The organism is Paraburkholderia sp. RL17-383-BIF-A (genome assembly GCF_046028015.1).
Classification (GTDB): domain Bacteria; phylum Pseudomonadota; class Gammaproteobacteria; order Burkholderiales; family Burkholderiaceae; genus Paraburkholderia.
Genome location: NZ_JARESR010000018.1, coordinates 115,344 through 159,334, shown reverse-complemented (window position 1 = coordinate 159,334; position 43,991 = coordinate 115,344). Strand labels below are relative to the sequence as shown.

General features: G+C 63.7%; 40 protein-coding genes and 1 riboswitch (1 of these 41 only partly in view). Of the genes, 14 read left to right on the top strand and 26 right to left on the bottom strand.

Annotation, left to right across the window (positions count from 1 at the left end):
• The 7 genes from P0D71_RS21270 to P0D71_RS21240 all read right to left on the bottom strand — a co-directional run.
• The coding region (locus tag P0D71_RS21270) for a M1 family metallopeptidase (protein ID WP_408481958.1) at nucleotides 1-2,177 on the bottom strand (2,177 nt) is incomplete at its 3' end.
• A 583-nt stretch (nucleotides 2,178-2,760) separates the two neighbouring features.
• Nucleotides 2,761-3,750, bottom strand: a complete 990-nt coding sequence (locus P0D71_RS21265) for an aldo/keto reductase (protein WP_408481956.1) — start codon at nucleotides 3,748-3,750, stop codon at nucleotides 2,761-2,763.
• Nucleotides 3,751-3,880: 130 nt separating this feature from the next.
• Nucleotides 3,881-4,090, bottom strand: a complete 210-nt coding sequence (locus P0D71_RS21260) for a hypothetical protein (RefSeq protein ID WP_408481954.1) — start codon at nucleotides 4,088-4,090, stop codon at nucleotides 3,881-3,883.
• A 36-nt stretch (nucleotides 4,091-4,126) separates the two neighbouring features.
• A complete protein-coding gene (locus tag P0D71_RS21255) occupies nucleotides 4,127-4,765 on the bottom strand; it encodes a glutathione S-transferase family protein (protein ID WP_408481952.1) in 639 nt (212 codons plus the stop codon).
• Between the two features lie 39 nt (nucleotides 4,766-4,804).
• Nucleotides 4,805-5,257, bottom strand: coding sequence for an SRPBCC family protein (locus P0D71_RS21250; protein ID WP_408297665.1), 453 nt, complete (start codon nucleotides 5,255-5,257; stop codon nucleotides 4,805-4,807).
• The gene (locus P0D71_RS21245; protein ID WP_408187937.1) at nucleotides 5,254-5,589 is read right to left on the bottom strand and encodes an ArsR/SmtB family transcription factor; all 336 of its coding nucleotides are present in this window, start codon (nucleotides 5,587-5,589) and stop codon (nucleotides 5,254-5,256) included. The genes P0D71_RS21250 and P0D71_RS21245 overlap by 4 nt, the downstream gene beginning before the upstream one ends.
• Before the next feature lie 46 nt (nucleotides 5,590-5,635).
• Entirely contained in the window at nucleotides 5,636-6,250 is a 615-nt protein-coding gene (locus P0D71_RS21240; protein WP_408481950.1) for an HAD family hydrolase, read from the bottom strand.
• A gap of 223 nt (nucleotides 6,251-6,473) precedes the next feature.
• Between P0D71_RS21240 and P0D71_RS21235 the strand changes: the two genes are divergently transcribed.
• Nucleotides 6,474-7,559: a TIGR03118 family protein gene (locus tag P0D71_RS21235; protein ID WP_408297661.1), complete on the top strand. Its 1,086-nt coding sequence runs from the start codon at nucleotides 6,474-6,476 to the stop codon at nucleotides 7,557-7,559.
• Between the two features lie 49 nt (nucleotides 7,560-7,608).
• Here P0D71_RS21235 and P0D71_RS21230 read toward each other — a convergent pair whose 3' ends face one another.
• Both P0D71_RS21230 and P0D71_RS21225 read right to left on the bottom strand, forming a co-directional pair.
• The gene (locus P0D71_RS21230; RefSeq protein WP_408481948.1) at nucleotides 7,609-8,583 is read right to left on the bottom strand and encodes a hypothetical protein; all 975 of its coding nucleotides are present in this window, start codon (nucleotides 8,581-8,583) and stop codon (nucleotides 7,609-7,611) included.
• 553 nt (nucleotides 8,584-9,136) lie between these two features.
• On the bottom strand, nucleotides 9,137-10,309 hold the full coding sequence (locus P0D71_RS21225; RefSeq protein WP_408481946.1) for an epoxide hydrolase family protein: 1,173 nt from the start codon (nucleotides 10,307-10,309) through the stop codon (nucleotides 9,137-9,139).
• 187 nt (nucleotides 10,310-10,496) lie between these two features.
• Between P0D71_RS21225 and P0D71_RS21220 the strand changes: the two genes are divergently transcribed.
• The 3 genes from P0D71_RS21220 (at nucleotide 10,497) to surE (ending at nucleotide 12,533) form a co-directional block, all read left to right on the top strand.
• Nucleotides 10,497-10,865 (top strand): CidA/LrgA family protein, encoded by a 369-nt coding sequence (locus P0D71_RS21220; RefSeq protein WP_408187414.1) that lies wholly within the window; start codon nucleotides 10,497-10,499, stop codon nucleotides 10,863-10,865.
• Nucleotides 10,865-11,605, top strand: coding sequence for an LrgB family protein (locus P0D71_RS21215; RefSeq protein ID WP_091808206.1), 741 nt, complete (start codon nucleotides 10,865-10,867; stop codon nucleotides 11,603-11,605). The genes P0D71_RS21220 and P0D71_RS21215 overlap by 1 nt, the downstream gene beginning before the upstream one ends.
• Nucleotides 11,606-11,753: 148 nt before the next feature.
• Nucleotides 11,754-12,533, top strand: a complete 780-nt coding sequence (surE, locus tag P0D71_RS21210) for a 5'/3'-nucleotidase SurE (RefSeq protein WP_408297657.1) — start codon at nucleotides 11,754-11,756, stop codon at nucleotides 12,531-12,533.
• Between the two features lie 63 nt (nucleotides 12,534-12,596).
• On the opposite strand, the gene P0D71_RS21205 is transcribed toward surE, so the two are convergent.
• A complete protein-coding gene (locus P0D71_RS21205) occupies nucleotides 12,597-13,589 on the bottom strand; it encodes a DUF4148 domain-containing protein (protein WP_408297655.1) in 993 nt (330 codons plus the stop codon).
• 804 nt (nucleotides 13,590-14,393) lie between these two features.
• Here P0D71_RS21205 and P0D71_RS21200 point away from each other — a divergent pair.
• Entirely contained in the window at nucleotides 14,394-16,727 is a 2,334-nt protein-coding gene (locus tag P0D71_RS21200; RefSeq protein WP_408481944.1) for a PA14 domain-containing protein, read from the top strand.
• Nucleotides 16,728-16,960: 233 nt separating this feature from the next.
• On the top strand, nucleotides 16,961-17,542 hold the full coding sequence (locus tag P0D71_RS21195; RefSeq protein ID WP_408297651.1) for an alpha-ketoglutarate-dependent dioxygenase AlkB family protein: 582 nt from the start codon (nucleotides 16,961-16,963) through the stop codon (nucleotides 17,540-17,542).
• Nucleotides 17,543-17,582: 40 nt separating this feature from the next.
• Here the strand turns inward: P0D71_RS21195 and P0D71_RS21190 are convergent, their stop codons facing one another.
• The 3 genes from P0D71_RS21190 to P0D71_RS21180 form a co-directional block, all read right to left on the bottom strand.
• The gene (locus P0D71_RS21190) at nucleotides 17,583-18,698 is read right to left on the bottom strand and encodes an alkene reductase (RefSeq protein WP_408481943.1); all 1,116 of its coding nucleotides are present in this window, start codon (nucleotides 18,696-18,698) and stop codon (nucleotides 17,583-17,585) included.
• A 163-nt stretch (nucleotides 18,699-18,861) separates the two neighbouring features.
• A complete protein-coding gene (locus P0D71_RS21185; RefSeq protein WP_408481942.1) occupies nucleotides 18,862-19,581 on the bottom strand; it encodes a carbonic anhydrase in 720 nt (239 codons plus the stop codon).
• Between the two features lie 118 nt (nucleotides 19,582-19,699).
• Nucleotides 19,700-20,335, bottom strand: coding sequence for a carbonic anhydrase (locus tag P0D71_RS21180; RefSeq protein ID WP_091808191.1), 636 nt, complete (start codon nucleotides 20,333-20,335; stop codon nucleotides 19,700-19,702).
• A gap of 231 nt (nucleotides 20,336-20,566) precedes the next feature.
• On the opposite strand from P0D71_RS21180, the gene P0D71_RS21175 reads away from it, so the two are divergent.
• On the top strand, nucleotides 20,567-20,737 hold the full coding sequence (locus P0D71_RS21175) for a hypothetical protein (protein WP_408297645.1): 171 nt from the start codon (nucleotides 20,567-20,569) through the stop codon (nucleotides 20,735-20,737).
• Nucleotides 20,738-20,786: 49 nt separating this feature from the next.
• Here the strand turns inward: P0D71_RS21175 and P0D71_RS21170 are convergent, their stop codons facing one another.
• From P0D71_RS21170 to P0D71_RS21160, 3 genes are all read right to left on the bottom strand, one after another.
• Nucleotides 20,787-21,095 carry a DUF4148 domain-containing protein gene (locus tag P0D71_RS21170; RefSeq protein WP_408481940.1) on the bottom strand — a complete coding sequence of 103 codons (309 nt, stop codon included), beginning with the start codon at nucleotides 21,093-21,095 and terminating at the stop codon, nucleotides 20,787-20,789.
• Between the two features lie 204 nt (nucleotides 21,096-21,299).
• Complete coding sequence (locus P0D71_RS21165; RefSeq protein WP_091808187.1) at nucleotides 21,300-22,451, bottom strand: porin; 1,152 nt, start codon at nucleotides 22,449-22,451, stop codon at nucleotides 21,300-21,302.
• A gap of 354 nt (nucleotides 22,452-22,805) precedes the next feature.
• Nucleotides 22,806-23,066 (bottom strand): DUF1488 family protein, encoded by a 261-nt coding sequence (locus P0D71_RS21160; protein ID WP_091808185.1) that lies wholly within the window; start codon nucleotides 23,064-23,066, stop codon nucleotides 22,806-22,808.
• Between the two features lie 231 nt (nucleotides 23,067-23,297).
• On the opposite strand from P0D71_RS21160, the gene P0D71_RS21155 reads away from it, so the two are divergent.
• On the top strand, nucleotides 23,298-24,791 hold the full coding sequence (locus P0D71_RS21155) for an MDR family MFS transporter (RefSeq protein WP_408346082.1): 1,494 nt from the start codon (nucleotides 23,298-23,300) through the stop codon (nucleotides 24,789-24,791).
• A gap of 56 nt (nucleotides 24,792-24,847) precedes the next feature.
• Here the strand turns inward: P0D71_RS21155 and P0D71_RS21150 are convergent, their stop codons facing one another.
• Complete coding sequence (locus P0D71_RS21150) at nucleotides 24,848-25,780, bottom strand: LysR family transcriptional regulator (protein ID WP_408481938.1); 933 nt, start codon at nucleotides 25,778-25,780, stop codon at nucleotides 24,848-24,850.
• Nucleotides 25,781-25,915: 135 nt separating this feature from the next.
• On the opposite strand from P0D71_RS21150, the gene metE reads away from it, so the two are divergent.
• Nucleotides 25,916-28,213: a 5-methyltetrahydropteroyltriglutamate--homocysteine S-methyltransferase gene (metE, locus tag P0D71_RS21145; RefSeq protein WP_408481936.1), complete on the top strand. Its 2,298-nt coding sequence runs from the start codon at nucleotides 25,916-25,918 to the stop codon at nucleotides 28,211-28,213.
• 84 nt (nucleotides 28,214-28,297) lie between these two features.
• Here metE and cobM read toward each other — a convergent pair whose 3' ends face one another.
• The 4 genes from cobM to cbiE are packed head-to-tail and all read right to left on the bottom strand — an operon-like array spanning nucleotide 28,298 to nucleotide 32,145.
• The gene (gene cobM, locus P0D71_RS21140; RefSeq protein ID WP_408481934.1) at nucleotides 28,298-29,023 is read right to left on the bottom strand and encodes a precorrin-4 C(11)-methyltransferase; all 726 of its coding nucleotides are present in this window, start codon (nucleotides 29,021-29,023) and stop codon (nucleotides 28,298-28,300) included.
• A 58-nt stretch (nucleotides 29,024-29,081) separates the two neighbouring features.
• Entirely contained in the window at nucleotides 29,082-29,807 is a 726-nt protein-coding gene (locus tag P0D71_RS21135) for a cobalt-precorrin-6A reductase (protein WP_408481932.1), read from the bottom strand.
• On the bottom strand, nucleotides 29,804-30,901 hold the full coding sequence (locus tag P0D71_RS21130; RefSeq protein ID WP_408481931.1) for a cobalt-precorrin-5B (C(1))-methyltransferase: 1,098 nt from the start codon (nucleotides 30,899-30,901) through the stop codon (nucleotides 29,804-29,806). The genes P0D71_RS21135 and P0D71_RS21130 overlap by 4 nt, the downstream gene beginning before the upstream one ends.
• On the bottom strand, nucleotides 30,901-32,145 hold the full coding sequence (gene cbiE, locus P0D71_RS21125; RefSeq protein ID WP_408481930.1) for a precorrin-6y C5,15-methyltransferase (decarboxylating) subunit CbiE: 1,245 nt from the start codon (nucleotides 32,143-32,145) through the stop codon (nucleotides 30,901-30,903). The genes P0D71_RS21130 and cbiE overlap by 1 nt, the downstream gene beginning before the upstream one ends.
• 84 nt (nucleotides 32,146-32,229) lie before the next feature.
• Nucleotides 32,230-32,408, top strand: a riboswitch (cobalamin riboswitch).
• A gap of 52 nt (nucleotides 32,409-32,460) precedes the next feature.
• On the opposite strand from cbiE, the gene cobG reads away from it, so the two are divergent.
• The 4 genes from cobG to cobJ are packed head-to-tail and all read left to right on the top strand — an operon-like array spanning nucleotide 32,461 to nucleotide 37,071.
• Nucleotides 32,461-33,972 (top strand): precorrin-3B synthase, encoded by a 1,512-nt coding sequence (gene cobG / locus P0D71_RS21120; protein ID WP_408481966.1) that lies wholly within the window; start codon nucleotides 32,461-32,463, stop codon nucleotides 33,970-33,972.
• Nucleotides 33,965-34,591, top strand: a complete 627-nt coding sequence (locus P0D71_RS21115) for a precorrin-8X methylmutase (protein WP_091808165.1) — start codon at nucleotides 33,965-33,967, stop codon at nucleotides 34,589-34,591. Before cobG ends, P0D71_RS21115 begins: the two co-directional genes overlap by 8 nt.
• Nucleotides 34,592-35,323: a precorrin-2 C(20)-methyltransferase gene (locus P0D71_RS21110; protein ID WP_091808162.1), complete on the top strand. Its 732-nt coding sequence runs from the start codon at nucleotides 34,592-34,594 to the stop codon at nucleotides 35,321-35,323.
• Entirely contained in the window at nucleotides 35,320-37,071 is a 1,752-nt protein-coding gene (gene cobJ, locus P0D71_RS21105) for a precorrin-3B C(17)-methyltransferase (RefSeq protein ID WP_408481964.1), read from the top strand. The genes P0D71_RS21110 and cobJ overlap by 4 nt, the downstream gene beginning before the upstream one ends.
• A 9-nt stretch (nucleotides 37,072-37,080) precedes the next feature.
• On the opposite strand, the gene P0D71_RS21100 is transcribed toward cobJ, so the two are convergent.
• The 5 genes from P0D71_RS21100 to P0D71_RS21080 all read right to left on the bottom strand — a co-directional run bounded on the left by P0D71_RS21100 (nucleotide 37,081) and on the right by P0D71_RS21080 (nucleotide 42,690).
• Nucleotides 37,081-37,692 carry a hypothetical protein gene (locus tag P0D71_RS21100; RefSeq protein ID WP_408481927.1) on the bottom strand — a complete coding sequence of 204 codons (612 nt, stop codon included), beginning with the start codon at nucleotides 37,690-37,692 and terminating at the stop codon, nucleotides 37,081-37,083.
• On the bottom strand, nucleotides 37,689-38,171 hold the full coding sequence (locus P0D71_RS21095; RefSeq protein WP_408186266.1) for a DUF2778 domain-containing protein: 483 nt from the start codon (nucleotides 38,169-38,171) through the stop codon (nucleotides 37,689-37,691). Before P0D71_RS21095 ends, P0D71_RS21100 begins: the two co-directional genes overlap by 4 nt.
• 19 nt (nucleotides 38,172-38,190) lie before the next feature.
• Nucleotides 38,191-38,667 (bottom strand): Hcp family type VI secretion system effector, encoded by a 477-nt coding sequence (locus P0D71_RS21090; RefSeq protein ID WP_408346109.1) that lies wholly within the window; start codon nucleotides 38,665-38,667, stop codon nucleotides 38,191-38,193.
• Between the two features lie 259 nt (nucleotides 38,668-38,926).
• Nucleotides 38,927-41,551, bottom strand: coding sequence for an AAA family ATPase (locus P0D71_RS21085; RefSeq protein WP_408481925.1), 2,625 nt, complete (start codon nucleotides 41,549-41,551; stop codon nucleotides 38,927-38,929).
• A complete protein-coding gene (locus tag P0D71_RS21080; protein ID WP_408481923.1) occupies nucleotides 41,548-42,690 on the bottom strand; it encodes a metallophosphoesterase family protein in 1,143 nt (380 codons plus the stop codon). Before P0D71_RS21080 ends, P0D71_RS21085 begins: the two co-directional genes overlap by 4 nt.
• A 204-nt stretch (nucleotides 42,691-42,894) precedes the next feature.
• Between P0D71_RS21080 and P0D71_RS21075 the strand changes: the two genes are divergently transcribed.
• Nucleotides 42,895-43,991, top strand: the 5' portion of a protein-coding gene (locus tag P0D71_RS21075) for a DUF445 domain-containing protein (RefSeq protein WP_408481921.1). 184 nt of this gene lie beyond the right edge of the window; the window shows 1,097 of its 1,281 coding nt (coding positions 1-1,097); it begins with the start codon at nucleotides 42,895-42,897; its stop codon lies off the right edge, out of view.

The following is a 43,991-nucleotide window of genomic DNA, read 5'->3' as shown; positions in this document are numbered from 1 at the left end:
GCTTGCTGCGCCTGTGGCTTCTGCCGCAACTTGCCTTGATAGCGGATCGTCGGACGCAGCGACTGCGTCGTCGGCGTTGCCATCATCAACTGATGCGCAAGCGGCGCGGCCGCCGGACTCAGCGAGCCGATACTCGTGGCGCGCGACGGATCCGCCAGACCGTTTTTCACGAGCAGCTTCGCCTCGAGTTGCAGACTGGTCAGCAGCACCGGATCCTTCAGCGCATTGCCCTGCGCGAGCAGCTGGCTCCATGCATTGTTGCTGTAGTTGGTCACGTAGTAGTCGAGACCGCTCGGATCGGCGAGCACCGCGGAACAGCCGTTCAGACGCACCTGGGTTTGCGTGTCCTTCATCGCCAGCGTCTTGCGTGAAGTCAGCCCGTCACCGTACGCGAGCGTCAGCGGAATGGTCCACTGCGTACCCGGATACTGATTCTGGTTCGGGAACGGCGCCTGTTTCAGCGTGACCACGGTCTGATTGGTCGTCAGATCGCATTGCGTATCGAGCGAAATCAGAGGTACGCCGGTCTGCCGCACGAAGCTGTCGCCGATCGCCACCATCGGCTGACCGCTAACCTTCGCCAGTTCGTCCCACAGACGTTTCGGCGTGACGTTGCCGAGCGAATAGTCGGCAAGGTACGACTGCAGGCCCTTGCGCATGACTTCTTCGCCGAGATAGTTCTCCAGCATCTTCAGCACGTGACCACCCTTGTCGTACGTGAAGGCGCTCGCGCTCAGCACGAAGTCGTTCGAGGCCCAGCCGTTGAAGTTCGGCTGCACCGGGAACGCGGTGGACCTCAGATCCGCATTGATCACAGCGTACTTGTTCTTCACGTCGTCGACCCAGCTGAAGCGGTCCGGGAAGAAGCGCACCTTGGTCTTGTTCTCGAAGAAGGTCGCGAACGATTCGTTGAGCCAGACGTCGTCCCACCAGTCGAGCGTGACGAGGTCGCCGAACCATTGGTGCGCGGCTTCGTGCGTGAGCACCGTCACGCCGTAATCGGACATGGTGGTGCCGGGCGCCGGCAGAATATCGTCGGCGAATTCGAGAATCGCGCCCCAGTTCTCCATGCCGCCGAAGTTCAGGTCCTTCTGCTCCTTGAACGCGTCGTTGGCCGCGATCGTGTCGAACTTGGTGAGCGGCAACGGAATGCCGGTGTAGCGATAGTAGTAATCGAGCGCCTGCTTGGTTTGCTGCATGGCCGGTTTGGCCCAATCGCGCATGCCGGGCGGTGTGAAGATGCGCAGATGCAGACCTTTGCCGTCGGGCAGCGGGCTTGTGAAGTCGTCTTCGAGAATGTCGAACTGGCCGCCGCCGAAAAACAGCAGATACGACGGCATGGGCGGCGTCTTTTCGAACGACACCAGCTTGTAGCCTGCATCCACGTTGACCGCGGGCTTCTCCGCCGCATTCGAGACCACGTTCCAGTTTTGCGGCACTTCCGCGCTCACCTCGTAGGTCGGCCGGAAGGCCGGCTCGTCCCAGCCGGGGAACCATTGGCGCGCCAGGTTCGATTCGCCTTGTGTGAGAATCGCGCCGCTCGTGGTGCCATCCGTTGACTTCAGATCGACGCGGAACACGCCTTCCGCCGCGGAGCAACCCGGATAGGAATCATCGCCGCAACTGCCGCCGGTCTTCGCGACCGGATCGTCATAAGTCTTGAAGTTGATGATGCCGCTCCACTCCATATGCAGCGAGTAGTTGCCGGCGGCGATCTGCCCGCTCACGGGGCGAAGCTGGTAGAAATCGCCGTCGTCCTGCGGCGTGGCGATCAACGCAATGTTGCCCGGCTGAAGCGTGATCGAGCCATTCGTGAACTTGACCCGGTGCCCGGCGATGGTGATCGCGTTGACCGCCTTCTGCACCTTGATCTGCACGTCGGCCCGGCCATCGAACGAAGACAGCGCGGGATTCGGCCGGAACCAGAGCTTGTAGTTGATCGGCGTAACCGTGTCGGGCAATTCGACCGGTGGCACCGTCTTGTTGATCGATGTGTCCGCAACGACCGGCGCGGCGGGCGGGGTCAGCGCCACCTCGGAGGCAGCCGGCGCGGTCGCGGGTGTCTGCCCGGATTTGCTCGCCAACGACGACGAGCCGTCGCTGCCGCCGCATCCCGCCAGAACCGCAATTCCGGCGAGTGCGAGGCACTGCATCTGCAATCGGAAATTTATACGCATTATTAATCCTCGACTGACAATATCGGTATAAAGAAAGTGCGTTGAGTGGTTCAGCTTGTTTTCTCTGTTTTTCAGAGAAAAAGGTCTCCCGCACTAGCACCGAATTGCTAGCGAGAATATATGGACGTGTTGGCGCCTCAGCACTTGTGGCTGATTTTCAAATCGCGCTACGCGTTTATTACAATTCTTTCACAAAGACAGCTTCGGCCGTTTTTGTCGGCTTTCATTCAATCGTTTAACTGACCGGCAAAGCGGCGGCTTACCTGCGTCTCCGGGCAGATAGCGAAATCCGAGATCAGTTTTTGACGACAGTGCGTAGCCTAGTTTGGCAAACGTTCCCGTGTCAACTTCCTTTCACAAACTTTCTTTCAGCCGGGCAATGCGTATGCGAACCGAATGGCTTCGGTAATGAGGTCGAGTTAATCCTCTAAGACTCGCAATATCGCCGTCAACTACGGGAAAGCTTATTTTTCTTTTCTTCGGATTATGTTATGGCGCGACCATGCAGCTGAATAACCTACGGCGAGGTTTTTAATTTGAACTAGCTGGAGAGTTCAGAAAAGGATTCAGCGCGAATAATGCGCTATCCGTTCACCGCCGCTACGATTCGCGCGCACATGGCCTTGTCGGGTAATGGGCCCGAACCGGCCCGCACATTGTCTGCCATGTATTGCGGACGCCCGGTGCCCGGAATCACCACCGTCACCGCCGGATGCGCGAGCACGAACTTCAGCAGAATCTGCGCCCAACTCGTGCAGCCGATTTCCGCAGCCCACCCAGGCAGCGGCGTTTTGCTGACGCGTGCAAGCAGGCCGCCACCGCCGAAGGGCTGATTGATCACCACGCCAATGCCGAACTCCGCCGCAAGCGGCAAGATGCGCGTCTCCGCGGCGCGGTCGTCCGCCGCGTAGTTGACCTGTACGAAGTCGGGCTTTTCGTTGCGCATGACGGCCGCCACTTCATCGAATGCGCTAGACGTGTAGTGCGTAATGCCGATATAGCGAATCCGGCCGCGCGCTTTCCAGTCGCGCAATGTGGCGAGTTGCGTGCGCCAGTCCAGCAGGTTATGCACCTGCATCAGGTCGATGCGCGGTTGCTGAAAGCGACGCAATGATTCTTCCATTTGCGCGATGCCCGCTTCGCGTCCTTCGGTCCAGACTTTGGTGGCGACGAAGGCTTTATTGTGCGCGTCGAGTTGCGTGAGCAACGCACCGGCGACCGCTTCCGAAGAACCGTACATCGGCGAAGAATCGATCGTCGAACCGCCGGCCTCGAACAGAATGCGCAGAACGCCGGCAAGTTGCGCGCGAGCGGCGGGATCGTTGCCGACATCGAAGGTACGCCACGTGCCGCAGCCGACCACGGGCAGCCGTTCGCCAGTCGCGGGAATCACGCGTTGCGCCATGCGCGGCAACGGCGTCGTGGATTCGGTTTGAGATTGATCTGGCGTTTGCGCCGGGGCCAGCCTCGGCAAAGCAAGCGAAGCCGACAGGCCGATTGCCGTGCTACTCGCTGTGTGCAGAAAACGGCGTCTGCCGGAAAGCCTTGCAGCGTCTTTCGACGAAAGTGCCATGACGTGCCCTCCATTCGCGCGCAATACAGTGACTCTGTACGATACGGCAAATCGGCATGGCACGTTGAGCGCCGGCTAATGCGGCACAGCCGCAAAGTGTTCTACTTGCGCGATCATGCGCAACACCCCGCTAGCGGATGAAGCGACCGCAGATCGGCATGCTGCCAAGCCACGCCATAAAAGACGACTCGCCACGACCTGCCGCCGCGAACTGATCTGCCGCCATGGCGGACCCCGCTGCGGCGCCGATCGCGACGACCACGATCGCGATCCGGCGCAGCCGCCCGCCTCGACCGGCGAGCGAACCCGACACGCTTTGCCAGCTGGACAGCAAGGTCATTGTGAGGGCAACTATCGCGCAGCACATGACGCCTCCTTAAGCATTCGCTGTGGCGCGCTCTGGCCGCGCCGGAAACGGATTGCGCCATGCATCGATCGCGTTCAACTGATCGTGCCAGCGCTGCACTTCCGGAAACTCGTCAAGCGGCATCGCAGCGCTTTTTGCGTACGGCAGCGTGACGCCAACGGAGAAATCCGCGACCGACATGTCATCACCCAGCAGCCACTCGCGCCCCTTCAGATGCTGGTTTAGCACGGCGGCATGTTTGCGAAAAAACCCCTGAGCTTCAGCGACCTTCGAAGGCTCGGGCGCGCCGAGTCCGACCCACGGCTTGATCAGATACTCGAAATAAAGCGAACCCGCGTGCCGGTATAGGTGCTGATTGTTCCAGCTGAACCAGCGCGTGATTTCGATCTGCTGCTGTGCGTCGCGCGGCCACAGTCTGGATTCGGCGCGCTGCGCAAGGTGGCAGATAACCGCATCGGATTCCCAAATGCTCTCATCGCCGTCGACGAGACATGGCACCTTGCCGTTCGGATTGATCGCCAGATAGGCGGGCCTCGTCTGCTCGCCCTTGCGTAGATCGACAAAGACGTATTCGATTGGCAAACCTAAGTACCCAGCCATTGCGCAGGCTTTTCTGGGAGACAGCGTTTCAGCATAGTAGAGCTTCATGGTGGACCTCGATATGCGTTGACTTGCCCGGAATGTGCTTTATTCGCCCGCGTTTTCCAGCTCGGCGAACAGTGCTTCCAGCTTCTCGAATGCACCGCTCCAGCCGGTGCGATGACCGTCGCGCGCGGCTTCGTCGAAGAACTGCGCGTGCGTGAAATTCAGTTCGGTGCCTTCTTCAATCGGGCGAAACCTGATCGTGACCAGCGACCGGCGTTCGGGCAGCGTCACCCACTCCCATGTGAATACGAGTTTGCGGTCTGCTTCGACTTCCTGGTACTCACCGCGGCAGTCGTGCGTTTCGCCATCCAGCGTCTGGAACACCACGCGAAAGCGACCGCCCACGCGAGGGTCCGCTTCGGCACTCAACACCGGTCCGGCGTCGGGCCCCCACCAACGCGCCATCAACTCCGGCCGCGTCCATGCCGCGTAGACTTTTTCGGGCGGTGCCTTGATGCGCCGCACGAGGGTCAGGCTGGGCTTTTCCTCGATCATTCCTCGTCACCCTCCACAAAATCGGCAAGCCGGTCGAGGCTCGCGGACCAGAAGCGTTCATAGCGCCGCAACCACGCCATCGCCTCTTCCATCGGCCCGGGGACCAGTTCCACCGTGACAGTTCGGCCATGCTTCGTGCGCGCCACCAGACCCGCGTCGCTCAGCACGTCGAGGTGCTTCATGACGGCGGGCAGTTTGAGCGGCAACGGACGCGCGATTTCCGTGACCGACAGACCGGGCTCGCGCTCGAGACGCGCGAGGATGGCCCGCCGCGTGGGGTCCACGAGGGCGGAAAACGTACGATCAAGTTGACTGACTGGAGACTTCACCATATGGTGAACTATAGACGCTGAACGCGCGGAGTCAAGGTCGTTTTGGCTAGATCAATCCACGCGTTTGCAACTCGTGTGACAGAGCGTCGACACCGACAAACCTGTGACCCTGCAGTCCCGCATCGATCGCGCCGTTCACGTTGGCGTCCGTGTCATCGACGAACAGCGTTTCGGCCGGTGGTACGCCAAGCTGATCGACGCAACGCAAATAGGTCTGCGGTGCGGGTTTCGCGGCACCGTACAACGCCGATGAATAGACATGCGAGCCGAACAGCCGCGCCACCGGGGGATTGAGATACCCAATGTTATCGGTCAACAACCGGCAATTGTTCGTCAGCACCGCGATGCGGCTGCGTTCGGCGACTTTCGCGGCCAGCGCGAGCGCGTCCTCGTTCGGCGTAAGCGACGCGTGACGGGCAGCAAGCCAGTCGTCGCGGCTGATCGGGTGATTCAACAGAATGCCTAACTCGCGCAAATACTCGTCATCGCCGATCTCGCCTGCATCCGCACGCGCTTCGAGGCCCGAACCCCAGATCGCGTGACGCACGGCTTGCGGCGTACACCCCACGCACGCCGCCAGATGTTCAGCCCGCACGTCACGGTCGTAATAGGACAGAACACCTTCCATGTCGAACAGAACCAGCGTGATGGATGCGGTCATGCTATCGGCCTCACGTCGAAACGTTTCAGGAACGGAGAGACCACACGGCGCAATGACGCCGAACGGTCGCCTCTTTCCATTGTGCCTCGACAAAACCGCCAATGCCTGCAACGAACCCTCGCCGGGACAGGCCAAAAAAAACTTTTCCGCCACAGGAATAAAGCTGCAACACCGCGCGTTCAATAAGCGCAATGACCATCGGTCAGAACAGAGAGGTGTGGCCATGAAATCTGTGCTTAAGGCATTGGGCGTCGCCGTGAGCGGCGTGGCGTTGGTGAGTCTCGTCGCGGCATGCGGCGGTTCCAACTCGGTCAGTATGCAGTCGTATACATCGACGGCGCTCGTATCGGACGGCGCAGTCGCGGCAGCGCATACCGACCCTAACCTGAAAAACGCGTGGGGCGTTGCGTTTAATCCGAAGGGTTTCGTCTGGGTCGCGGACAACGCCACCTCGCGCGCGACGCTTTACGATGGCAACGGCACGCCACAGTCTCTAGTCGTCAGCATTCCGAACGGAACAAACGGGCCGGCGAATCCAACCGGCATCGTCTTCAATGGCACGACGGACTTCGTCGTGACGCAAGGCGGCAAGTCCGGCGTGGGCGCTTTCATCTTTGCTGGCGAAGGCGGCACGATTACGGCGTGGGCTCCGACGGTCGCCCCGACCGCTGCATTCGTCGTGTTCGACAGCGGCAGCAGCGGCGCGGTCTACAAAGGTCTGGCGCTGGCCAGCAACGGCGGCGCCAACTTTCTCTACGCCACCGACTTTCACAACAACAGAATCGACGTATTCGACAGAAGCTTCACGAAGGTTGCAACGTCGGGCAAGTTTCAGGATGCGTCGATACCGGCAGGCTTTGCGCCGTTCGGTATTCAGGCAATCGGCGCGAAGCTCTTCGTGACCTACGCCAAGCAGGACGCAGAGGCGCACGACAACCTCGACGGCGCCGGCCTCGGTTTCGTCGATATCTTCGATACGGCAGGCAACCTGCTGCAGCGTTTCGCTTCGGCGGGCGCGCTGAATGCGCCGTGGGGAATCACGCAGGCGCCAGCCAATTTTGGACGGTTTAGCGGCGACGTGCTGGTTGGGAACTTCGGCGACGGCACGATCAACGCCTTCGATCCGGTCAGTGGTCAATCGCTTGGCGCGATCAATCTGCCTGACGGAAGCGCGTTCGTCCAGCACGGTCTGTGGGGCATCGCGTTCGGTAACGGGCTCAGCAATCAGCCGGTCAATACGCTGTTTTTCGCGGCCGGTCCGAATGACGAAGCGAACGGGGTTTATGGACGCATCGACGTGAAAATGTGACGAGCGGCGCGCGGGAGCGCTTGCCGCGGCGCATGGGTAAGCGACGCGGCTAGCTCTTCACGCTGCGCAATGCATACGCGGACAACGACGCGAGCCGCCCTACGCTCAGCATCCTCGCGATCCGCTTCAGGGCGTGGCGCACGCGGCCACGCACATGCGCGACGCGCATGTGGCGCCAGAAACGGTCCGGCACGAAATCGTCAAAACGCGCTTCCTTTTCGAGCAACGCCTTGCCACCCGGCAAATGGACGAATGAACAGCAGCGAAACCACCGCACGTCTCGATAGTTGTTGCCTGGCCAATGACGACCTACCGCCTGATATGCGCCGACCTCGATCAGCACCTGCCCTTCGTCGCCCAGCGCATTGAGCGCGGCCGAGATGAACGCTTCGTCGCCGTGATGCCTCAGACGCGCGCTTTCACTGAGGTAGCGTGCGTAACTGGCTCGCGCGCGCGGCACCAGCCGACGCAGCGAAGCCGGCGTCGCAAGCATGAACTCGCCGCCATACCAGCGAGGATTTTTGAGCCGGCGGTCAGCGACGATTTCCAGATCCGCGACCACACGCTCGCTGCCGTAGGCCGGAAAGACCTGATCCGAAATGTCGAATACGCCGAGGCCGGCTTGCGCGCATCGCTCGATCAGGTCGGGCGCGAGCGGCAGCAGGGCCACCATGTCGGCGTCGAGCAATAGCATCATCGTGTCGGCGGGTAGAGTCGCCGCGACCTGATCCATCAGATCGAGTTTGAAATGCGCGGCGTAGAACGGCGTGTTCTTCGGTAGCTCGATCGTCGCCGTAAGTGTCGCTACTGCCGGCCGGTTCGCCGCCGGCATACTTTCCAGACGGCGCGCGACGAGCACCGGCGCGTTGGTCATGATGGTCAGGGTCGGCATGCCCACGCGCCGTAAGCTGTTATTCAGGCAGATCGCCTGGCTTACGTACGAGAGCGGATCGCGATTCGTCGAGTTGGGGCCCGGCTCCGCATCGACATCCACATAAACGAGAGTGCAAGGAAAAAGATTCACGTTGTTCCTCACCATGCGCTAGCGACAGATCGCCTTCTGGCGCGCCGCCGTTGCTGTCGGAGGTTGATCTATATGTTCTTGCCTTGAGGTGGAACTGCCCCACAAGGTGCGCAGTATTGGAAACCGCGGTTCGAGCCATCTCGCCATCAGATTCGAACCGGGTGCGAAGATCTGCGGCGATGGAGTCGGATGAGCCGGGGCGCAGATATCACGTTTGAACTATCGTTTCACGTCCTTGCATTGCCTTTCCGCCAAAAAGCAGAGAGACGCGACGCGTGAGCCGCCGAGGTCCACATGGACCGTGGGCTTCTCGCAATAATTGCAGATGCATGATTGAGCGTCCGCGAATAACTTACTTGTTAGCTACCTGCACACGCGTTTTTTCGGATTGCCGCCGTGGGCCGCTTGCGACGCTAAAGTCCCATGATTGCCTGATTCCGGCGTGCCCGCCTCCGCTTTGCGTTTTATCGAAAAAGAAAACAGGCGCCTCAATAGCTCGGCAGCAATGTGTTGTCTAGACAAACACCGCTTTGCGGCGCCAGCGCAGTCGCAATCAACCTAGCGATGTTGCGGCTGGCCGCATCGGCCTGAAGAACTGGCGAATGTCGGCGGCAAGCAAATCCGGTTTTTCCATCGCTGCGAAGTGTCCGCCCGCCGGCATGTCGGTCCATTGCACGACATTGAAAGTTCTTTCGAGCCAACTGCGCGGCGGATGATTGATTTCCTTCGGAAAGTGCGCAAAGCCGACAGGCGGCACAACACGTTGTCCTTCGGCGAAGCGCATCGGCTGCAGACGGTTTTCCCAGTACATCTGAATCGCCGTGCCGATACATTGGGTGTGCCAGTAGAGCGAGATGTTAGTGAGCAGTTCGTCCTTCGAAAACACACTCTCGACGTCGCCTTCGCAATCGCTCCATGCGCGAAACTTCTCTGCGATCCATGCCGCCAGTCCCACAGGCGAATCATTGAGCGAGGCTGCCAGCGTCTGTGGTTTGGTGGTGTGCATGTGCGCATAGCCGCCTTCGAGCGCGGCCCATTCGTTCTTCTCCCGCAAGAATCTTTCCTCTGCCGCCGTGAGCGGCATCTGCGCCGCGCCGATGGCCGGCTCATACGAACTCGGCAGGAAGTTGAGATGAATGCCGTCCACGACTCGCGGATGCCGCGCGGCAAGCGCGATCGACACGCCAGCGCCGAGATCGCCGCCTTGCGCGCCGAAGCGCTCGTAACCGAGGCCGTGCATCAGCGACGCCCACACGTCCGCCACCTGAAACGCGGACATGCCAGGTTGAGCGGGCGCCTGCGAGAACGTGAAGCCGGGCAGCGAAGGCACGACGACATCGAAGGCGTCGGCGGAATCGCCACCGAACGCGGCCGGGTCGCACAAGCGGTCGAGCAACGCATGGAACTCCATGAATGATCCCGGCCAGCCATGCGTGATCACCAGCGGATAAGGCGCGGGACCCACGCCGCGCCGGTGCACGAAATGCACGCGCTGACCCTGTACATTGGCGAAAAACTGGGGCTGTCGATTCAAGCCGCGCTCGGCCGCGCGCCAATCGAAATGCCCGGCCCAATACGCGGCCAGTTCGCGCAGCCACGTCGCGTCGATGCCCTGCTGCCAGGCTGGCGACGGCATTGCCGGCGCCCAGCGGGTCGCGCGAATACGCTGACGAAGATCATCGACGTCATGATCCGCAATGGCAATCTGAAACGGTTCTATCTGCATGGCAAGTCGTCCGGCGCAGCGGGAAGGTTAGCGTGCTCGCCTGACTCGACAACGAACTTCGCACACGCCGTTCAACGAGGAGGCTGAGTTAGCCGGCTGAGTCACGGCATTGAGTCATCGAGCGAGCACAGGGCAAACTGCATGGTACACAATGGCGCATTTTCTGTTTTGCGTCCTGGAGACTGCCATGCTTGGAGCGCTCGCTGTTCTGCTCACCTTCCAGTGCCTCGGCGAAGGTGTTTCGTATGTGTTCCACATACCGGTGCCCGGGCCCGTGATCGGCATGCTGCTGTTATTCGGCTTCCTCATGCTGCGCCCGCAATCCGCCGATGCGATCGAGCCGACCGCGCTCGAATTACTGCGCCATCTGTCCTTACTGTTCGTTCCGGCGGGCGTCGGCATCATGGTGTCGGCGAGCCGGATTCGTGGCGACGCCGTCGCGGTGATCGTCTCCATTGCCGTTAGCACGTCTCTCGCCATTGCCGTGGCGGCGCTCGTCACGCGCGCGCTGATGCGCCGCCAGCGCCGCGATCCATCCGTTACGGAGGCCGTGTAATGACCGCCATTCCGAAGCTCGGCGCCATCTGGGTCTATCTCGCCGCGACTCCCTTGCTCGGGCTGACGATCACGCTGATCGCCTACCTCATCGCCCAGGCCATCTATGCGAAGGCGCGCTTCAATCCGCTTGCCAATCCCGTGCTGATCGCGGTGGCGCTGCTGGTCGCGCTGCTCGAAGTGACGCGCACGCCCTACGCGACCTACTTTGAAGGCGCGCAATTCGTCCACTTCCTGCTCGGTCCCGCGACGGTGGCGCTCGCGCTGCCACTCTACCGGCAGTGGCCGAAACTGCGCCGCTCCGCATTGCCGCTGATCGGCGGGCTCGTCGCCGGGTCATTGACGGCCATCGTTTCGGCGGTCGGCGTGGCTGCGCTGTTCGGCGCGTCGCATCAAACGATCGCGTCGCTTGCGCCGAAATCGGCGACCACGCCGATCGCGATGGCGGTCGCTTCCGAGATCGGCGGCATTCCCTCGTTGACGGCCGTGCTCGTCATTTCGACCGGCGTATTCGGCGCCGTGTTCGCGCGCGCCATTCTCAACGCCCTGCGTATCGCGGAACCCGAGGTGCGTGGTTTCGCGCTGGGTATCGCGTCGCATGGCATCGGCACGGCGCGCGCTTTTCAGGTGAGCGAGGAAATGGGCGCGTTCGCCGGCCTGGGCATGGGGCTCAACGGCGTGTTCACCGCGTTCGTGGTGCCGGTGTTGATGCCGCTCGCGGCGCGGTGGGTGATTGGGTGAGTCGCTGAGCGACTGAATGCTGACTGGCCGGTTAAATGATGCTGAAACCGCCGACTGGCTGCAAGGCTCGCCGGCCGCCTCCTGGCATGCACCTGCCGTTGGCTGGATAATGACGGCTTCCCTCACCGACTGAACGGAGTTTGCTGCGATGTCTGCCTATGAATCCAAAGTGCCGCGCGTGCTGTTGACGAACGACGACGGTATCGACGCGCCCGGCCTCGCCGTACTCGAAGCGGTCGCTGCCGAGCTTGCGCACGAAGTCTGGGTGGTCGCGCCCGAGCACGATCAGAGCGGCACGTCGCATTCGATTAGCCTGCATTCGCCGCTACGGGTGAGCCGCCAGGGCGAGCGACGTTTCGGCGTGGCGGGCACGCCCGGCGATTGCGTCGTGATGGGCGTACGCCACCTGATGCGCGACGCGCCGCCCACGCTGATTCTTTCCGGCATCAATCGCGGCGGCAATCTCGGCGTGGAAACGATGTTCTCGGGCACTGTCGGCGCCGCCATGACGGGGCTGCTGCTGGGGTTGCCGTCGTTCGCACTGAGCCAGACCTTCAGCAACCGCGACAACGTGCGCTGGGACACGGCTCGCGCGCTCGCGCCCGGCGTGATCCGCCAGTTGCTCGCCATTGAGCATGCCGCGCCCACCTGCCTGAACATCAACTTCCCCGATGTCGACGCGGCCCACGCCGGCCCACTCACGCCGACCCGCCAGGGCGTCGGGCTCGTCGAAGATATCGACGTGTTGCCGCAAGTCGATCCACGCGGCATGGCCTATCACTGGTTGCGCTTTCAACGGGGCGCACGCGCGAACGATCCCGACAGCGAAACGGCCGTGGTGGCGTCAGGACGCGTGTCGGTCACGCCGCTCGCCTTCGACCGCACCGACGAGCCCATCTTCGCGCGGCTCGCGGCTTCGTTGAGTTAGCCCTTCAATATATGGCCGATAGTCAGCGGTTCAGCGCATGGCCAATCGTCCGTCTCCCTGGCCTTACGGACGTGGCGCGCCGGTGATGCTCGGCGCGCCACCTGGACCCGCGGGATCGGGATTGCCGAACGCGGGAAGGCTGCCGTTCTCACGGGCACGCTCGATCTCCGCGCGCACCTGTGCACGCGTTTTCGGGCCGCCGTCCGTTTTCAGCACCGCGTTGCCCGCAGACGTGGACTGGACCACCGGCGTTGACAGCACCGTGGTTTGCGCCGTCAGTTCGGCTTGCGGGCGCGCTGGTGCTGTGGGTACCTCCAGCGGCGCTTGCGGCGCGGGTTGGATAGATAGTGCCGGCGCGGCAACGGGCGCGCTGATCAAGCTCGGCGGCGCATTCAGCGCTGCAGCTGGAGTCGACGGTTGGCCGACCGCAGGCGGTCCACCGGTGACCACCGCCCTCGCGTTCGGCGCGCTACGGCTGTCGAGGCCTGCCACCAGTTTGTCCAGCGCCGCCTGACTCCTGACATGATTCGACGCGTAATGGGTTGCTTCGCGGGAGGCAACTCGGATATCGCGCGACCGGCCGTGTCTTATCGATGACGACGACGTTCGTGCCGCCTTCGAAGCAGGTTGCAGCGTCTTCTCGACACGGTCTACCGTCGTTGCGTGCTGCGCATTATCGGCACGCGCCTGCACTTCTCTTTGCAGTGCGCGCACCTGAGCATCGTCCTGATGTGCGGAACGAGCCGCGTCCAGTTGCGCCTGCGCGCCGGCAAGATCGTTGCGTTGCAGACTGTCGCGCGCCGCCTGCAGGCTCGTGGCGGTGGTGCCGGTCGTGCCCGTCGCGCTCGTTGCATCGCTGCGAGCAGCAGCCGGTCCGGATATCACCGCACCACTGGTGGTGTCGCCGCGCGTTTGATGAACTGGCGCTTCATTGCGCGCCGTGTCGAATTCGTCCGTCGACAGCCACGGTTTGGCCGCATGCGAGACATATGCCGCGATTGCAACAGCGCTGACGACGAGTCCTGTAAGAACGATCTTCCTGGGTTCGCTATGCATGGGATGCCCCCTTCCAGTCGTGGAGCGTGCGCGGTTGCGAGTTTTGCAAATGCGCCCGAAATCATCAGAGGGTAGCGGCGATCGTGCACGCAGTGCCGCCGCGACGACCGCAAATTCGCGGCCGCAAGGTCCGGCCGAATAAGGCACCTACGAAAGCGCGCGCGAACTGGATGCGTCCATTTTCTATTTATATGCTTCGGACGTCGAATTGTCCGATGGCGCCTATTCTGTTGGCCTAAAAGGACTGGTTGCGCTGCTTTCTTAGGATGATTACTGGAACTGCGAAACGATACAGAATCGTAGCGTTTGCGGCGGGCTAGTGTGAGACCTGCTATATGCGCGACTCCTCTCTCTCCCTGCGTGCCGCGTGTCGCGCCGGCAATCGAACTGCCGACAATCAGCGCGATGCCGAACATCGACCTGGCGCCGATCGTCTCGCCCTACTCCATATAGCCAAACAGGGCCGCCCGTCCGGTGCCCGCGTGGTTGTACGGCGAGCGTGCCGACTGCGCCGCCAGCGTCGATGAAAAACGGATCATGACTGCGTCCTCGTCAAGGATCGACCACGAACACGACAGCGACCCGATCCGCATACCCGCCCTTCCTGACTTCGCTTAGCGCGATCTTCGCCGCCGAACAATCCGGGGGAAGTACTGATACAGGTCTGCGGAATTAATAATATTATTCATATCGATTTCCGCATCCGTAGGCGACAACGAGGCCAACAACGCCTCTGCTATTGACTCTATCAAAACTCAATAATAATTATGACCATCAATTAAGCGGGGACATCAGGAGATACAGGTGCGCAATTACCTTGTGCTTGCGGCGCTCGCCATGCTGGGCGCTTGCGGTGGCAATGACGGTTCGCCGAACGCGACGGCCTCGGCGAACAAGCAGGCAACGGCGATCGATGCCACAGCAGCCACAGCGGCCTCAGCCGCGTCGGGCGCTTCGGCGGCCTCGGCCGCGGCGCTGGCCGACACGGCCAACGTCGAAAGCGAATTCAGGGCCGCGAAGGCCATTCCGGTCGGCATGAAGACAACGACCCCGCCGCTCGTGATCGCCGACCCCACGCTCAACCTTCCGCCCTACACGCCGCCGGCGCCGCCCGCGCCGGTTTCGACCACCACGCTCTCGTTCGGCGACTTCACGAACTACCTCGCACCGGGATCGACGCAAGGCTGGGGCCCCGGCGCCAACAACTCCACCATCACCATCCCCGCGCCGCCCACCAACGGCACTGGCGCGGGCGACAAAACAGTGGCGCTCGCCAGCACCTATGCCACCGCGTCTTACGAAGCGGACGTGACGGTCAGCGCGCCGGTCGGCAGCGGCGCCGCGAACGCGGGCTTTATCGTGCGCACCACGAATCCGACAGCCGGCGGTCCCGACAGCCTGACCGGCTACTACATCGGCCTCGACACGGGCACACATTCGTTGGTGGTTGGCCGTCAGAACAACAACTGGACCAACTTCATCGCGTATCCGCTCAGTACGATCGTGGGCGGCAGCACGCACCATCTGAAGGTCACGACGAGCGGCACGGCCATCACCGTCGACCTCGACCAGCAGCGCGTGATCAGCGTGAACGACGCCACCAACGCCCTGCCCGCCGTGTTCCAGTCGGGCAGCTTCGGGCTGCGACGTTTCGGCGTCGGCGCGACGTTCAGCAACATGACGATCCGCACGTACCCGACCGTGAAGTCGCCGAGCTACGACTTCTCCAAGGTGGTCGGCGCGGTCTACACGCCGTCCAATGCGGTGAACGCAATCGACTTCTGGCAGAACTACGATCCGGAGATCGTCAACCGCGAATTGACGTATGCGCAGACCTACGGCATGAACACGATTGCGGTCTACCTGCACTATCTCGTGTGGGCGAACGATCGTGTGGCGTTCCTGAGCAAGTTCGAGAACCTGCTGAAAATCGCCGCGCGTCATGGCATCAAGGTCTCGCCGATCTTCTACGACGACTGCTGGAACCCCACGCCGCAATACGGCCCGCAACCGGCGCCGGTCTGGGGCGTGCACAACAGCCAATGGGTTCAGTCGCCCGGCACGCCGGTGGAACAGGCGTATTTCCAGCCGACGGCGGCCAACTCCGCCATCACGTACAAGGCGAGTCTGGCGAGCTACATCACCGACTTCGTCGCGCCGCATCGCAATGACCCACGCATCATCTTCTGGGAAACGATGAACGAGCCGGGTTGCAGCGGCAATGGTGCATTGCAGGAAACGCGCGCGGTGCTGATGAACGACGCGCGCATCGCCATCCTGAACGCAGGCGCTACTCAGCCGATCAACGCACCGCAGGTCCAGGAGGACGAAGGCACGTACTTCTCCGACTTCTATGCGTTCCATCCGTACGGCAACCCGTACACGGGTCCGGTGAACGGCAGCAATGTCAGCGCCTTGAATTCCGAAACGCTGCAACGGGGCTTTGCTGGCACCACCGGTCAAACCATGCCCGGCATCGTCTCGAACTACGGCGGCAGCACGGGCTTTATCGTGTGGGAGTTGATGATCGGCCGCACCAACACGCGCTTCCACTGGGGCCAGGTGCCGGGCGCGCCCGCCACGGTCGAACCGGCCACACCCTTCCAGGGGACGATCTATCCGGACGGCCATCCGTGGCAGACCTCGGAGACTCAGGCGTTGACAGGTGGTTTCAACGTGAAGCTGCCGGTGCTGCAGGTCGGCTACTACAACGACCCGACCTTCGCGAGCGCGCCCGTCAAAACCTCGATCACGCCATTGATCGACTTCGACCTGAACACCGAGCGCGGCACCGATTCGCCTGACGCTTCCGCGGGCATCAACGCCACGAACTACGGGGTGCGTTGGTCCGGGGCAATCCAGGCGGCGCAGGACGGGCTCTACACGTTCTCGATCGACAGCGACAACGTGGCGCGCCTGTGGATCAACGGCGTGAAGATCATCGACAAGAAGACTGCGACGCAATCAACCGTGAGCGGCAAGACCTGGCTCGCCGCGAAGCAGCGCGCGTCGATCAAGGTCGAATACGTGCACGGCACGGGAGCGGCGAGCATGCATCTGCTGTGGTCGAATCCGGCGGCGAGCAATCCTGGCGCACTGCGGATCGTGCCGTCCGATCCGCTCGTGACGTCGAACTGAAAGAGGTCCTGAGTCAGCCGGCCGGCAGCGGATGAAACACCGCCGGTCGGCCGGTGCAGCGCAGCGGCGTGTCCGGTTGGCGCGCTGAAGACAGGAAAACGGGTGCAGTCCGCCATGTTTTAGCCGGGCGGCCGCGGCAGATCAAAATACTGTATAAAAACACAGTATAATGACTTGCCCTGACCGCCCGTCTCCTCCTGATCGTGCGGCGGTTGCCCGCCAATCCCGGAACCATGGTGTCCCAGCAAGCCCTGTTCGCGCCCGAGCCTGTCTCCCTCGTTCATGACGAGGAAGGCGGAATTCGCTATTTGCCCGAGTCGATTCCCGCCGCCACGGCGCAGCAGTGGTTCCAGGAGGCACTGAAGAACATCGGCTGGCTCAGCCAGCAGCGCATGATGTACGACCGCGAGGTCGCCGTACCCCGCCTGCTTGCCACCTTCGCGCGCGAAGCCGGTGATCTGCCCGCGCCGCTGGGCGAAGCCTTCGAGGCCGTTCGCGCGCTCTTGGGTGCGCCGTTCAATCGCGTCGGACTCAACCTCTATCGCGACGGCAGCGACAGCGTCGCGCTTCATAGCGACAAGACAGACAAGCTCGTGGCCGCCCAGCCGATCGCCATCGTCTCGCTAGGCGCGAGCCGCCGCATGACGATCCGCCCGAAGGCAGGTTCCGGCCGGATCGTACATATCGAACTGGAGCCCGGCAGTTGCCTCGTCATGAGCTATGCGTCGCAATTCACGCATGAGCATGGCATTCCCAAGCTCGCGGACGTGACCGGCCCGCGCATCAGCCTCGCATTTCGCTGCTTCGCCGGCTAACCGGCGAGGGGCGAGCGCAGGGCGAGCGCGGCTCATCCACTCAGCGTTGCGCCTCCTGCTCGATTGTCGGGTAGTCGATATACCCTTCGGCGCCGCCGCCATACAGCGTGCCTTGATCGGGCTCGTTCAACGGTGCGCCGCTCTTGAGACGGGCCACCAGGTCGGGATTGGAGATGAACGGCCGCCCGAAGGCGATCAGGTCCGCCCGCTTCGCCTTGAGCGTTCGTTGCGCGAGCTCCATGTCGTAGCCGTTGTTGGCCATGAAGAGGCCGTCGAACGCCTCGCGCAGAACCTGCAGATCGAAGCCGCCGGGCACTTCGCGCGAGCCGCCTGTGTCGCCCTCGATCACGTGCAGATACACCAGCTTGCGCGCATTGAGCTGCTGCACGACATGTTTGAAAAGCGGCTCGGGATTGCTGTCGGCAATATCGCCGAAACTGCTGAGGGGTGAAATCCGCACGCCCACCCGCTCGCCGCCCCACACGCCCGTCACGGCATCGGCCACTTCGAGCAGGAAACGCGCTCGATTTGCGATTGAGCCGCCGTATTGGTCGGTACGCCGGTTGGTCTTGTCGCGCAGGAACTGGTCGAGCAGGTAGCCGTTTGCCGCGTGAATTTCCACGCCGTCGAAACCGGCGGCCTTCGCGTTTTGCGCAGCGACCCGATATTGCTCGACGATGCCCGCTATTTCCGACGTTTCGAGCGCACGAGGGGTGACGAGCGGCACGAAGCCTTCGTCGGTATAAGCCTGGCCTTCCGGCTTGATCGCCGAGGGCGCTACCGGCAACGCGTTGCCCGGCTGCAAGGACGGATGCGAAATGCGGCCTACGTGCCACAGTTGCAGGAAGATATGCCCGCCTTTCTCATGCACCGCGTCGGTAATGCGCTTCCATGCCTGCACCTGGGCGTCGGTATAGATGCCGGGCGTGAACACATAGCCTTTGCCTTGCGGCGATATCTGCGTCGCCTCCGCAATGATCAGCCCCGCCGACGCGCGTTGCGCGTAGTACTCGATGGCGAGTTCGCTCGGCACATCGCCCTCTTTTGCGCGGCTGCGCGTGAGCGGCGCCATCACGATGCGATTGGGCAATTGCAGCGGTCCCAGCTTGACGGGTTCGAACAGGTAACTATCGATACGCGCGGAATCAGTGGACATGGCACTCCCTGGAAGTAGAGGCAAAACATGACAAGGCCGCCCGGCAGTCCTGCCGGGCTTTCGTGTCGGGCTTTAGTGTATTTGGCGCCGGAATTGGCTTGCCAGACGAACGGTAATCAACAGGCACAAGGAGCAGTGACAGCAAGATGCGGACCGCGGCGCGTCAGACCAGCGCGATCTTGCCTGTTGCCAGATCGTAAATGCCGCCGACCACCTTGACCTTCCCGCTCTTCACATACGGCCCGATGAGCGGTTTGGACACAGTCAGCCGGTTGGTGTTCAACCTCACGTTCTCGATCGTGGTTTGCGCAACGAGATCGGCGCCGTGCTCCGCCTGCGCGATCCGCACGGCCGGCCTGATTGCGCGGACCAGTTCCGGAAGGTGGCCGGGCAGCCGGGCGCCCTCCTGAAGCACCTTGACCGCGGCGCCCACCGCGCCACACTGCGTGTGTCCAAGCACCATGATGAGCGGCACGCCGAGGAATTCGACGCCGTACTCGAGGCTCGCGAGAATATCGTCGTTGACGAAGTTGCCCGCTACGCGCACCACGAACAGATCTCCCGGGCCCTGATCGAAAGCCAACTCCGGCGCGACACGCGAGTCCGCGCATCCGACGATAGCGGCAATCGGATATTGCGCCGAGACGCGTGCCGCGCGGCCAGCGGAATAGTCCTTGTTGGAAGACGTATTCGCGGCGTAGCGGGCGTTGCCCTGCATGAGCCGGTCGAGCGCTTGCGCAGGTGGAATCGAATTCGGTGCGTTGCCGACGGCCGGCTGCGCCGCCCTCGCATCGCGTCGCGACAAGCCTGCCAACGTGATCGACGACGCACCGGCCAGCAGCAAGTTCCGCCGCGCAGGAGAAGACAGATGACGCTCGCACATGGCTCGCCTCCTATGTCACGCGCAATGCAGCGGCACCATCCGAATGGGTCTGAATCGTGAAAGCCTGGTGGCGCACGGGCAACGTCTCATCGTGCGCCTCACAGGTTCAAACTTCAAGTTACACGGCGTAGATGTCCGGGTTGTCCACCAGCGGCAAGAACTCGCCGGTGCGCCCGTCGAGCGCGAGCATCACACCGCTTTTGATGTCGAAGATCCAGCCGTGCAGATTCAGCTTTTTGTTCGCGAGTCCGACGGCCACCGAAGGATGCGTACGAATGTTCGCGAGCTGTGCGATCACGTTGTCTTTGACCAACGCCTCCAGGCACTCCGCATCCGAATGATAGGTGCGCGATGCGTTGATGGCTTTGGCCGCATCCGCGTGACGCAGCCAGCTTGCCACGGCCGGCAGATGGTCCAGATTCGTGCAGGTGGAGATCGCCGTCATCGCGCCGCAATTGGAGTGGCCGCAGATCACGATATCGCGAACGCCCAGCACGGCCACCGCATACTCGACGGTGGCCGAAACGCCGCCCGGCTCCGGACCATAAGACGGCACGATGTTGCCCGCATTGCGGATCACGAAAAGCGATCCGGGCTCTGTCTGCGTGAGCAGTTCCGGTACGACGCGGCTGTCCGAGCACGTCACAAAAAGCACGCTGGGACTTTGCGCCGCCGACAAACGTTTGAACAAGGCGCTCTGCTGCGGAAAGACTTCGCGTTGAAAGCGGATCAAACCCTCGATGATTTCCTGCACGGTGTTCTCCAAGATCGAAGAATAAGCCTGCAGCGCCCTCGACGAGCGACGATAGCACTGCAGGCGGCCTATTCGCGCGACTATACCGCAGCCGGGTACTCGTCGACCACCCATGCACGAACGGCAACGATGTGCCGCCGCCATCCTGCCTTCATCCGCCTCGCCAAATAAAAAAGCCCCAGCTGTCTCCAGCCGGGGCAAACTCTCTCGCTCGCACACCGGGAACCGTGCGTGCATGACTACTTTACCGGCGCCGCCGAAGCGGATATATACGCCACGCTGGAAGAGTCCTTTCCAACCCTACCCGAGGCGCGCAGCGTTGCGCTCATGCGTCGATCGGCGGGCGGACTCGTGCGCATCGTCACACACCCGTACAACGCATCAGCGCAACGCAGCCCGTGATATCGAACCTCGTTGCGCCTCACCGCACGACTGGAGCGAGCCGGTCGCATCAACGGCTGTACATGGCGTTCCAGTCGGTGGCGGATACCGCCGGACGGCCGCTTTGCGACGCACCCGCCACGCTGCCGCCGTAACCGCTGTTGCCACCGTTACGCGCGGCGGCGCGGGCTTCCGCGGCCTGAATCGCGTCGGGGTAATGGGCTCCGTCGCCGTCGCCGACGTGATAGCCGACCTGTTCGAGCTGAACCAGTTCGGCGCGCACCTGTGCGCGTGTGAGGCCGGAATTCGATTGGGCAAAAACCGTGGCCGAAGCGGCCAGCGAGGCAACGATAACGACGGCCTTGATCAGGGACTTCATGATGAAACTACCTCCGATAATTGATGATGAGCGGCGCTTCGAATCACTCTCCGCGCAAGCGCTGAACTCAATATAGGAGCCGTATCCTCGTAGAATAACGGCCGCCCACCGAAGGGATTGTTGTTGAATCTGGAGAAATCGCCGGCCGCGCGGCGCGCGATATCGAGCGATATCACGCAGTGCGCGGCCGGGCAATCGTCACGCTCAGAAGCGTGCGCGCAGGCCCACGGTGCCCACGACCTGGTTGCCCGTCGAAGACGCGCCGCCGGCCGTATTGATGAACGCGGTGTAGCCCGTGCCGCTGACGTGCTGGTACATCGCTTCGGCGTAGACGTCGGTGCGCGTCGACAGCGCATAGACGGCCTGCAGGTTCACCTGATTCCATTTCGGATCGGAGCCGTAGGTCGACGTGCCGCCCACGTGCGCGTCCGTGTAGGTGTAAGCCGCACCGAGCGTCACCGCCGGGGTGACGGCGTACTTGCCGTTCACTTCGTAGTTGTCGAAGCGCATCGAGCCGTGCGTCGCGCCGAACGACGCCGTGTTCTGGAACTGGCTATGCGTGTAGACAAAGCCGGCCGTCACCGGGCCGAAGCCGTAGCTCAACGCGGCGCCGGCCGTACGCTGCACATCGGCGCCGAGCCGGAAGCCGCCCGTGCCGTTGGCCGTGGACTCGCCGAGATCGACCGCGCCACCCGTGTTGGTGGTCGAGTTCGAACCATTGATCTGCAAGTAGCCCGCGGCAGCCTTGAACGGGCCGTTGGCATAACTCACGCCCGCGCTGTAGGCACGATTGATCGCGAAATCGGTGTTGTTCGAAAACGCGTACAGGCCGCCGAACTTCAGGCCGGCATAGTTGGCGCTCATGTACTTCACGGCATTGCTCATCCGTACCGAGTGGTTCAGATTGTCGTTGTCGAACGGGTGGGCGAAACCGGTATCGCCGAAGGTGCCCGCCGTGCCCGAGAGCGGCGCGACGAAGTCGACCAGCGAGTCGTACTGCCGGCCGAGCGTGACCGCGCCGTACTCCTTGTTGCTCAGGCCGACATACGCCTGACGCCCAAACATGCGGCCGTTCTGGCCGAGCTTGCCGTTCTGCACGTTGTAGCCGTTTTCGAGCACGAAGATCGCCTGCAGGCCGCCGCCGAGATCCTCGGCACCGCGCAAGCCAAAGCGGCTGCCGTTGATATTGCCGCTCGTCGCCTGCACCAGCGCACCTTGCGAGCCGCCCTTCTTCACGTTGTTGGTGTACATCACGCCTGCGTCGATGAGGCCATACAGCGTGACCGAACTTTGCGCGTGCGCGGCGGTGGCGGCGAGGCCCACGAATGCCGCGACTGCGGCGGAAATCTTTTTCACGTCAATGCTCCTGCGTAGCTGGAATGTCATGTTGAACAGCGACGCGAGTATAGAAACGCGAACGGCCAAAACGAACGTTCACGCTCTGGAGCAGACCTTTACGAAATCTCTAAGAATCCGTCATCTAAATGCAGCAATCGAGACGCGCCGCGCCCGGACGGGTGTTTGAACGCTCAAGACGCGCGCAGGTTGGGGTTGCGCGCAATGAAAGGGTTGCAAGGTAACAACAGCCGTGCGCGGCTGGCTGAACCATGGCATGGATGATCAGAGACCAGACGGTTACCGCCAATCTGGCTGGCGAGCCCGGCCTGTGCACCGGACTCGCCGTCAATCAGACACCTGGCCGGCAAGGCCTCAGTTGAAGTCGCCGGTTTCGAGTTCCACGGACTGTCCGCCGTTTTTCTCCAGCACGCGCCGTGTAGCGTTTTCAATCCGCGCGCGATTCGCCTCGAAGGTATTGACGAGGTTGTGGGCCGACGGACCGTCGTTGCCGAAATGGTCGTTCAGCGCATCCAGCGACACGCTGCACCAGACGTCTGCCCCGTCGACATTGGCTTCGAAGGCGACGCGCGCCGCTGCCACCACTTCGCGGCGTCCGGTGAATTCGATCCTCATAATGACCCTCCATGTGTCGAAAGAAACCATCAATCGCGCAAACGCTGTGCCAAGGCGGCGTGGTTTTACCGGGCCGCCAGGCTCAAGCGCATATTCCCGCCAGGGTGCATACTCGACACCTGCCGTCCTCGTGCGGCCGCGCTGAAGCGTCGCGGCGTGTGCCAACCTGTGTGGCCGATTCATGGCCACGCTGCCCGACGTGTCTAACATCCTAATACTAACTTCCGGCCCATGTCCCGCAACCCTCAATCGTCGCGTGCACTCGTCATTGCCGCCGTCATGGCGTCCATGGCGATGGTCGCCATCGAAGCCACCATCGTTTCCACCGCCATGCCGCAGATCGTCGCGCAACTCGGCGATCTGCATCTGTATAGCTGGGTCTTCTCGTCGTTCCTGCTCACGCAGACGGCGATGACCGTGGTGTTCGGCAAACTCGCCGATCTGTACGGCCGCAAGCCGGTCGTACTGGCCGGCATCGCGATCTTTCTGATCGGTTCGGTGCTGGCCGGCTTCGCCTGGTCGATGCCGGCCATGATCGCGTTCCGCCTGATTCAGGGCGTCGGCGCGGGGGCGATCCAGCCGGTCACGCTGACCATCGTCGCCGACCTCTATCCCGCGCGCGAACGCGGCAAGGTGCAGGGCTACCTCGCGAGCGTCTGGGCCATTTCGGCGGTGGTGGGTCCGATGGTGGGCGGCTTCATCATTCACAACATGTCGTGGGCATGGATCTTCTGGATGAACGTGCCGATCGGCCTCGCCTCCGCGGCGGGCTTCATCGCGTTCCTGCGCGAATCGGAACGGCATGCGCGCCCGTCGATCGACTTCGGTGGCGCGGCGCTGTTCATGGCGGCGATCGCCGCGCTCATGATGGCGCTGACCTACGCCGGCGACGACATGGTGTCGCGCGCCGCGCTGGCGGGCGGCGTCTTCGTGCTGTGCGTGCTGCTGTTCGTGTGGCAGGAACGCCGCGCAGCCGAGCCGATGATTTCCTTCGCACTGTGGAGCCGCCGGCCGATTGCCGCCTGCAACGGCGCAACCTTGCTGTCCGGCATGATCCTGATGGGCGCCACCACGTTTTTGCCGATGTACGTGCAGGGCGTGCTGCATCGCTCGCCGGTGATCGCCGGCCTCGCACTGACGATGATGATGGTGGGCTGGCCCGCCGGCGCCACGTTCGCGGCGAAGTCGTTTCAGCGCCTCGGCTTGCGGCGCATTCTGATCGGCGGCAGCGCGTCCATTCCGCTCGGCGCGGTATTGCTGCTGTTTCTGTCGCCCGGCGGCTCGCCGCTCGTCGCCGCGTTCGCCTCGCTCATCATGGGCTTCGGCATGGGCACCTCGAGCGTCAGTTCGCTGGTGCTGATTCAGGAGATCGTCAGAATGGAAGAACGCGGCAGCGCCACCGCGTCGAATCTGTTCTCGCGCAATCTCGGCAGTACGTTGGGCGCGACGCTGTTCGGCGCGGTGCTCAACTTCGGATTGAGCCACGCAAAAGGAGTCGCCGTGGTCACGTCGGATCAGTTGAAAGCGCTGCTGCAAAATCAGGCCGCCAGTCTCGGCAACAGCGAGATGATCCGCATGGTGCTGCATCAGTCGCTGCACCTGACCTTTCTCTCGATCTTCGTGATCGGGATCTTCGTGGTCGTGCTGCTCGCATTCGTGCCTGCGATCAGCATCGGGACGGAAAAGAAGGTGCCGCTCGAGGCGTTCTCGCCGCTGGAGGACTGACATGCATTTCCGTTTGGATCGGGTTCATGACGCTCCGCTGGACACGGCGGCACCTATCAGCCCGCCTGCCCCTCCACCGTCAGCAACTCGATACCATCGAGTTGCGCCGCGCAGGTATCGCGCACGATTCTGACGAAATCATCGAAATAAGGCCGGTTCGCGAAGCCTTTCGCGGCCACCGCGTACAACTCGCTCCACAGCCCCTGCGGGCCGACCCGTTTGGCCAGCACGTAATCGTGGTCGACGTAGTTTTTCACGCCCCAGTTCGGCAGCGCCGCGATGCCGCGGCGGCTCGCCACCAGTTGCATGACGGCGATAGTCAGTTCCGCCGTGCGCCGTTCGAGTTTGATGCCGGCCGGCTCCAGCACTTCACGGATCAGGTCGATGCGCGCCTCGGGCACCGGATAGGTAATCAGCGTTTCGTCGCGCAGGTCGTCCGCCACCACGCGACGCTTGTTGCGTAGCCGGTGCTCGTTGGCCATCACCACCAGAATCTCGAAGCGGAACAGCGGCGCGATATGCAGGCTGCGCCGCGTGGCCGGTTTCGAGCCGATCACCACGTCGGCTTTGCCGTCGCTCAGCAGACGCAGCGGGTCCGCATGAAAACCGGCGACGAGATCCACTTCGACTTCCGGCCAACGCCGACGGAATTCGTCCATCACCGGCATCAGCCAGTCGAAGCAGGTGTGGCATTCCAGCACGATGCGCAACTCGCCGCGCGTGTCGCCCTTCAGGCGCACGAGATCGCGTTCCGCCGCGCTCACCGCCGCGATGGTCTCGCGGCCAAGCGCCAGCAGCCGCTCGCCGGCGGCGGTAAAACGCAGCCCCTGCTTGGTGCGCTCGAACAGCGACACCTCGTAATGCGCCTCGATATCGCGAATCTGATGAGACAGCGCGGACTGGCTCAGATGGACACGCTCGGCGGCCGCCACCAGCTTGCCCGAATCGGCAATGGCGATCAGCGAACGCAAGTGGCGAAGCTCAAGCATGGAATGGCTCCGCGTAGAACGAATCAGTGTGGATATGAATTTGGCTCATACATTGGTGAAAACATGTCGCTTGATGAATCATAGCGCGACTTTCACACTGGACGCCAATTCATACAACGCACAACAGGACTTCACATGGCCCGCACGCACATTCCCGGTTTTCCTCGCATCGGCGCACAACGCGAACTGAAATTCGCGCAGGAATCGTTCTGGCGCGGCGAATCCGACGACCAGCATCTGCGCGGCGTCGCGCGCGAATTGCGCGCCCGTCATTGGCAATTGCAGCGGGACGCCGGACTCGATTTCGTCACCGTCGGCGATTTTGCCTACTACGACCAGATGCTCACCATGAGCGCGTTGCTCGGCGCATTGCCGCAGCGCTTCGGCTTCGAGCCGAAGGCGCTGTCGCTCGCCCAGTACTATGAGCTGGCGCGTGGCAACGCCGCGCAACCGGCAATGGAAATGACCAAATGGTTCGATACGAACTACCACTACCTCGTCCCCGAACTCGGGCCGCGGACGCGCTTCGACGGCGGCGTCGAATGGCTGTTCGAGGAGATCGACGAAGCGCTCGCGCTGAATCTGCCGGTCAAGCCGGTGCTGATCGGGCCGATCACTTACCTGTGGCTGTCCAAGAGCCATGTTGCCGGCTTCGACCGTTTGTCGTTGCTGCCGAAGCTCGTGATCCGCTACAGCCGCCTGCTGGACAAGCTCAAGCAGCGCGGTATCGAGTGGGTGCAGATCGACGAGCCGGCGCTGTGCGTCGATCTGCCCGCACAATGGCTCGAAGCGTTTTCCGCCGCGTATGACGTGCTCGGCGCGTCGGGCGTGAAGCTGCTGCTCGCCACGTACTTCGAAAGCGCTGCGGAACACGCGCCGCGGGTGGCCGCGCTGCCTATTGGCGGCGTGCATCTGGACCTGGTGCGCGCCCCGCAACAGCTCGACGCGTGGCGTGCGGCATTGCCCGCGCATGCGGTGCTGTCGGCCGGCGTGATCGACGGCCGCAATATCTGGCGCGCGGATCTCGGCGAGATCGTCGAATCGTTGCAAAGCCTGCATGCGGAATTCGGCGAACGCTTGTGGATCGCGCCATCGTGCTCGCTGCTGCATGTGCCGGTTTCGCTCGACGCAGAGAAAAAACTCGACGCCGATCTGAAATCGTGGCTCGCCTTCGCCACCGAAAAACTCGCTGAAGTCGCCACGCTCGCCCTCGCCTTACGCGATCCCGCCGCGGCCGAAGCCACGCTCGCCGCCGCAGACCGCGCGCTCGAAGCACGCCGCCACTCCAGCGCGGTGGTCAACGCACTCGTGCAAAAACGCGTGGCCGCGGTGAGCAGCGCGATGGCGCAACGGCAAAGCCCGTTCGCCGAACGCAACCGCGTGCAGCGCGAAGCGCTCGGCCTGCCGCTCCTGCCGACCACCACGATCGGCTCGTTCCCGCAAACGCCGACGATCCGCCAGGCCCGTGCCGCCTACAAACGCGGCGAACTGCGCGCGCTCGACTATCTGCAACGCATGCGCGCCGAGATCGAGATCGCCGTGCGCAAACAGGAAGAACTGGGCCTCGACGTGCTGGTGCACGGCGAAGCCGAGCGCAACGACATGGTCGAATATTTCGGCGAACAGTTGTGGGGCTATGCGTTCACGGAAAACGGCTGGGTGCAGAGCTACGGCTCTCGCTGCGTAAAGCCGCCGATCATCTACGGCGACGTCTACCGTCCCGAACCGATGACGGTCGAGACCACGCGCTACGCGCAATCACTCACGCAGCGTCTGATGAAAGGCATGCTGACCGGCCCCGTGACGATGCTGCAATGGTCGTTCGTGCGCGACGACCAGCCACGCTCGACCACCGCGCTGCAACTCGCGCTCGCGATCCGCGACGAGGTCGTGGATCTGGAAAAGGCCGGCATTCGCATCATCCAGATCGACGAACCGGCTTTTCGCGAAGGCTTGCCGCTGCGTCGTGCCGACTGGGCCGCTTATCTGGACTGGGCCACGCGTGTGTTCCGCATTTCGGCGGCGGGCGTCGCCGATCAGACGCAGATTCATACGCACATGTGCTATTCGGAGTTCAACGACATTCTGCCCTCGATCGCCGCAATGGACGCCGACGTGATCACCATCGAGACCTCGCGCTCGGCGATGGAACTGCTCGACGGCTTCGGCGCCTTCGCGTATCCGAACGAAATCGGCCCGGGTGTCTACGACATCCACTCGCCGCGCGTGCCGGGTGCGGACGCGATGCAACGTCTACTGGAACGTGCATGCGAAGTGATTCCGGCCGAGCGCCTGTGGGTCAATCCCGATTGCGGGTTGAAGACGCGCGGCTGGCCGGAAACGGAAGCCGCGCTCGCGAACATGGTGCGGGCCGCCAGGGCGTTGCGCGCGAAGCTCGCGGCGACGAAGCAGCCGGAAGAATTGCCTGCGTGATGTGATCGGTCGTTGAACCAGCGTCGAACGCCCATTCGCGCGCGGTATCGTGCCGCGCGAATGGGCGTTTCCACGTTCGGCGGTTCAGTCTTTCGCATACAGCGTCGAATCCGCGAAACCTTCGGCGGCGAGCACCTGGCCGACCAGAATCAGCGCGGTCCGCGCGATGGAACTCGACTGCACTTTGCCGACGATATCGTCGAGCGTGCCGGTGATCTTCTTCTCGTCCGGCCAGCTCGCGCGATAGATCACCGCGACCGGACACGCGCCGCCGTAATGCGGCCGCAATTCATCGACGATGCGCGCAAGATGCCGCACGCCGAGATGAATCGCCATCGTCGCGCGGTGCCGCGCAAGGTCGGCGAGCTGTTCGCCTTCCGGCATGCTGGTTTTGTTCGCGAAGCGCGTGAGAATCAGCGTCTGCGAAACATCGGGGAGCGTGAGTTCGCAGCCCAGCGCCGCCGCGCAGGCAGCCGTGGCGGTCACGCCCGGCACGATCTCATAGGGGATATGCAATTCACGCAGGCGGCGAATCTGTTCGCCGATCGCGCCGTACAACGACGGATCGCCCGAATGCACGCGCGCCACGTCCTGGCCTTTGGCGTGCGCCGCCGCGAGCAGCGCGACGATCTGATCGAGATCGAGTTCGGCGGTGTTGACGACCTGAGCGGCCGCGTGACCTTCGAGCACCGCGGCCGGCACGAGGGAACCCGCGTACAGGATCACCGGGCAACTGCGCACGAGCCGCTGCCCTTTCACCGTAATCAGTTCCGGGTCGCCCGGACCCGCGCCGATAAAAAACACCGTCATTCACTACTCCATGATTCGTTAGCGCGGCATGGCGGGCATGCGCGATTCAGGCGGAAGCTCAATGCGCCGCTTGCAGCGCTTCGAGCAGGTCGGCTATGCGCTCGAACTCCCGATCCGCCGCCGGCAACTCGGGACGGCGCAACATCACGACCGGCAGTCCCCGCTCACGCGCGACTTCGAGTTTTGCCTCGGTCGCATTGCCGCCGCTGTTTTTACTCACCACCACGTCGAAGGCTTGCAGGGCGAACAGCGCGCGTTCGCCTTCAAGCGTGAATGGGCCGCGCGCCGCGATAATGCGCGCACGCGCCGTGTCCTCGTGCGAATCGAGGCAACGCACGGTCCAGAACTGCTGCGGGGGAATCTCGTCGAGATGCGCAAGCGGTTCGCGGCCGAGCGTGAAGAGCGGCTTCCTGAACGGCGCAAGCGCATCCGCGAGCGCGCCCCAGTCACCGACCATGCGCCAATCGTCGCCGGCTTGCGGCTGCCAGGCCGGACGGCGCAGCGCCCAATACGGCACACGCGCAACGCGGCTCGCCTGTGCCGCATTCGCGCTGATTTGCGCGGCATACGGATGCGTCGCGTCAAGCACGAGGCCAATGCCCTCACTGTCGATGTAACGCGCCAGGCCCTCGCTGCCGCCGAAACCGCCCACGCGCACCGAGCACGAGAGATCGCCCGGCACCTTGCCGAGGCCGGCGAGACTGTACACGTGGACGGGATCGTTGAGTTCGCGAGCGATCCGCAATGCGTCGCCGGTGCCGCCGAGCAGCAGAATCCGCTTCATTGCGCGGCTCCGATCAGGTTGCCCTGGCGGTCGATCGCGAACATTTCCACGTGGACCTGCGGCGGCACGATATCGCGCGCCACGGCCAGCGCATGCCGGCAGACGATATCGCCGAGCGGCACCTGCTGCTCACGCGCCAATGCAACCGCCTGCTGGCTCGTATTGGCCGCACGAATCGCCGCCTGAAGCGCGGCGTCGGCGCCGTGTGCGGCCGCCCACTGCGCGAGCCGTTCAAGATCGATGCTCGAATGACGGCTATGCAGATCGAGATGCCCCGCCGCCAGCTTGCTGAGTTTGCCGAAGCCGCCGCACACGCTCAGACGCTCGACCGGGGCGCGCTTCATATGCTTGAGCACCGCACCGACGAAGTCGCCCATTTCGATCAGCGCGATATCCGGCAGACCGTAGTGCGCGCGCATCGCGTCCTCACTGGCGTTGCCGGTGCAGGCGGCGAGATGCGTGTAGCCGTTGGCGCGCGCGACGTCGATGCCCTGATGGATCGATGCGATGTACGCCGAGCACGAAAACGGCCGCACGATGCCGGTGGTGCCGAGGATCGACAGACCGCCGAGAATGCCGAGACGCGGGTTCATCGTTTTCAGCGCGAGCGCTTCGCCGCCTTCCACGCCGATCGTGACCTCGAAGCCGCCGCCATAGGCATGCTCCGCCGCGAGTTCGGCCAGATGCTCGGTCATCATTCTGCGCGGCACGGGGTTGATCGCCGGTTCGCCAACCGGCAGCGTCAGTCCCGCACGCGTCACCGTGCCGACGCCCGGCCCCGCGCGAAACGTCACGCCCGGCGTGGCGACGAGGCGCACGCGCGCGAATACGAGCGCGCCATGCGTGACGTCGGGATCGTCGCCGGCGTCCTTGATGGTGCCGGCTTCGGCGCCGCCGGCGCCATCGTCGATCAGGCGGCAGAACACCAGCGGCATCGGCACATGCTGGCCCTTGGGCAATACGATCTCCGCGACGTCGCTGGCCACGCCCGCGAGCAGCAGACGCGCCGCCGCCAGCGACGTCGCGGTGGCGCAACTGCCGGTCGTGTAGCCGCTACGCAGCGGCGCGGGTTGTTCGGGCGTTTCTTCGCGCATCAGGGTTCTTGGGGTGAGTCGGGGTTCCTCACAGCACCTCCGGCCGGCTTGGTCACATCCAGCAGCGTGATTGGCAGCGCCTGCCGCCACGTATCGAACCCGCCGAGCGGTTGCGCGTCCGCGAGCGCGATCCGCGTCAACGTGCCGCCGTGCCGCTCGCGCCATGCCGCCAGCGCCGCTTCGCCTTGCAACGTGACCGCGTTGGCGACCAGCCGGCCGCCCTCACGCAGACTGACCCAGCACGCTTCGAGCACACCCGGCACCGTCGCACCGCCGCCGATGAACACCGCATCCGGCCCCGGCAGCCCTTGCAACGCGGCAGGCGCGCGGCCCGCGACGAGTTGCAAAGTCGGCACGCCCAACGCATCGCGATTACGTTCGATGAAGCGCTGACGCTCCGCATGCCCTTCAATTGCGATCGCCCGGCACGTCGGATGCGCGCGCATCCATTCAATGCCGATCGAGCCGCTGCCCGCGCCCACGTCCCACAGCAATTCGCCGGGCGCCGGCGCGAGACGCGCGAGCGTGATCGCGCGCACATCGCGCTTGGTCAACTGGCCGTCGTGGCGAAAGGCGTCGTCGGGCAAACCGCAGGTCAGCGGCAAACGCGGCGCGCCCTCGGTGGCACGGCAGTCGAGTGCGATCAGATTCAGCGCGGCCACCTCACCCGCCGGCCATTGATCCGCACGGCCGTCGATGCGCCGCTCCAACTCGCCGCCCAGGTGTTCCAGCACGCTCATACGGGTCGCACCGAAACCGCGGGCGTTGAGCAACTCCGCGAGCGCGGCGGGCGTGCGACCGTCCGCGCTCAGCACGAACACGCGCGCGCCGTCGTGCAGATGCGCGTTCAACGTCGCCAACGGCCGGCCCACCAGCGACACCGTCGCGACGTCCTGCAACGGCCAGCCGAGGCGCGCAGCGGCCAGCGACAACGATGACGGCGCGGGCAGCACGCGCAACTCTCCTGCCGGCAACTGTCGCGCGAGCGTCGCGCCCACACCGAACAGCATCGGGTCGCCGCTCGCCAGCACGCACACTGCGCCGCCGCGCTCGGCGAGCAAAGGCGCGAGATCGAACGGACGCGGCCACGCGGCACGGCGCGCGGCGAGCCGCGCGGGCAGCATCGCCAGATGACGTTCGCCGCCGTAGACCACCGACGCTTCCAGCAAAGCACGCCGCGCGGGCCTTCCCAAACCGGCGAAACCGTCGTCGCCTATGCCCACCACCGTCAGCCACGCCGGCATGCACCCATCCTCATTCTGTGTCTTCAAATAGTCCGCTGTACCGCGCCGATCAAAGCGCCCAGCCTCGTTGTGCTGTTCGAAAAAAGGCATAATACAGCCGCCGGTGCCCTTCGGGGCCGAAGAGGGAACACAGTGCCACTGTGGCTGCCCCCGCAACTGTATGCAGCGAGTCCGCCTGCGCTCCACGCCACTGGTTCTACCGGGAAGGCAGCGGCGGCCCATGACCTGCCAGCCAGGAGACCTGCCGGCGAGACTGTTCGTGCCAACCAACATCGGGCGGGGTGTACCGATGCCGCAGCCATGCCCGCTCACGGCATGCTCGGGCCGTCGCGCGACGCTAAACCGGTGTCCGTCTTGAATCATGCTTCGCCTTCCACCATTGTCTCCAACGCGGCCGCGACGCCGCGGCCCTCGGCGTGTCCGGGGCTGCTGCGCATCGTGGCCGCCCGCGACGGCGGGCTTTGCCGCATCAAACTGCCTGGCGGCGAGTTGAGCGCAGCGCAGGCGCGCGCGCTCGCGGATGCCTGCGCACGCCACGCTGCCGGGGCAATCGAGCTGACCAATCGGGCAAATCTGCAGGTGCGTGGGGTCAAGCCGGGTGACGAAGCGGCGTTGATTGCGGCGCTCGTGGCTGCCGGGCTCGGGCCGAGGCCGTCGAGCGGCGCGGCGAAGGCACCGGACACACCAGCGGCAATCGCCGCCGACGACGTGCGCAACGTGATGATCAGCCCCGCTGCCGGACGCGACCCGTCAGCCCTGTTCGACACGCGCCCGCTGTGCGCCGATCTGCTTTCGATGCTGCAAAGCGAAACGCGTTTCGCGGCGCTGTCGCCGAAATTCGCGCTGCTGCTGGACGGCGGTGAACGGCTCGCGAGAGTGGATCATCCGCACGATGTCTGGCTGGCGGCGTCGCAGGAGCCGGACGGCGTGCGATTCGTATTCGGGCTGGCGGGTTGTCCGCCCGCGAGTGCGTGTGCGGGCTCGCCAACGCAGTACGACGATACCGGTTCGCCGGACCTTGCTGCAAAACCCGGTGCGCACAGCACGGCTGCACTGGCCGCGGTTCTGCCTTCACAGGTCCCCGCTCTGGTGCGCGCGCTGCTGTTCACCTTCCTCGAACTCGCCCCCGCCGACGCCACGCGCATGCGTCACCTACTAGCCGGCCATTGCGCCGACGCGCTCTTGCATCACGCTCAACGGTACGTCCATTTTCCGCTGACGCGAGACGCGTCGCTGGCCCACTGGCGTCGAGCCGCACCCGCCGATGCGAGCCTGCGCCTCGGCGTCCACCCTCAACGGGGGCCCGGAGCCTCGCACGTAGGCGGCCAGCCAACGCTCGGACGCCTCGACGCCGGCGCCCTGCGCGCCCTCGCCGCGCTGTCCCAGCAGCACGGTAACGGCACACTGCGTTTCACACCCTGGCAAAGCGTGCTGCTGCCCGACATCGCAACGCACGCGGTTCCCGCTGTGCTATCCGGCTTGACCACGCTCGGCCTCGCCACCGATCCCGCGCAAGCCATCACGCGCCTGATTGCCTGCGCGGGATCGAGCGGCTGTGCGAAGAGCCTCGCCGACACCAAGGCCGACGCGTTGCGCCTCGCCGCACGCCTGCCTGACGGCGTCGACGTGCATCTGAGCGGCTGCTCCCGCTCGTGCGCCACGGCGCATTGCGCGCCGTACACGCTGCTGGCGGCGGCGCCCGGCCTCTACGACCTTTATCGACGCGACGGACGGCCCGGTTTCGGCCAGTGCGTCGCGCGCCAACTGACGATCGACCAGGCCGCCGACATGTTCGAACGCCTGGCCCGGAGTAACACCGATGCTTGATTACATTCGCGACGGTCAGGAGATCTATCGCCAATCCTTCGCGACGATCCGCGCGGAGGCCGACTTGTCGCGCATTCCCGCCGACCTCGAAAAACTCGCGGTGCGCGTGATCCACGCGTGCGGCATGGTCGATGTGATCGACGATCTGGAGTTTTCCGCAGGCGCGGGCACGGCGGGCCGTGCGGCGCTCGCGCAAGGCGCGCCGATCCTGTGCGATGCCGGCATGGTCGCGCAAGGCATCACGCGCGCGCGGTTGCCGGCGAACAACGAAGTCATCTGCACGCTCACGCACTCGGACGTGCCGTCGCTCGCACGCGAACTCGGCAATACGCGCTCCGCGGCCGCGCTCGAATTGTGGCGGCCGCATCTGGCGGGTAGCGTCGTCGTGATCGGCAATGCGCCGACCGCGCTGTTTCATCTGCTCGATATGCTCGACGCGGGCGCGCCCCGGCCTGCCCTGATCCTCGGCTTCCCGGTGGGCTTTGTCGGCGCGGCCGAATCGAAAGCCATGCTCGCGGAAAACAGCCGCGGTGTGCCCTATGTGGTCGTGCACGGCCGTCGCGGCGGCAGCGCCATGGCGGCGGCCGCCGTGAACGCGCTGGCAACGGAGGTCGAATAAATGACCGTGCAAGGACGTTTGTTCGGACTTGGCGTCGGCCCCGGCGACCCGGAACTCATCACGCTGAAAGCACTGCGTTTGCTGAAGGCGGCGCCGGTGGTCGCGTACTTCGTCGCGAAGGGGAAGAAAGGCAACGCGTTCAGCATTATCGAAGCGCATTTACACGACGCGCAGCAGCATCTGCCGCTGGTTTATCCCGTCACCACGGAAGCGCTCGAACCGCCGCTTTCCTACGAAGCAATCATTGCCGATTTCTACGACACCGCCGCCGAAATCGTCGCCGCGCATCTCGACGCGGGTCGTGACGTCGCCGTGATCTGCGAAGGCGATCCGTTCTTCTACGGCTCGTACATGTATTTGCACGACCGGCTCGCGGCGCGCTACGAGAGCGAAGTCGTGCCCGGCGTGTGCTCGATGCTCGGCGGCGCGGCGGTGCTCGGTTCGCCGCTCGTGTACCGCAATCAGAGTTTGTCGGTGCTCTCGGGCGTGCTGCCCGAAGACGAGTTGCGCCGGCGTCTGGCCGATGCCGACGCCGCCGTCGTGATGAAACTCGGCCGCAACTTCGACAAGGTGCGGCGCGTGCTGGGCGAACTCGGCCTCGCGGACCGCGCGCTCTACGTCGAACGCGCGACGATGGGCAATCAACGCATCGTTGCGCTCGCCGACGTGGATCCAATGGCGTCCCCGTATTTTTCGCTGCTCGTGGTGCCGGGGGAAAAATGGCAAGGATGAACGCGCCCGCGATCGTGATTCTCGGCGCGGGCGCGTTGGCGACAGCGCGACGCATTCAGGCGCTGTATGCGGATAGCCGGGTGCACGGCTTGCGCGGACGTGTCGAGGCGGACGTGGCTTACAGCGAACTCGGCGCGCATTTGCGGGAACTGTATGCGCGCGGCACGCCGATCGTCGCGTTGTGCGCGGCGGGTATCGTGATTCGCTGCGTCGCGCCGTTGTTGGCGAACAAGGGCGTCGAGCCGCCGGTGCTGGCCGTTGCCGAAGACGGCAGCGCGGTCGTCCCGCTGCTCGGCGGTCTCGCCGGCGTCAACGTGATGGCGCGCGAGATGGCCGCGATGTTGGCCGTGCCGCCTGCCATCACGACGAGCGGCGAGTTGCGTTTTGGCACCTGCGTGCTCAATCCGCCTGATGGCTATACGCTCGCCGACGTCGGGCAAGGCAAACGCTTCGTGTCGGATCTGCTGGCTGGTGCAAGCACGCGTATCGAAGGCGAAGCGCCGTGGCTCGATGACGCGCAACTGCCCCGCTCCGACTCGGCGCGCCTCGCGATTCGCGTGACGCCGCGTGCGTGGGACGGGCGCGAGGATGAGTTGGTAATTCATCCGCGAAGTGTGGTCGCGGCTGTCATGGTCACGGTCATGGTCACGGGTGCGGGTGCGGGTGCCAGTGCCAGTGCCAGTGCCAGTGCCGGGATTGTGGCCCGCGTGCAGGAGGCACTCGATACGCACGGTCTCGCGCCGCTGTCCCTTGCGGCGTTACTAGCCTCGTCCGAGCGCATGGGCGATCCGGCGCTGGCCGAGGCCGCGGCGAACCTGAATGTGCCGTTGCGCTTCGCGCTGACGCGTCCCGAAGATGGCGAACCGCCGGGCAACCTGCTGCATGCCGCGCTGCGCATTCCCTACGAAACGCTGCACAACGATTCGACGGCAGGCGTGGCGCTTGCGTTGGCGCCGCTCGCCATCGATCCGGACACGATCGGCCGAGTGCGTGGCCGCCTGACCGTGATCGGCCTCGGCCCCGGCAGCGCCGACCTGATGGTGCCCGCCGCGCGCACGGCGCTCAATGAAGCCACCGATATCCTCGGCTACGACACTTACGTGAAAATGGCCGGCCCGTTGCGCGCCGACCAACGCGTGCATGGCACGGACAACCGCGAGGAACTGCAGCGCGCGCGACATGCCTTCGAGTTGGCGAGCGAAGGACGCGCGGTGGTGATGGTGTCCTCGGGCGACCCCGGCGTATTCGCGATGGCCGCGGCGGTGCTAGAAGTGTTAGAGGCCTCGCAGAACACGGACTGGGCGGCGGTCGAGCTATCGATCGTGCCGGGCGTATCGGCGGCGATGGCAACGGCGGCACAAGCCGGTGCGCCGTTGGGCCACGACTTCTGCATGCTGTCGCTGTCCGACAACCTGAAGCCCTGGGCGATCATCGAAAAGCGCCTTAGGCACGCGGCCGAAGCGGACCTGGTGATGGCGTTCTACAACCCGATTTCGCGCGCACGGCCCTGGCAACTGGATAAAGCGCTGGACATCGTGCGGGAATATCGGCGTGCGCAAACGCAGGTAGTGCTGGGCCGGGACATTGGTCGGCCTGGTAGCACGCTGAGGACGATCACGCTGGGCGAACTGCGTTCGTCTGATGTGGATATGCGCACGATGGTAATCGTGGGGTCGTCCACGACACGCAGGTTCGGCAACGCGGACGAAGGCGGCGAGTGGGTTTATACGCCGCGCTGGTATGAGTGAACGTGTGCGCTATGAGGTTTTTCTGCGCATGAACCGACGTATCGCCAGACAGCAAAGAACGACCGGTACGCCGATGCACAAGGTAGCTATTGCCCAATAAAGGTCCATGACGTACAAAATCAGGTTCTCGTCGAGATCTGACCCGGCGCCTTGGCCTGTGGCTGATAGGTAGAATTTGACTACTGCCTTGACTGGAGCGGGTATATGAAGGGGGTATCTCGTAAGTGGACTCGACAGTTGCCAACCAATATTACTCATGACGAGAAGCGCAAATGAACATGCCACGAGCGTTACGGACAAAGGCATCTTAGGTATCGCTTCACCACTCTTTCTGGCAATGAGATAGCGAGACAGCCACCGTTTGAATCCAATTAGTGCCACTGCAATCAGCAATGTGGCGACCGCCCAATAGAGCAGGAACGCAAGCACCTCCATATCGTCTGGATTTCCCAGATATTCAGTGCCGGTGCAGGACAGCCAGAATCGGATAAATGCTTCCACGCTCTCAGGCATTTCCATTGGGAGCATGTCGATAAGATACGTGGTCCGCAAACCAGCAATCGCGGACATCACTATCAAAGCGGTGTAAGTCGCAATGTTGATGAGTGAGCGCTTGTTCATTTGACGTCAACGGTTCCATAGGCCCTCAAGGCAGACCCCGGCACGGGCATCGTCTGTCCTCGCGAACGAATGAATATCTGAAGTCGATCGAATTCATTAGGGCTCGCGATCGTGATACATCCGTGACTCAGCCCGAGGCGCCCGACTGGATGCAACCGGAAGTTACCGCGCTTGATGCCATTGATGTTAGTCGTGTCCCCCGTTGCCGGATTCCAGAGCATGAACCATTTTCGACGATCGGTAGAGCTAACACCCTGCGCGTTCCACCAGTCGTATATCAAGCCCATGTAACCGCCTGACTGACGATCGACGAGATAGTAGGTCCCTTTGGGAATCGGCCCAACGTTTTCCACGGCCGTTTCGTCAGGATTATCCCGCCCTCGACCGGTTCCAGAAAATGCAGTAACTGGCACGGTTCCCTCGCACGTGAAGGTGGAAGTGTTCTTCCCATTAAGAACAAAAGTACACTTGACCGGCATTTCCTCTGCCCCTGCCCCGTCAATTTGCAGTGTTGTTCTTGATATAAAGCGTCGCGGTTACCGCACCGCCGCTTCCCCCCAGCGCGTTCTGCACGAAGTACTCATGCTTCATTGTCGAAAAGGAAAGATGAACCTCTTCGTGGCATTCATCGCCGCCGCCGATCGGTTCGACCTGGGTAATGACCACGTCGTGCATCGTGATCTTCAGGTATTCGAATGGCAGTCCCCCGGCCTTGCGCACGGTCAACTGCACCTGATTAATATGCTTGCCCGTGAAACAGAACCTGGTCAGATTCGGACTCGCGCGGTCGAGCTTGTGAGTGAACTCCAGGTCTGAAACGGTAGCCTTTCCCGCGCCGCCGCCGGAACCCGACATCATGGTCGAGGTCTGCGAAACCTTCCAACGCCAACCAATAACGTCGATTTCGTTCAGATGCGACGCGTCCTGCGATTCGCCGTCGATGCCGTCAATCTTGATGAAGGTATCCTGCGCCATGAGCGATCCCCGTGATCCGTGCGACTGTTCAGACGGTCGTCACGCGGACATGCGCACGCATTCGGCACAAGCAGGGGTAACCAATCCTGGCGGAAGGCTCAGACCGCAGCGAAGACTCGAAGCAATAGTTTCAGGGGAAATGTCTATCGATGGAGATCGGATCTTTCTGCAAATCTGCGTGAGTATTCATCGGCCGCATGTGGCAATTCATGCGGCCTTGCGCGGTGATCGCTGACACCGTGCTTGCGTGGCGCGGCAGCTAGGCCGCCACCTTCAGATCATCAATCGCCCGCTGCCTCACGCCGAGATCGTCCCACAGCTCAGGATGACAAGTGAACACCAGAATCTGATGCCGCGTGGCCGCGTCGATCAGCGCGCGCTTGATGGCGTCGCGTCGCGCGGCGTCGGTATGCACGGCCGCGTCGTCGAGCATCAGCAAGGTCGGCCGGCCCGATGCCTTCAGCAAATCCGCATAGGCAAGCCGCGTCAGAATGCCGAGCTGTTCGCGCGTGCCGAAGCTCAGCGCATCGAGCGTGTCCGCACGGCCAAAGCGATCCAGCGTGGCGGGACTCAAATCGTCGCCGAGCGCGATCGTCGACTGCGGGAAAATCCGCTTCAGATAATGCCCGAGCCGTTCGGTCAACGGCGCGCGCAATTGCGCGACTGCGGCGTCGCGTTCGTCCACCAGCACTTCGTCGAGCAGACTCAACGCGCTCGCGCGCAAGCTGAGTTCGTCCCGGCGCCGCGTGGCCTGTTCGACTTTGGCCTTGAGCACCGCCAGACGCTCTCCAAGCCCCGACGCGCCCACGGTCTCCAGTTGGCTGCGCAAGCCCGCGATCCGCACTTGCCGCTCGTTCTGCTCGCTGCGCGCGAGTTCCGCCGACGCGCGATAGCGCTTCGCCTCCGCCGCCGGATCATCGAGGCGCGCGGCTTCCAGCTCGCGCTCACGCCCTTCGCGCTGCTTGCGCAACGACTCGACCTGCACGCGCTGTTCGACGATTTTCGTCTGCCACTGTTCGCGGTTCCGACGGAAAGTTTCGTCGCTCAATTGCGCATCCTTCCGCTGCAACTGAGCCGCAAGTGATTCCGCATTGGCCATGCCGGTCGATCTTTTTTCGGCCGCCTGCGTCAACACTTTTCGCGCAGCCTCCAACGCGTCGCGTGCGATTTCGGCGTTGCGGCGAGCCTCGTCGAGCGGCGCCGCGGTCGAGACGTCGGGCAGACTCGCCAGCCGCTCATTGGCCGCCTGCATGCGCGCCGCAGCCGTTGCCGCCGCCGCGCGCAGTGCCTCGATGCCCTGTGGCGCGTGCACCTCAAGAATCTTCGCCTGGCTTTTCTGCTGGGCGACCAGCGCCTTCCACTGTTCATGCCGCGATTCGCCCTCGCCGAGCGACGCCACACCGAGCGCCTGCAACAACTGCGCATGTTGCGCTTCGAGCGACGCGAGTTCGGACAATCGCGCAGGCAGATCGGAGACGCCCGGCACCACCCGCAATTCGCCGAGCGAGCCGAGGCCGATCCGCTTCTCCCCGTCCAGACGAAGCACGCCTTCACCGCTCACCGGTTTATCGTCAACGGTCATCGCGCCGTGCAGGCGGTATTCGATGCGCGTCATCGCGGCTTCGGTGCGCGCGCGCAGCACGGTCAACTCGCTGCCGAGCGCGGCGAGCCGTTTCAGTTTCGCCTCGTCGATTTCGAGCGTGGCCGCGACGCGCGCAGCCTCCAGCATTGCGTCGTTAGCTTTGGCGGCAGCGGCGATCGACGCTTCGAGCCGCTCGCTCTCGGCCCGATAGAGCTCAATCTGGCTGCGCAGATCGGCCACCGTCACTGCCGCATTGGCCAACTCCAGCGCGCGGTTCGCATCGGCGAAAGCCTGCTCGAATTGCGCCACGCTGGCCGCGGCTTGTGCGTGCTCGGCTTGCACCGCCGCCACGCTCGCCCGCAGCGCGTCGAGTTGCTGCCGCTCGCGCGCGACGGCGGCTTCCAGTTCGAGTGCGTTCTGCTCCTGTTGCAACGGCAGCGCCAGTTCGGCCTCACTCGCCTTGAGCGCTTGCGCGAGCCCTTGCAGGTTGCGTTCGAGTTCAGCCGCGGCATCGGCGCGCTGCTGCGCCTGCAAGGCTTTCTGCTCGTGAAGCTCCCAGGGGCGCTTGCGCTGCGTGTCGTCGAAGGCTTCCTGCTGCGCGGCAAGCCGCGCGATGTTCTCCTCGAACTGTTGACGCTGCTGCTCCAGCTCATCGCGCTCTTCGATCAGCCGGGCGAGGGTTTGTTCGGCTTCGGCGAGCGGCCCGGTGGACTTCTGCGTGCGCGCGGTGAGCAGTTGCCGAAGCTCGCGCTGCACGGCGGCGATCAGCGCGTCCTCACCGGCGGATTCGCTGCCGCCCGAGAGTTGCGACAGCGCATCGCGCAAATACTGAGCGGCGTGACTGGTGGAATCGCGCACTTCCTGCGTGCCGCCTTGCTGCACCCACAATAAACCAGGAACGCCCGCATTCTCTGCCTTCAGCGGTCCACGCGCGGCGCGCGAAAAACCCAGCAAGGCCGCGAGCTTGTCTTCAGCTTCATCCTCGCCGAACACGCTCTGGCCGATCTTGAGTTCGCAGCGCTGCCGCGTGACGAACTGCTTCGACAGCCGGCATGCCGCGCCGTCAAGCTCGAAACTCACTTCGACCGACGGCTGTCCGCTCGCCTTGCCCCACGGCAACAGGTCTTTCAGATGCGAGGCCTTGTAGCGCTCCAGAAACACGGCGCGTACGGCTTCGGCAATCGTGCTCTTACCGGCCTCGTTCGGGCCGACGAAAAGATTGAGACCGGGCTGCAGATCGTCGATGACGAGCCGCCCGGTGAACTGCTTGAATTCCTGGATCGCGATACTTTGCAGCTTCATGCGGACCTCGCTTCGCGCGGCAGTTCACGTTGGAAACGCGCCAGAAGCAGCAATGCTTCCGCCGCGCGCTTGACCGCTTGCGGGTCGGACTGCGGGTCTTCCTGCAAGCCACGCAGACGCGCCACCACCTTGGCGAGATAGCCGCTTTGCGCGCCGAGTTCGGCGAGGTCGTCGGCGGTGGGCAGCACTTGCAGGCCGCTCAGATCGACGCGCAAGGCCCGCACGCGGGCGCGCGCTTCTTCCACCGCGACGTGAAGCGCTTCGGCATCGGCGAGCGCGGCCGTGCCGCCGACTGCAACGCGCAGCACGTCGTGACTGCCCAGGGTGGCGAGGCGTGCCTTTAGCGCATCCACATCGGTCGGCACGGCGATGGTTTCGTCCCAGCGATGCCATTGATATTGTCCGACCCGCACCGGCTCGACCACCGGCGACGCGCCCGGCTCAGCCAGCGTGACGTCGAGCATGAAGCCCGGATCATTGGCGCGGAAGCGGTCCTGCTCGTGTGTGCCGGCATACCACGTGCGCTCGTCGACGCGCAGATGGCCGTGCCAGTCGCCGAGCGCCAGATAGTCCAGACGGGCGCTCGCGGCACGCGTCGGCGCGATCGGATTGGACGAGTCGATGCCCTCCTGCAGAATCCCGCTCACGCTGCCGTGCGCGAGCCCGACGCGGTGATAGCCGGGTGGCGTCTGCGTGGTATCGAAGAAACCGGTGGTGTCGTCGTAGGTGATGCGTTGCGTCAGCGGCGCGCACAGCAACGCGCACCGGCAGTCGTCCAGCAACACCACGCCCGGTTCGAGCACCACGCGCACATTCGGCGCGATGCAGTTCAGGCGCTGGGCACGCGTCCATACGCTCTCGACGAGCGCGGCGTCGTGATTGCCCGGCAACATGATCCACGGTCCGCTGAAGCCTTGCAGCGCGCCGAACAGACGGCGAATCACCGTGTCCGAGACCGTTTGCAGATCGAATACGTCGCCGGCCACGAGCACGGCGTCGACTTTGCGCGCGGCGGCTTCGGCGGCGATCCTGCGCACGGTCTCGAAGCGCGCTTCGGCAAGGTGCGCCGCCTCGTCCGGCTCGAACTGGCCGAATTGCGTGCCTATCTGCCAGTCCGCGGTGTGCAGAAACCTGATCACTGTGCCTCCATTCCATTCAATTGCAATCTGCCTCGCCGGGCGAGCCCGCGCAGCCTAACCATAGATGTTACCGTGCCGGCGCGCTAAAGATAGTCCCAGCCGGTTGGCACATGGGCTGGCGGGCGGCGCTACACTCGCGGTTCTGGACGCGCGTGGAGCGCGCCGCATGATTTCAATCGCCCCGAGCCCGCTGCCCTGCCGCCGATGAACAAAGCCATCGAACTGAAAAAAGCCAAACGCACACCCTTACTCCTGTTGCTCGCGGCCGCCTGCGTTTTCGTGGTCACCGCGTTCATGCCGCGCGGCGTCTGGGTGGACGGCATCAAGGCGGTCGCCGAGGCCGCGATGGTCGGCGCGCTCGCCGACTGGTTCGCCGTGGCCGCTCTGTTTCGCCGCGTGCCGATCCCGCTCGTCTCCGCCCATACCGCGATCATTCCGAGGAACAAGCACAAGATCGCCGACAACCTCGCGGTCTTCGTGAAGGACAAGTTTCTGGATGTGCCTTCGCTGGTCGGGCTGATCCAGAAACACGACCCGGCGCAAAGCATTACCGGCTGGCTCACGCAGCCGGCCAATACCGCGCGGTTAGGCGACTACGTCGTCAAACTCACCAGCGGCATTCTGGAATTGACCGACGACGTGCGCATTCAGGTCTTCATCAAGGACGCGCTGCGCGACGTGCTGGCCAAGGTGGACCTGTCGCAGTCGATGGGCGCCATTCTCGACACGCTCACCAAGGACGGCCGCCATCAGGAACTGCTCGACGCCGGCATCGAACAGGTCATCGCGCTGCTGCGCGAGCCGCAGGCGCGCGAGTTCATCGCCGAGCGCATCGTCGATTGGGTGAAGAGCGAATACCCGAAGATGGAGATGATCCTGCCTTCGGCATGGCTCGGCGAGAAAGGCGCGGAAGCGCTTGCCAACGCGGTCAACCGCATGCTCGAACAGATCAGCGAAAACCCGACGCACCAGCTTCGCGAGAAGTTCGATGACGCCGCGCACAAACTGATCGACAAGCTCAAGACCGATCCCGCCTTCCTGCAAAAAGGCGAGGAACTGAAACGCTACCTGGTGGAAGGCGACGCGCTCAGTTCGTATGTAAAAGACATGTGGGGCGAATTGCGCGCGTGGCTCAAGCGCGATCTGCAAAGCAGCGACTCGGCCTTGCATGCCCGCGTGATGGCGATGGGTCAATGGGTCGGACGCGAACTCGCGCACGATCCGGCGTTGCGCCAATCGCTCAACGACCACCTCGAAGAAGCGGCGCGCACCATGGCGCCGGACTTTGCGCAATTCCTTAC

Coding starts and splice junctions, on each gene's coding strand:
- P0D71_RS21265 (WP_408481956.1), bottom strand. CDS start 3,750: ATGGCACTTTCGTCGAAAGACGCTGCAAGGCTTTCCGGCAGACGCCGT.
- P0D71_RS21260 (WP_408481954.1), bottom strand. CDS start 4,090: ATGACCTTGCTGTCCAGCTGGCAAAGCGTGTCGGGTTCGCTCGCCGGT.
- P0D71_RS21255 (WP_408481952.1), bottom strand. CDS start 4,765: ATGAAGCTCTACTATGCTGAAACGCTGTCTCCCAGAAAAGCCTGCGCA.
- P0D71_RS21250 (WP_408297665.1), bottom strand. CDS start 5,257: ATGATCGAGGAAAAGCCCAGCCTGACCCTCGTGCGGCGCATCAAGGCA.
- P0D71_RS21245 (WP_408187937.1), bottom strand. CDS start 5,589: ATGGTGAAGTCTCCAGTCAGTCAACTTGATCGTACGTTTTCCGCCCTC.
- P0D71_RS21240 (WP_408481950.1), bottom strand. CDS start 6,250: ATGACCGCATCCATCACGCTGGTTCTGTTCGACATGGAAGGTGTTCTG.
- P0D71_RS21235 (WP_408297661.1), top strand. CDS start 6,474: ATGAAATCTGTGCTTAAGGCATTGGGCGTCGCCGTGAGCGGCGTGGCG.
- P0D71_RS21225 (WP_408481946.1), bottom strand. CDS start 10,309: ATGCAGATAGAACCGTTTCAGATTGCCATTGCGGATCATGACGTCGAT.
- P0D71_RS21220 (WP_408187414.1), top strand. CDS start 10,497: ATGCTTGGAGCGCTCGCTGTTCTGCTCACCTTCCAGTGCCTCGGCGAA.
- P0D71_RS21215 (WP_091808206.1), top strand. CDS start 10,865: ATGACCGCCATTCCGAAGCTCGGCGCCATCTGGGTCTATCTCGCCGCG.
- surE (WP_408297657.1), top strand. CDS start 11,754: ATGTCTGCCTATGAATCCAAAGTGCCGCGCGTGCTGTTGACGAACGAC.
- P0D71_RS21205 (WP_408297655.1), bottom strand. CDS start 13,589: ATGCATAGCGAACCCAGGAAGATCGTTCTTACAGGACTCGTCGTCAGC.
- P0D71_RS21195 (WP_408297651.1), top strand. CDS start 16,961: ATGGTGTCCCAGCAAGCCCTGTTCGCGCCCGAGCCTGTCTCCCTCGTT.
- P0D71_RS21190 (WP_408481943.1), bottom strand. CDS start 18,698: ATGTCCACTGATTCCGCGCGTATCGATAGTTACCTGTTCGAACCCGTC.
- P0D71_RS21185 (WP_408481942.1), bottom strand. CDS start 19,581: ATGTGCGAGCGTCATCTGTCTTCTCCTGCGCGGCGGAACTTGCTGCTG.
- P0D71_RS21170 (WP_408481940.1), bottom strand. CDS start 21,095: ATGAAGTCCCTGATCAAGGCCGTCGTTATCGTTGCCTCGCTGGCCGCT.
- P0D71_RS21160 (WP_091808185.1), bottom strand. CDS start 23,066: ATGAGGATCGAATTCACCGGACGCCGCGAAGTGGTGGCAGCGGCGCGC.
- P0D71_RS21155 (WP_408346082.1), top strand. CDS start 23,298: ATGTCCCGCAACCCTCAATCGTCGCGTGCACTCGTCATTGCCGCCGTC.
- P0D71_RS21150 (WP_408481938.1), bottom strand. CDS start 25,780: ATGCTTGAGCTTCGCCACTTGCGTTCGCTGATCGCCATTGCCGATTCG.
- metE (WP_408481936.1), top strand. CDS start 25,916: ATGGCCCGCACGCACATTCCCGGTTTTCCTCGCATCGGCGCACAACGC.
- cobM (WP_408481934.1), bottom strand. CDS start 29,023: ATGACGGTGTTTTTTATCGGCGCGGGTCCGGGCGACCCGGAACTGATT.
- P0D71_RS21135 (WP_408481932.1), bottom strand. CDS start 29,807: ATGAAGCGGATTCTGCTGCTCGGCGGCACCGGCGACGCATTGCGGATC.
- P0D71_RS21130 (WP_408481931.1), bottom strand. CDS start 30,901: ATGCGCGAAGAAACGCCCGAACAACCCGCGCCGCTGCGTAGCGGCTAC.
- cbiE (WP_408481930.1), bottom strand. CDS start 32,145: ATGCCGGCGTGGCTGACGGTGGTGGGCATAGGCGACGACGGTTTCGCC.
- cobG (WP_408481966.1), top strand. CDS start 32,461: ATGCTCGGGCCGTCGCGCGACGCTAAACCGGTGTCCGTCTTGAATCAT.
- P0D71_RS21115 (WP_091808165.1), top strand. CDS start 33,965: ATGCTTGATTACATTCGCGACGGTCAGGAGATCTATCGCCAATCCTTC.
- P0D71_RS21110 (WP_091808162.1), top strand. CDS start 34,592: ATGACCGTGCAAGGACGTTTGTTCGGACTTGGCGTCGGCCCCGGCGAC.
- cobJ (WP_408481964.1), top strand. CDS start 35,320: ATGAACGCGCCCGCGATCGTGATTCTCGGCGCGGGCGCGTTGGCGACA.
- P0D71_RS21100 (WP_408481927.1), bottom strand. CDS start 37,692: ATGAACAAGCGCTCACTCATCAACATTGCGACTTACACCGCTTTGATA.
- P0D71_RS21095 (WP_408186266.1), bottom strand. CDS start 38,171: ATGCCGGTCAAGTGTACTTTTGTTCTTAATGGGAAGAACACTTCCACC.
- P0D71_RS21090 (WP_408346109.1), bottom strand. CDS start 38,667: ATGGCGCAGGATACCTTCATCAAGATTGACGGCATCGACGGCGAATCG.
- P0D71_RS21085 (WP_408481925.1), bottom strand. CDS start 41,551: ATGAAGCTGCAAAGTATCGCGATCCAGGAATTCAAGCAGTTCACCGGG.